The organism is Streptomyces roseoviridis (assembly GCF_039535235.1).
Classification (GTDB): Bacteria; Actinomycetota; Actinomycetes; order Streptomycetales; family Streptomycetaceae; genus Streptomyces; species Streptomyces roseoviridis.
The window spans coordinates 4,156,514-4,212,648 of sequence record NZ_BAAAWU010000001.1 but is presented as its reverse complement, the minus strand read 5'-3'; the positions used below and the strand labels follow the sequence as shown (position 1 = coordinate 4,212,648).

Here is a 56,135-nt window from a genome sequence, read left to right as displayed (position 1 = left end):
GTTGCGTCGAATTAAGCCACATGCTCCGCTGCTTGTGCGGGCCCCCGTCAATTCCTTTGAGTTTTAGCCTTGCGGCCGTACTCCCCAGGCGGGGAACTTAATGCGTTAGCTGCGGCACCGACGACGTGGAATGTCACCAACACCTAGTTCCCAACGTTTACGGCGTGGACTACCAGGGTATCTAATCCTGTTCGCTCCCCACGCTTTCGCTCCTCAGCGTCAGTAATGGCCCAGAGATCCGCCTTCGCCACCGGTGTTCCTCCTGATATCTGCGCATTTCACCGCTACACCAGGAATTCCGATCTCCCCTACCACACTCTAGCCTGCCCGTATCGGATGCAGACCCGGGTTAAGCCCCGGGCTTTCACACCCGACGTGACAAGCCGCCTACGAGCTCTTTACGCCCAATAATTCCGGACAACGCTTGCGCCCTACGTATTACCGCGGCTGCTGGCACGTAGTTAGCCGGCGCTTCTTCTGCAGGTACCGTCACTTTCGCTTCTTCCCTGCTGAAAGAGGTTTACAACCCGAAGGCCGTCATCCCTCACGCGGCGTCGCTGCATCAGGCTTTCGCCCATTGTGCAATATTCCCCACTGCTGCCTCCCGTAGGAGTCTGGGCCGTGTCTCAGTCCCAGTGTGGCCGGTCGCCCTCTCAGGCCGGCTACCCGTCGTCGCCTTGGTGAGCCGTTACCTCACCAACAAGCTGATAGGCCGCGGGCTCATCCTTCACCGCCGGAGCTTTCCAGTCTCGGAGATGCCTCCGCGACTCGTATCCGGTATTAGACCCCGTTTCCAGGGCTTGTCCCAGAGTGAAGGGCAGATTGCCCACGTGTTACTCACCCGTTCGCCACTAATCCACCCCGAAGGGCTTCATCGTTCGACTTGCATGTGTTAAGCACGCCGCCAGCGTTCGTCCTGAGCCAGGATCAAACTCTCCGTGAATGTTTACCGGTAATCCGGTCGAACACCACGAGAGCGGAACGGTCCGGAGGAATAGTCCGTACCGTTCACAGCGTCCTCGCTGTGTGCCACCCCGTGGGGTGGACTTTTTCAAAGGAACCTCGACCATCCGAAGATGGACGGGGTATCAACTAATCTGGCGTTGATTTTTGGCACGCTGTTGAGTTCTCAAGGTGCGGACGCTTCCTTTGTACTCACCCTCACGGGCTTTTCTCCGGGCGCTTCCTTCGTTTCCGACTCTATCAGATCTTTCCGATCCGATTTCCTCGGTGCTTTCCGGTCCCTTTCGCTTTCGCTCCGGGCCCTTCCGGCGGTTCCGACTCTATCAGATCCTTTCGGGCCTGATTCCCGGTCAGCGGGAGTTGTCTTCGCGGCTGTTGGGCCGTTCCGACGAGTGAGACTTTAGCGGATTCCCCGCCCCCGACGCTAATCGGGGACTCACGTCCAAACCTTCGAACGCGGATTCCTCATTTCGCAAAAGCGCACGGAAAGACAAGACGGCACGGCGAATCGACGCCGTCAGGCGTTGTGGTTCTTGCGGAATGGCTGTCCGGGGCCGACCGGAGTCGGTGCTCACGTCGGACAACCCGGAGAACACTACGTACCTCGTAATCCCGTGTCAACCCCGGGTCCGCGGCGTAGGGTGGGGGCATGACTACGCGTGCGCACGCCACCCAGTGGTGGGCCGCCTGACGGCGGCCCGTGCTCACGCGCGCAGATACGGCCGCCGCCTCGGCGGCCGTTCGCGTATCCCCCTCCGGGAGTCCGGCCGACGGGCCGGCGGTGCTCGTACAGAGACAGCCAGGAGAGAGGGAGAACGAACGCGATGAAGCGGATCTTCAGCGGGATCAAGCCGACCGGCACCTGACGCTGGGCAACTACCTCGGGGCCGTGCGGCGGTGGGTCGAGGTGGACCAGCACCAGGCGGACGCGCTCTTCAGCGTGGTGGACCTGCACGCGCTGACCGTGGAGCACGATCCGGCGCGGGTGCGGCGGCTCAGCCGGCAGGCGGCGACGCTGCTGCTGGCGGCGGGGCTCGACCCGGAGCGGTGCACGGTGTTCGTGCAGAGTCATGTGGACGAGCACGCGCGGCTCTCGTACCTCATGGAGTGCGTGGCCACGGACGGCGAGATGCGCCGGATGATCCAGTACAAGGAGAAGAGCCTCCGGGCGCGTGAGTCCGGGGAGAGCGTGCGGCTGTCGCTGCTGACGTATCCGGCGCTGATGGCGGCGGACATCCTCGCGTACGGGACCGATGAGGTGCCGGTGGGCGAGGACCAGACGCAGCACGTGGAGCTGGCGCGGGATCTCGCGGTGCGGTTCAACCATCGGTACGGGCATGTCTTCACGGTGCCGAAGGCGACGCATCCGGTGGTGGCGGCGCGGGTCATGGATCTGCAGGACCCCCGGTCGAAGATGGGGAAGTCGCACGAGAACGGGGCGGGGATCGTCTATCTGCTCGATGACGCGGACACCGTGCGGCGGAAGATCATGCGGGCCGTGACGGACAGCGGGCGCGAGGTGGTCTACGACCGGGAGGCCGCTCCCGGGGTGGCGAACCTGCTGGATGTGCTGGCGGCCGCGACGGGTGGGAACCCGATCGGGCTTGCCGGTGTATACGAGTCGTACGGATCGTTGAAGAAGGACACGGCGGAGGCGGTGGTCGAGCTGCTGCGGCCGGTGCGGGAGCGGCATGCCGAGCTCGCGGCGGACCCGGCGCAGGTGGACGAGGTGCTGCGGGCGGGGGCCGAGCGGGCTCGTGGGATGGCGCGGCCGCTGGTCGACCGGGCCTACCGGGCGATCGGGCTGCTGCCGGCCGTGTGACGGAAGGCGTTGCGGTAGTCGCGCGGGCTGGTGGCGAGGTGCGAGGCGAAGTGCTGGCGCATGGTGACCTCGCTGCCGAAGTCCGCGCGGCGGGCGCCTTCGGGGAGGGGGTGATCAGTGAGTTCGAGGAGTTTCCGGGCGGCGGCCACGCGCTGGGTGATGAGCCAGTGGAGGCGGGTGGTTCCGGTGGTGGCCTGGACGGGCCGTTCGGGTGGCAGTGGACGGCGGAGGAGCTGACCCGGGCGACGGCGGTGTCGCTGCACGGCGGGCGGTTCGCCCGGGTCGTGACCACACAGGAGGTGCTGAGGGGCGCGGGCGCGCGTGAGGCGCGCCGTGGTGGTCAGCCCTGGCCGGAGGCGAGCTCGCGGCTGCGGTCGCGGGCGGCTTCCAGGGCGGCGATCAGGGCGGCTCGTACGCCGTGGTTCTCCAGCTCTCGGATGGCGGAGATGGTGGTGCCGGCGGGGCTGGTGACGGCCTCGCGGAGCTTGACGGGGTGTTCGCCGCTGTCGCGGAGCATGACGGCGGCGCCGATGGCGGCCTGGACGATCAGGTCGTGGGCCTGGGCGCGGGGCAGGCCGAGGAGGATGCCGGCGTCGGTCATGGCCTCGACGAGGTAGTAGAAGTAGGCCGGGCCGGAGCCGGACAGGGCGGTGGCGGCGTCCTGCTGGGACTCGGGGACGCGCAGGGTCTTGCCGACGCCGCCGAAGATCTCCTCGGTGTGGTCGAGGTGTTCGTGGGTGGCGTGGCTGCCGGCGGAGATCACGGACATGCCCTCGTCGACGAGGACGGGGGTGTTGGGCATGACCCGGACGACGGGGGTGCCGGTGGCGAGGCGTTCCTCGATGAAGGCGGTGGGGATGCCGGCGGCGGCGCTGATGACCAGGCGGTCGGCGGCGACGTGCGGGGCGAGTTCGTCGAGGAGGCGGCCCATGTCCTGGGGCTTCACGGCGAGGATGAGGGTGTCGGCGCGCTTGGCGGCGTCGGCGTTGCTGACGGCCTCGACTCCGTAGCGGGCGTGGAGTTCTTCGGCGCGCTCGGTGCGGCGGGCGGTGACCAGGAGGTCCGCCGGGCGCCAGCCGGCGCGGATCATGCCGCTGAGGAGCGCTTCACCGATCTTGCCGGTGCCGAGGACTGCGACGGTCTGGGTCATGGGTCTGTTCACCTCGCCGGAAGGGGCTCCACGTGCAGGGACATCCTCGCACCGGGAGGCCGTCCGGTGCGGTGGGTGTCCGAGGGGCGGGCAGGTCACGGGGTGCGGCGGCGGAGGGTGGCGGCGCCGAGGGCGAGGACGAGGACGGCGCAGCCGGCGACGACGAGGGCGTCGCGGACGAAGTCGGTGGTGATGTCGGTGTGGTGCAGGACCTGGTTCATGCCGTCGACCGCGTACGACATGGGCAGGACGTCGGAGACCGCTTCGAGGGCGGGGGCCATGCGGTCGCGCGGGGTGAACAGGCCGCAGAGCAGCAGCTGGGGGAAGATCACGGCCGGCATGAACTGGACGGCCTGGAACTCGGAGGCGGCGAAGGCCGAGACGAAGAGGCCGAGGGCGGTGCCCAGGAGCGCGTCGAGCAGGGCGACCAGGAGGAGCAGCCAGGGTGAGCCGGTGACGTCGAGGCCGAGGAGCCACAGGGCGAGGCCGGTGGCGAGGGCGGACTGGACGACGGCGAGCAGGCCGAAGGCGAGGGCGTAGCCGGCGATCAGGTCGGCCTTGCCCAGCGGCATGGCGAGGAGGCGTTCGAGGGTGCCGGAGGTGCGTTCGCGCAGGGTGGCGATGGAGGTCACCAGGAACATGGTGATGAGCGGGAAGATGCCGAGGAGCGAGGCGCCGATGCCGTCGAAGGTCTGCGGGCTTCCGTCGAAGACGTAGCGGAGCAGCAGGAGCATCAGGCAGGGCACGAGGAGCATCAGGGCGATCGACCGCGGGTCGTGGCGGAGCTGGCGCAGGACGCGGGCGGTGGTGGCGAGGGTGCGGGCGCTGTTCACGGGCGGGGCTCCTCGGTGCGGTGCGGGTCGCGGGCGGCCGCGGCGTCCACGAGGTGGAGGAAGGCGTCCTCGACGGTGGTGGTGTCGTTGCGGTGGCGCAGGGCTTCGGGGGTGTCGTCGGCGAGGAGTTCGCCTTCGCGCAGGAGGAGCAGCCGGTGGCAGCGTTCGGCCTCGTCCATGACGTGGGAGGAGACGAGGAGGGTGGTGCCGCGGTCGGCGGCGATGTGGTGGAAGAGGTCCCAGAGGTCGCGGCGGAGCACCGGGTCGAGGCCGACGGTCGGTTCGTCGAGGACGAGGAGCTCGGGGGCGCCGAGGAGGGCGACGGCGAGGGAGACCCGGCTGCGCTGGCCTCCGGAGAGCCGCCCGGCGAGGGCGTCGGCGTGGGTGGTGAGGTCGACGTCGGTGAGGGCCCGGTCGACGGCGGTGCGGCGGTCGGTGCGGTGGGCGCGGCCGGGGAGGAGGACGGCGGCGAAGTAGTCGAGGTTCTGGCGGACGGTGAGGTCGTCGTAGACGGAGGGGGCCTGGGTGACGTAGCCGATGCGGGGGCGCAGGGCCGGGTGGCCGGCGGGGTGGCCGAGGACGTGGAGGGTGCCGGTGACCTTGGCCTGGGTGCCGACGACGGCGCGCATGAGGGTGGTCTTGCCGCAGCCGGAGGGGCCGAGGAGGCCGGTGATGCGGCCCCGGGGGACGGTGAAGTCGAGGTCGCGCAGGACGGGGCGGTCGCCGCGGACGACGCTGAGGCCGGACGCGACGATCGCGTCGCCGGCGACACCACCGCTTTTATTCATCATGTGATGAATAGTGGGCGCGAGGGTGGCACGACGTCAAGGACCCCGGACGATGTCCGGGGTCCTCGGGGGATCTCAGCGGCGGGGCAGCCGGGGGACGGTCAGCGCTTCGGCTTCTTGCGCCCGGACGGGTTGCCGGTCCGGTTCGAGCGGCGCTTCTCGTAGCGGGCCAGGGCCTCTTCGTACTCCGTGCGCAGCAGATTCTCGCCCGGCGCCTCGGTGAAGGAGCGGAGGAAGTAGGCGAGGAGCGAGCCGATGAAACCGATGGCCTTCAGGCTGCGCAGGGAGTCCTCGCGGGCCGGGTCGGCGGGGCGGCGGCCGAAGCCCTCCCACGTCTTGCGGAAGGCGATCGCGCTGCAGACCGCGAACATCACCACCACGAGCGTGTTGACGAAGCCGCCGACCTGGGCGATCGCCAGGCCCTCGTACGCGAAACGCAGCACGAAGCAGCCCGCGACCGCGGCGGCGAGCGAGCCGACGGCCACGCCGGTGCGGCGCAGACCGTAGTGGCCGCTGTGGTCCACCCAGGTCGTGCCGAAGAAGCGGAGCTCCTCGGGCCGGGGCCCGGCCGGAGTGCCGGTCTTGCTCTGCTGGTCGTCGCTCACGAGACCGATTATCCCCGGCCCTGAGGGCAAGGCGCCGTCAGCCGGAGCGCAAGGCGCCGTCAGCCGGCCGGCGAGGCTCCGTCAGCCGCAGCGGCGGGCCACATAGCCGTCGGTGCCCGTCTTCACATACGCGTCGGAGACGAACTGGCCGGGGCTGATGTTGTCCCAGATGTTGGTGGTGCCGTACGGGCCGGAGATCCGCTCGCCGGGCGTCTGGCAGTAGATCTGGACCCAGGCGCCCAGGGTCAGGGTCCGTACGATCGGGTACTTGGTGCCGGGACCGGAGCGGACGTTCACCCGGTAGCCCGGGGCGATCGGGTAGGCGGTCACGTCGTCCGCCGCCATGGCCCGTACGGCGCTGCTCTCGGCGTCCCCGGCGGGCGCGAGGCTCTCGGTGTTCTCGGTGTGCTCGACGCTCATGGCCATTCCCCCGTCTGGCGTGAAAGCGCTGCTTCGGAGCGCTGCGGTGAGATTCACTCTCCGCGACGCGCAGGCTAGCAAGCCCCACCGACATCGGCCGCACCATCGACTAGGCTCCGTGCGTCGCGCACGCGCGCGGCTCGACGGGGAACCACACGGGGGTTGGCGATGCCGCCGTTGCGCAGTACCGGCGCGGACCGGGACGCGGAAGGGCCCGACTACGCGGGCGAGTACCGGCTCCAGGCCTGCCTCGGAGCCGGCGGCATGGGCGTCGTCCACCTCGCCACCTCCGCCTCGGGACTCCGGCTCGCGGTCAAGGTGGTGCACGCGCAGTACGCCGAGGACCCCGAGTTCCGGGCCCGCTTCCGTCAGGAGGTGGCCGCCGCCCGGCGGGTCAGCGGCGCGTTCACCGCGCCCGTCGTGGACGCCGACCCCGACGCCGTACGCCCCTGGATGGCGACCCTCTACGTCCCCGGGCCCACGCTCGCCGACCAGGTGAAGCGCAGCGGCCCGCTGTCCCGTGCCGAGCTGCGGCGGCTCACCGCCGGGCTCGCCGAGGCGCTGCGCGACATCCACCGGGCCGGAGTGGTCCACCGGGACCTCAAGCCGAGCAACGTGCTGCTGACCGACTCCGGCCCCAAGGTGATCGACTTCGGGATCTCCCGGCCGGTCGACAGCGACCTGCGCACGGAGACGGGGAAGCTGATCGGCTCCCCGCCGTTCATGGCGCCCGAGCAGTTCCAGCGGCCGAGGGAGGTCGGGCCCGCCGCCGACGTCTTCGCGCTGGGTTCGGTCCTCGTGCACGCGGCGACCGGGCACGGCCCGTTCGACTCCGACAGCCCGTACATCGTGGCGTACCAGGTCGTGCACGACGAGCCGGATCTGACCGGCGTGCCGGAGGAGCTGGCGCCCCTGGTGGCGCGCTGCCTCGCGAAGGAACCGGCCGAGCGGCCGACGCCCGCCGAGATCATGGCGGCGCTGCTGCCGCCTTCGTACGAGGCGACGGCGTTCATACCCGCCCAGCGGCGGTCCCCCGGCCCCTTCCCGTCCCTCGCCGCGGACGGTGCGGCGGGCGCCGCTGCCGGCTCCTTTGCCGGCGCGTGGGACGCCGACACTCCGGTACGGGCGGTGGCACCGCCCCGCCGGCGCCGATGGCCGCGGCCCCGGCTGCGGCTCCGGCTGCCGGTCGCGCTCGGCGTGCTGCTCGCCCTCGCGGCGGGCGGCACCGTCGCCGTCCTGGCGACGCGGGGCGCCGAGCGGCCGGCCGCTCCGGGGCACCCGGCGAAGGCGGCCACCTCGTTCACCGGCTGGCAGACCGTCCTCGGCACGAGGGGCGGGGGCGGCGAGGGCGGCGACGCCTCGGCGCCCGCCTGCGCGCTCTCCGGGGGCGCGCTCTACTGCTCGGGGCCCGGCCCCCTCGTCAGCCGGCTCGACGCCGCGACGGGACGGGTCGTCTGGTCACGGCCGGCCGCCGGTGCCGGCCGTACCGCTCCCGCGCTGCTGCCCGGCGGCACCGTCGCCGTCACCTCCGACACCGGAGAAGTCCACACGTACGCGGCCGGAAACGGCACACCGGGATGGCGCACCCGCCCGGCGGCCGCCGAGACCAACCGGCCGGCCGGTTCCGTCGTCGTCCTGTCCGGCGGCACCGGCCGGCTGCGCGCCGTCGACGCCGCCACCGGCAAGCAGCTCTGGCGGCACGGGCTGCCCGGCCACAGCGCCCCGCAGCTCGGCCCGTACGACTCCGCGTCCGGCCTCCTCACCGTCTTCGAACCGACCGCCGACGCGACCCACACCCTGATCAGCGCGGTGCGGCCGGCCACCGGGAAGGTCCTGTGGTCACACCGCCTGAAGGGCAACCTCGTGCCCGTCGCCCACGGCCGTGACGGCGCCCTGGTCCTGTCCGCCACCTACCGCGACATGCAGACCGAGGCCCTCGTCCGCTACGCACCCGAGCGCCGGGAGGCGCGGCGCGTCCCCCTGCCGTACCGCGTCGACAGCGCGTCGACCGCCGTGGCCGGCTCGACCGCGTACCTGCTCGGCAGGCTCGGCACCCTGACCGCCGTCGACCTGGCGGCCGGGCGGGTCCTGTGGGACCTGGAGACCGGCAGCCGCAACGTGTCCGCCCTCGCTCCCGGCGACGGCGGCCGCCTCTACGTCTCCGCCTCCGACGGCCGCCTCCTCGCCGTCGACACCGCCCACGGCACCCTCGTCGGCCAGACCCGCCCCCGCCTCGGCGACGGCCGTCTCGGCTACGTCACCTCCGTCCCGGCTCCCGTCACGTCCGGCCACCGGGTGTACGGCACGGCTCCCGACGGCTCCGTCTTCGCGGTGGACGGGAGCGACCCGGCGGGGTGGTGAGGCCCGAGCGGCCGAAGCGGCCCGGTCAGCAGCGCCCGTCGGTAGCGGCACGGTGACGGGCGGCCCGGTGAGGAGCGGCCGTCGGCAGCGGCCCGGTGTGGCCGGGAACGCGGCGGCGGCGGTGCGGGGGCGCTCCCCCGTACCGCCGCCGCCGTCTTCGTGTCAGCCCGGCTTCCGTGTCAGCCCAGCTTGGAGACGTCGCGGACCGCGCCCTTGTCCGCGCTGGTGGCCATCGCCGCGTAGGCCCGCAGGGCGGCGGAGACCTTGCGTTCGCGGTTCTTCGGGGCGTAGACGCCGTTCAGGGCCTCGCGGCGGGCGGCGAGGGTGGCGTCGTCGACGAGGAGGTCGATCGAGCGGTTGGGGATGTCGATGCGGATGCGGTCGCCGTCCTCGACGAGGGCGATCGTGCCGCCCGAGGCGGCCTCCGGGGAGGCGTGGCCGATGGACAGGCCCGAGGTGCCGCCGGAGAACCGGCCGTCCGTCACCAGGGCGCAGGTCTTGCCGAGGCCGCGGCCCTTGAGGAAGGACGTCGGGTAGAGCATCTCCTGCATGCCGGGGCCGCCCTTGGGGCCCTCGTAGCGGATGACGACCACGTCGCCGTCCTTGACCTGCTTGTTGAGGATCTTCTCGACGGCCTCCTCCTGCGACTCGCAGACGACGGCCGGGCCCTCGAAGGTCCAGATCGACTCGTCGACGCCGGCCGTCTTCACCACGCAGCCGTCGACGGCGAGGTTGCCGCGCAGCACCGCGAGCCCGCCGTCCTTGGAGTAGGCGTGGGCCGCGTCGCGGATGCAGCCGCCGGCCGCGTCCAGGTCGAGGCTGTCCCAGCGCTCGGACTGGGAGAACGCCTCGGCGGAGCGGACGCAGCCGGGGGCGGCGTGGAAGAGCTCGACGGCCTCCTCGGAGGCCGACCCGCCGCGGACGTCCCAGGCGTCCAGCCACTCCTTGATGGAGCGGGAGTGCACGGCGTGGACGTCCTCGTTGAGGAGCCCGGCGCGGTACAGCTCGCCCAGGATCGCCGGGATGCCGCCGGCCCGGTGCACGTCCTCCATGTAGTACGTGCCGCGCGGGGCGACGTTCGGGGCGACCTTGGCCAGGCAGGGCACGCGGCGCGAGACCTCGTCCATGTCGCTCAGGCCGTAGTCGAGCTCGGCCTCCTGCGCGGCCGCGAGCAGGTGCAGGATCGTGTTGGTGGAGCCGCCCATGGCGATGTCGAGCGCCATGGCGTTCTCGAAGGCGGCCTTCGTGGCGATGTTCCGCGGCAGGACGGAGGCGTCGTCCTCGTCGTAGTAGCGCCGGGTGATGTCGACGACCGTGCGGGCGGCGTTCTCGTACAGCGCGCGCCGGGCGGTGTGGGTGGCGAGGACGGAGCCGTTGCCGGGCAGGGAGAGGCCGATGGCCTCGGTGAGGCAGTTCATCGAGTTGGCGGTGAACATGCCGGAACAGGACCCGCAGGTCGGACAGGCGTTCTCCTCGATGCGGAGGATGTCCTCGTCGGAGACCTTGTCGTTGACGGCCTCGGAGATCGCGTCGACCAGGTCGAGCGTGCGGACCGTGCCGTCGACGAGCGTCGCACGGCCGGACTCCATGGGGCCGCCGGAGACGAAGACGGTCGGGATGTTGAGGCGCAGGGCGGCCATCAGCATGCCGGGGGTGATCTTGTCGCAGTTGGAGATGCAGATCAGGGCGTCGGCGCAGTGCGCCTCGACCATGTACTCCACGCTGTCGGCGATCAGGTCGCGGGACGGCAGGCTGTAGAGCATGCCGCCGTGGCCCATGGCGATGCCGTCGTCGACGGCGATCGTGTTGAACTCGCGGGCGATGCCGCCGGCGGCGGTGATGGCCTCGGAGACGATCCGGCCCACGGGCTGGAGGTGGGTGTGGCCGGGGACGAACTCCGTGAAGGAGTTGGCCACGGCGATGATCGGCTTCCGCCCGATGTCGGCGCCCGGTACACCGGAGGCGCGCATCAGGGCGCGTGCGCCCGCCATATTGCGGCCGTGGGTGACAGTGCGGGACCTCAGCTCGGGCATCGTCGCTCGCTCCTCATGATGGATGTCTCTGAAGTCGAGCGTACGCTTCGACTCCAAGATCTGGACACGGTGTCCGTATGGCGGACGAAATGTTCAGTGTGCGGTCGGTCGTCCGGGTCGGCCGGGTTCGCCTCACGGCTGGGTCAGATAGCGCTGGAGGGTCGGGGAGACCTGCGCCACGATCTCCTCCGGGTCCGCCGAGGCCAGCGGCTCCACCTGGATCACGTACCGCAGGATCGCGATCCCGATCATGTGCGAGGCGGCCAGTTCGGCGCGGAACTTCGGCTCCGGTACGTCGAGGTCGGCGGCGATCCGCTCGAGGAGACGCCGCAGGACGAAGCCGCGCAGCACCTTCGCCGCCGCCTCGTGGGTCAGCGCCGAGCGGATGATCGCCAGCAGCGGGGCGCGGGTCGCCGGGTTCTCCCACACCGAGATGAAGAAACGGGCCAGGCGCTCGCCGATCGCCTCGCGCGGGCCGCCGACGATGGCCGGCACGACCGTCGCCGGCTCGAAGGAGACCTCGATGGCCGCCGCGAAGACCTCGTCCTTCGTGCCGAAGTAGTGGTGGACGAGTGCCGCGTCGACGTCCGCGGCCTTCGCGATGCCGCGTACGGAGGTCTTGTCGTAGCCGCGCTCGGCGAACATCGCCCGCGCCGCCTCCAGGATCCGCTCGCGCGCGCCCGGTCCGCTCTCCTGCGCCGCGGTGCGGGAGGGGCGGCCGCGCCGCCGGGGGGACGGCTCGGTCACGGGCGCGGGGCCTCGGTCGGCCCGGCGGATCCCCTGAAGCGGGCGGAGCCACCGGATCCGGCGGACCGGCCGGGACCGGTGGACCGCGCGGGTCCGGTTGCGCCGCCCGGCGCCGCGGCGGCCAGGTGCAGCCGGGCGAAGGCCAGGGCCTCGGCGAGGTCGGCCTCGCGTTCGGCGGAGGACATCGCCCGGCGGGTGTTGACCTCGATGACGACGTGGCCGTCGTAGCCGCTGTGCGCCAGCCGCTCCAGGAGCTCGGCGCACGGCTGGGTGCCCCGGCCCGGCACCAGGTGCTCGTCCTTGGCTGAGCCGCGCCCGTCGGCCAGGTGGACGTGGCCGAGGCGGCCGCCCATGCGGTCGACCATCGCGAGGGTGTCGGTCCGGGCGGTGGCGGTGTGCGAGAGGTCGATCGTGAAGTGCCGGTAGTCGTCCTTGGTGACGTCCCACTCGGGGGCGTACGCGAGCATCTCGCGGTCCTTGTACCGCCAGGGGTACATGTTCTCCACGGCGAACCGGACGTCCGTCTCGTCGGCCATCCGCCAGATGCCGGTCACGAAGTCCCGCGCGTACTGCCGCTGCCAGCGGAACGGCGGGTGCACGACGACCGTCGTGGCGCCCAGCTTCTCGGCCGCCGCCTGGGCGCGCCGGAGCTTGACCCACGGGTCGGTGGACCAGACGCGCTGGGTGATGAGCAGGCAGGGGGCGTGCACGGCGAGGATCGGCACCTGGTGGTAGTCCGAGAGCCGGCGCAGCGCCTCGATGTCCTGGCTGACCGGATCGGTCCACACCATGACCTCGACGCCGTCGTAGCCGAGGCGCGCGGCGACCTCGAAGGCCGTCGCCGTCGACTCCGGATACACCGAGGCCGTCGACAGGGCGACCTTCGCATCCGGGACGCGCACCGCTGGTTCTGCCACGCAGAACAGGGTACGGGGCGGGCCGGAGGGCCGGGGGGTGGTTCCGGTCACGCCCGGCCCGGCGCCCTGCCCGCGTGCCCGGCCCGCGCCGCCCGGCCCCGCCGCCCGGCCCGCGCCGCCCGGCCCCGCCGCCCTGCCCGCGTGCCCGGCCCGACGCCCTGCCAGAGCGCTCGACCCGGCGCCCTGTCCGCGCCGCCCGGCCCGAGCCCGCTACGGCAGGTGGTCCAGGCGGCGCAGGATCACGCCCTCGCGCAGCGCCCACGGGCAGATCTCCAGCTCGTCGATGCCGAAGAGGTCCATCGCGCCCTCGGCGACCAGGGCGCCGGCCAGGAGCTGGGAGGCGCGGCCCTCGGAGACGCCCGGGAGGGCGGCGCGCTCACCCGCGCTCATCGCGGCGAGGCGCGGGACCCACTCCTCCAGCGACTTGCGGGACAGGTTGCGCTGGACGTACAGGCCGAAGCCGGAGCCCGGGGCACCGGCGATGCGGGCCAGCTGCTTGAAGGTCTTGGAGGTGGCCACGACGTGGTCGGGCGGCCCGAAGCGGTTGAACTCGCCGACCGTGCGGGCGATCTGCGCCCGCACGTGGCGGCGCAGCGCCTTCACGTCGGTGGTGTCGGGCGGGTCGCCCGGCAGCCAGCCCTTGGTGAGCCGTCCCGCGCCGAGCGGCAGGGAGACGGCCGTGTCGGGCTCCTCGTCGATGCCGAAGGCGATCTCCAGCGAACCGCCGCCGATGTCGAGGAGGAAGAGCTTGCCCGCGGACCAGCCGAACCAGCGCCGGGCGGCCAGGAAGGTGAGCCGGGCCTCCTCCTCGCCGCTGAGGACCTGGAGCGCGATGCCGGTCTCCGCGTAGACGCGGGCGAGGACCGCGTCGGCGTTGCTTGCCTCGCGCACCGCCGAGGTCGCGAACGGCAGCACCTCCTCGCAGCCCTTGTCCTCGGCGGCCGTGAGCGCCTCGCGGACGGTGGCGATGAGCCGCTCCACCCCCGCGTCGGCGATGGCGCCGCGCTCGTCGAGGAGCTCGGCGAGCCGCAGCTCCGCCTTGTGGGAGTGGGCGGGCAGCGGGCGGGCGCCGGGGTGGGCGTCCACCACGAGGAGGTGCACCGTGTTCGAACCGACGTCGAGGACTCCGAGTCTCATGGACGGAACGCTACTGCGCGCGCCCGCATACGCTTGGCGTTGTGCCAAAGACGAAGAAGGCGAAGCCGGGCAAAGACAGCGCCGCCCCCACCCCCGACCACGACGCCGCCAAGGCGGTCAGGGCCGCGCACGCGGCGAAGTCCGTGAAGGTCGGCCGGAAGCGGGCCAAGGGCGAGGAGCCCGACGAGAAGGGCCTGGACTTCCCGCGCGCCTGGGTCGAGTTCGCCGACCCCGACGACGAGGAGCAGGTCTACCGCTGCGACCTGACCTGGCTGACCTCCCGCTGGACCTGCATCTTCGGCAACGGCTGCCAGGGCATCCAGGAGGGGCGGGCCGACGACGGCTGCTGCACGCTCGGCGCGCACTTCTCCGACGAGGACGACGAGAAGCGGGTCGCCGAGCACGTGGCGCGGCTCACGCCGGAGCTGTGGCAGTTCCACGACGTCGGCACGGGCACGGGCTGGGTGCAGCTCGACGAGGACGGCGACCGGCAGACCCGCCGCTGGGAGGGCTCCTGCATCTTCCAGAACCGTCCCGGCTTCGCGGGCGGCGCGGGCTGCTCGCTGCACATCCTGGCCGTCCGGGAGGGCCGGGAGCCGCTGGAGACCAAGCCGGACGTGTGCTGGCAGCTGCCGGTGCGGCGGACCTACGACTGGATCGACCGCCCGGACGACACCAAGGTCCTCCAGGTGTCGATCGGGGAGTACGACCGGCGCGGCTGGGGGCCGGGCGGGCACGACCTGCACTGGTACTGCACGACCGCGAGCTCCGCGCACGTGGGCAAGGACCCGGTCTACGTCTCGTACCGGCCGGAGCTCGTCGAGATGATGGGCGAGGCGGCGTACGAGGTGCTGGCCGGGCTGTGCGAGGCGCGGCTCGCCTCCCAGCTGCCGCTGGTGGCCCCGCACCCCGCCGACCCTTCCTAGGTCTTCCGGACCCTTCCTAGGTCTTCGGACCCTTCCTCGGTCTTTCAGGGCGAGGGCGCCGGGTCCGTGCCCGGTGTCGTCTCGCTCGCCGACTCCGTGGGCGTGGGCTCGGTGGTCGGATCCGTCGTCGGGGGCGGGGTCGTGGGCTCCGTCGTGCTCGGCGGCGGGGTGGTCGGCGGCTCGCTCGTCGGGGGCGGGGGCGTCGGCTCGGTCGTGCTCGGCGGCGGGGTGGGGTTCGTCGTCGAGGGCGGCGGCGTCACCCCGTAGCCGTCGATCCGCACGACCGCGCCCGAGGGGTCGACCCCGACCCGGGCACTCCAGGCACCGGCCGGTTCGCGGGAGCGGTCGACGGAGATCCGGACCGTGACCGACTCGCCCGGGCGCAGGGTGCCGGACGCCTGGCTCACGTACAGCCAGGGGGCGTCGGACCACAGCGACCAGGCGGCGGGCGCGCCGCCCTCGTTGGTGAGGGTCAGCAGGGTGGTCGCGCCGCTGCCGCGCGCGGCGACGGTGATCCGGGCGGGCGCGGGCTGCCCCGGCCGGGCCGGAGGGACCGGGGCGCCGGGGCTGATCACCTCGACGGAGACGTCCGGGGCGCGGCTGCCGCGGGGGTCGGGGGTGGTCTGGGCGTTGCCCGTGTTCTCGTAACGGTCGTACGAACGGCCGCCGGCCCCGCCCTGCGAGGCGGCCGGCCCGTCCTGCTCGCGCGCGCTGATCCTGGATCCGTCGTGGCCCTCGCCGACGACCGGCGTGCCGCGGTACGAGGTCCACAGGGCGAGGACCGGGGCGGCGACCACCGCGGCGACCACGGTGGTGGTGACGGCGCGGGCGCGCATCCGGTCGCGGCGGGCGGCGTGGTCCTTGGGGTCGAGGGGGAAGCCGGTCGGGCCGAAGCGGGGGGCGCCGGCGCGGGTGCGCGGGACGTGCAGCATGGCCATGTACGCGGCGGCGCGCGGCGCCTCGACGATCGGGAGCCGGCCGGGCGGGGTGCTCAGGGCGCCCGGCCAGGGCGCTTGGGCGCCCGCCCGCTCGGCGACCCGGCGGCAGCGCGGGCAGTCGTCGACATGCCGGACCAGTTCGGCGCGCAGGGCGGCGGACAGCAGCACCTGGTGGTCGCCGGTGAGGCGGGCCACCGTCGGGCAGTCGCCGGTCTCGACGACGGCGAGGGCGGCGCGGGTGCGTTCGACCTCGCAGCCGGCGGAGGAGAGCAGCTCGCGGGCGGCGACCGGGTCGAGCGAGAGCACGGCGGCGACCTCGCGGTGGCCGAGGCCGTGCCGGACGGCGAGCTCCAGCGCCTCGCGCTGCTCGGGTGTGGTGCCTGCGGCCTCGGGCCAGGCGAGCGCGGCGAGTTCGGCGCGGCGCCGCTCGGCGACCTCGGGGGCGACCCGGGGCGGCTGGGGCGCGGCGACGGCGGGGCGGCCCGTGTGGGCGCCCTGGCGCCGGCGGCGCTGCTCGCCGAAGCTGCGCAGGCAGGCCCAGCGGGCCAGGGCGTACAGCCAGGCGCGGCGGCCGGACGCGTCGGCGGGACAGCGGCCGTGGTGGCGCTCGGCGACGGCCAGGACGTCGCCGAGGACGGCGGTGGCCGTGTCGTGGTCGCAGAGCACCGAGAGGCAGTAGGTGAAGAGGCCGTCCAGATACTCCTCGTACCGGGCGGGGGGCCGCTGGCCCTGCGTGCGGGGGCCGCCGGTGGTTCGCGTGGGGTGTTCCAGCCTGCTGCTCGTCACCCGGAGACGGTAGACAGGAGGGCGGGGGCTCTTCTCACCGCTTGCACACTTTTAATCCGTACGGGTGAAGCTATCGCCCGAAAGGGGACACGAGGGCCGTCTCCGCTTGCCGGGCCGGGGCGGGGCGGGCAGGAGCGCCCTGGGGTGCCGGCCCACGAAAGCCGGCGGGTGCCGACGGGTGCCGGGCAGGTGCCGACGGGTGCCGGGCGGGTGCCGACGGGTGCCGGGCAGGTGCCCGGGCGGGTGTCCGGGGATGCCCGGTGGACGGCCGGGGGACGGCCGGGGGACGCCGACGGGAGGCGCCGACGGGAGGCGCTGTCAGTGGCGGGGGCTACGGTGGCGCCCATGGCTGCTCGTACCAAAACCGCCAAGGACCGGCCGTCCTACCGCTGCACCGAGTGCGGCTGGCAGACCGCCAAGTGGCTCGGCCGCTGCCCCGAATGCCAGGCCTGGGGCACGGTGGAGGAGTACGGCGCGCCCGCCGTCCGCACCACCGCCGCGGGGCGGGTGTCCACCGCCGCGCTGCCCATCGGCCAGGTCGACGGGCGGCAGGCGACCGCCCGCAGCACCGGCGTGGACGAGCTGGACCGGGTCCTGGGCGGCGGGCTCGTGCCCGGCGCGGTCGTGCTGCTCGCGGGCGAGCCGGGCGTCGGCAAGTCCACGCTGCTGCTCGACGTGGCCGCCAAGGCCGCGAGCGACGAGCACCGCACGCTGTACGTGACGGGCGAGGAGTCCGCCAGTCAGGTCCGGCTGCGCGCCGACCGGATCAACGCGCTGAACGACCACCTCTATCTGGCGGCCGAGACGGACCTGTCGGCGGTCCTCGGGCACCTGGACGCGGTGAAGCCCTCGCTGCTGGTCCTGGACTCGGTGCAGACGGTGGCCTCGCCCGAGATCGACGGCGCCCCCGGCGGCATGGCCCAGGTGCGCGAGGTCGCCGGCGCGCTGATCCGGGCCTCCAAGGAGCGCGGCATGTCCACGCTGCTCGTGGGCCACGTCACCAAGGACGGGGCCATCGCGGGTCCCCGGCTCCTGGAGCACCTGGTCGACGTGGTGCTGCACTTCGAGGGCGACCGGCACGCGCGCCTGCGCCTGGTCCGGGGCGTGAAGAACCGGTACGGGGCGACGGACGAGGTCGGCTGCTTCGAACTGCACGACGAGGGCATCATCGGGCTCGCCGACCCGTCCGGCCTGTTCCTGACGCGCCGGGACACGGCCGTGCCCGGCACCTGTCTGACGGTGACGCTGGAGGGCCGGCGCCCCCTGGTGGCCGAGGTGCAGGCGCTGACGGTCGACTCCCAGATCCCCTCGCCGCGCCGCACCACCTCGGGCCTGGAGACCTCGCGGGTGTCGATGATGCTGGCGGTCCTGGAGCAGCGGGGCCGGATCACCGCGCTGGGCAAGCGGGACATCTACAGCGCGACCGTCGGCGGGGTGAAGCTCTCCGAGCCCGCCGCCGACCTGGCCATCGCCCTCGCGCTGGCCTCCGCGGCGAGCGACACCCCCCTGCCGAAGAACCTGGTGGCGATCGGCGAGGTCGGCCTGGCGGGCGAGGTCCGGCGGGTGACGGGCGTCCAGCGCCGTCTCTCGGAGGCGCACCGGCTCGGCTTCACGCACGCGCTGGTCCCGGCCGATCCCGGGAAGGTCCCGCCGGGCATGAAGGTCACCGAGGTCGCGGACATGGGCGACGCCCTGCGGGTGCTGCCGCGCGGCCGCCGGCCCCGGGCACCGCAGGAGGCGGAGGGATAGCGGCGAGGGAGCGGCCGAGGGGGACGGGGCGGCGGGTCCGGGCTTCCCGGGCGGGCCCCGGCGGGGGCTTTCGGGGCGGGTCCCGACGGGGCCCTCGCGCGCGCGTCGGAGGGCGGCAGGGCGGTGTCGCTAGACTTTGCCCTGGTCTCGCCCATCCGTACGAGCCGGAGGAGTGCAGTGGCAGCCAAGGACAACGAGGCACTGATGCGTGCGTCGCTCAGCGCCGTCGCCCCCGGCACCGCCCTGCGCGACGGGCTCGAACGGATCCTCCGCGGCAACACCGGCGGTCTGATCGTGCTCGGGATGGACAAGACCGTCGAGTCGATGTGCACCGGCGGTTTCGTCATCGACGTCGAGTTCACCGCCACGCGGCTGCGCGAGCTGTGCAAGCTCGACGGGGCGCTCGTCCTCGACAAGGACATCAGCAAGATCCTGCGGGCCGGCGTGCAGCTGGTGCCCGACGCGTCCATCCCCACCGAGGAGACCGGCACCCGGCACCGTACGGCCGACCGGGTCTCCAAGCAGTGCGGCTTCCCGGTCGTCTCGGTGTCGCAGTCGATGCGGCTGATCGCCCTGTACGTCAACGGCGAGCGCCGCGTCCTGGAGGAGTCGGCGGCGATCCTGTCCCGCGCCAACCAGGCCCTGGCGACCCTGGAGCGCTACAAGCTGCGCCTGGACGAGGTGGCCGGCACGCTCTCCGCCCTGGAGATCGAGGACCTGGTGACCGTCCGGGACGTCACCGCCGTGGCCCAGCGCCTGGAGATGGTGCGCCGGATCGCGACCGAGATCGCCGAGTACGTGGTGGAGCTCGGCACCGACGGCCGGCTGCTGTCGCTCCAGCTGGACGAGTTGATCGCGGGCGTGGAGCCGGAGCGCGAGCTCGTCATCCGTGACTACGTGCCCGAGCCCACGGCCAAGCGGTCCCGCACGGTCTCCGAGGCGCTCACCGAACTGGACGCGCTGACCCACGCCGAGCTGCTCGAACTGCCGATAGTGGCGCGGGCGCTCGGCTACACCGGCTCCCCCGAGACCCTGGACTCGGCGGTCTCGCCGCGCGGCTACCGGCTGCTCGCCAAGGTGCCGAGGCTGCCGGGCGCGATCATCGAGCGGCTCGTGGAGCACTTCGGCGGTCTGCAGAAGCTGCTCGCGGCGAGCGTGGACGACCTCCAGACCGTGGACGGCGTCGGCGAGGCCCGGGCGCGCAGCGTCCGCGAGGGTCTGTCGCGGCTGGCGGAGTCGTCGATCCTGGAGCGGTACGTCTAGGGCCTGTCCCTTCGAAGTGCGGTGTGCAGGGCGCGGCATGCCGGATCGATCACCTGTGTCGGCGTCGGCGGCACGGTGCGAGACTTCGGGCCATGACCGCATCCGAGCTCAGTGACCTGGACTATCTCCGGGAGATCGAGCGCCTCGCCCACCGCGTCAGTGTGGAGGCATCCAACGAAGGATGGCTCTCGTTCCAGGCAGACCCGGATGAGGCGACACCGCTCCAGCGCAGCGTGAACGTGCTTGCTCGGGCTCTGCGCCATTACCACTTCGAGGGCGACGGTTGTCTGGACGAGGACCGGCCTGTGGTCCGCCTCGTCGGAGCCTCGGTGTTGAAGCCCGGGGTCATGCCGGCCGGGACGGAGGAGGCGTACGAGGAGGTGTGCGCACGGATCGGCGTCGACCCCAGGCCGGAGGGCTGGGCACTGTGGAACACCTGGAGCGACGGGGACCTGGAGGTGACCATGGTGGTGTCCGCGGTCGGGACGACCGAGGGGCTGTTCGAGAACTGGGCCCGCGGGAGGGTGCTCGACCCGGTGTCGCCGCTGCCCTCCCAGATCGCCCTCGTCCGCCGGGGATGGATCGGACCGATGACGTTCTCACCTCGTGGCGTCGGACGGACCGGCCTCGGCGGTCGGCCGCTGCCGGGAGCGCGGTGAGGATCCGTTCCCAGGTGCCGTCCACGGGCCACCTGAGCAGCCGTTGGTGAGCGGTCCGGAATGAGCCCGAATCGTCCGGCAGGTCCCGCCGGGGCGAGCCGGTGCGGTACGTCCACGCGTTGACCTCCAGGGTCCGACGACGGTCGGCCCATCGCCGACCACCGGGCGGCCCCGCCGCCCACCGCCGGGCGGTCCATCGCCGACCACCGGGCGGCCCGCCGCTCGCCCCGGCGGCCCCGCCGCTCACCACCGGTCGACGAGGGGCGTGTCCGGTCCCTGCCGTCGCCATGCCTCGCCGAGGCGGCGGAGGCGGTCCGGGGCGGCGATGCCCCGCACCATCGCGATCCTGCCGTCGGCGACGTCGAACGTCACCGCGCCCTTGACCTGGCCGGCCACCACGAAGAGCAGCGCCGGGGCGCCGTTGACGAGCGCGTGGTGGAGGGCGGGCGTGCCGCCGGCCAGTCGCCGCTTCGCGGGAGTCGGCTTGAGGCCGGCCCGTACGACGGTGGCGATGCGCTCCGGGGTGTCGTACCGCAGCAGCTCCCGGGCCGTGCCCCCGACGCCGTCCGAGACCGCGACCGCGTCGTCGGTGAGCAGCGCCACCAGGCGTTCGGTGCGGCCCGAGGCGGCGGCCGCGAGGAACTCCTCGACGATCCCGCGGACCGCCGCCGGAGCGACCTCGCCGCCGCGGCGGCCGGCGGTGACGCGGCGCCGGGCCCGGTGCAGGTGCTGCTGGCTCGCCGCCTCGGTGATGTCGAGGATCTCGGCGATCTCGGCGTGGCCGTAGGAGAACGCCTCGCGCAGCACGTAGACGGCCCGCTCGTGGGGCGAGAGGCGTTCCATCAGCGTCAGCACGGCCAGGGAGACCGATTCGCGCTGCTCGAAGGTGTCGGCCGGGCCGAGCATGGGGTCGCCGTCGAGGAGCGGTTCGGGCAGCCAGGCGCCGGCGGCGCGTTCGCGACGCGCCCGGGCCGAGCGGAGCCGGTCCAGGCACAGATGGGTGACGACCTTGGTCAGCCACGCCTCCGGCACCCTGATGTGCTGCCGGTCGGCGGCCTGCCACTGCAGGAAGGCGTCCTGGACGGCGTCCTCGGCGTCGTTGGCGGAGCCGAGGAGGCGGTACGCCAGCGAGGCCAGCCGGTTGCGGCTGGCCTCGAACCGGCCGGCGTCGAAGCGATCGGTGGCGATGCTGTCCACGCGGGTCACCCTAGGTCCCGGTCCTAGGCGCCCGCGCGGGCCGGGGATGCGGCGGCCGGCGTCTGCGGTGCGGCGGCCAGGCGGTGCCTGCGCCGGGGCAGTCCGAAGGTGGGGTGCGAGGTGGTCCACAGCGACATCGCGAGGATGGTCGCCTTGAACCGGGCGGCCTTCCGGCCGGCGACGTGCTTCGGCTTCGCCCGCCACTCCTCGTCGACCATCTGCAGGATCGCGTCCCGGCGCCCGAGGCTGATGTGGTTGCCCACGTACTCCAGCCTGGTGTGCGGGACCTCGCGGCCGGTCAGGCGTGCCACGATCGCGGCCGTGGCCTGCATGCCGGTGAAGCCGGCCGAGGCGCAGGACATCGGCAGCGGGCGGCCGTTGTCACCGACGGCGTGGGCGCTGTCGCCGGCGGCGTAGACGTCGGGGTGCGAGACCGAGCGCATGGCGCGGTCGACGACGATCCGGCCGTCCTCGGTGACCTCGAGGCCGCCGGCGGCGGCGAGGGGGCTGACGGCGAACCCGGCCGTCCACACGGTCGCGTCGGAGGTCAGGAGCGTGCCGTCGGCGCACCGCACGCGGGTGGCCTCGACGGCCGTGACCTCGGTGTGTTCCAGGACGGTGACGCCCAGCCGGTCGCAGGCGCGGCGCAGGTGGGCGCGGGCTCCGGTGGAGAGCGCGGAGCCCAGCTCGCCGCGGGCGACCAGCGTCACGGCGAGGGCGGGCCGGGACTCGGCGATCTCGGTGGCGGTCTCGATGCCGGTCAGCCCGTCGCCGACGACCAGCACCCGGCCGCCTTCCTCCCGGCCGCTGAGGTCGTCCAGGCGGTCGCGCAGGCGCAGGGCGGAGGGCCGGGCGGCGATGTCGAAGGCGTGCTCGGCCGCTCCCGGGACGCCGTGGCGGGCGCCGTGGCTGCCGAGCGCGTACACCAGGGTGTCGTAGCCGAGTTCGCCGCCGCCGTCGGCGTCCGCCACGGCGACGGCACGGCGCTCGGGGTCGACGGCGGTGACCCGCGCCTGGCGGAGCCGTATCCCCGTGCCCGCGAAGACGTCGGCGAGCGGCGGCGCCTGGACCTTCTGGCCGGTCGCGAGCTGGTGCAGGCGCATCCGCTGGACGAAGTCCGGCTCCGCGTTGACGACGGTGATCTCGGCGTCCGCCGGGGACAGGCGGCGGGCCAGGGTCCCGGCCACGTAGGCCCCGGCATAGCCGGCGCCGAGGACGACGATGCGGTGCTTCATGAGCTTCTCCTGTCGGTTGGCTTGCTCCCGGTGAATGAGCGGGGCGGCGCCACGATTGCTGACAGGAAAGGCGTGTGACCTGCGTCACAGTACGGCAGGGCGGCTGGGTCAGTCCTTCTCGAGGCGGAACGACACCGGCGGGACCTTCACGCCGGAGACCGTCGCCTCCACCAGGTAGGTGGCCGGGCCGACCTCGCCCGCCGGGGCGGTCGCGCACCGGGGGGCGCTGCGGCGGCGGTCCCACTCCACGGTGTGGGTGATCTCCGTACGTGCCGGGACCTTCAGGAGTAGCGGGGCCGCGACGCGCGGGCAGTGCTCGGAGGACCAGAGCTCGCCCTTGGTGTCACGGATCGTCAACACCGCCGCCTTCGGGCCGAGATCGGCCTTGCAGTCGGTGGCGGAGGTGTTCTTCACGACCAGGTGGAAGCGGGGCTTCTCGCCCGGCTCGTAGGCCACCTTGACGCTGCGCAGGGCCAACTGGAGGGCTCCGGGCGGACAGTTGGGCAGCGGAGAATCGGCCGGAACCTGCTGTCCCGCGCCGGTGCCGGTGCTCCCGTCGCCTCCCGCGCCGTCCGGGTCGCCGTTCTTCCCGACGCCTGCGGTACCGGCGTCCGTGCCGGAGCCGGCGTCCGTACCGCCGTCGCCCTCGCCCGTGCCGTCGCCGCCGGCGGTGTCGCCGCCGCCCGACTCGTCGCGTCCGCCGGGCTGTTGGCTGATCGCCGGGCCGGAGCCGGAGGGCCCGGGGGTGATCGAGGGTGCGGGAGAGGCGCCGTTGGAGTCGTCGCCGGTCTTGCCGCCCTCACCGCCACCGGAGGTGAGGGCCCAGACGGCGAGCATCGCGAGGAGTGCGATCAGGCACAGCGCGACGGCCCTCCGACGCCAGTAGATGGAGGAGGGAAGCGGCCCGACCGGATTGCGCAGAGATCCCACGCCACGAACCTTACGAGAGATCAGGGCCAACTCCCGCCCCCCATGCCGCTCCAGACACCAAGTTTTGCCGATGATCACATCCGGGCCGGTTCGGGAACTCCCACGGCGCCCTGACGGGCCGTCGGGGCACCACCCCCTACTTTCGTCGGGGACGAGGGTCTCCGATGGGCCCGGGCAGCCGGGCGTGCGGGCCCGATACCGTCCTGACCATGGAAAACCTCCCTGACCTCTCCGACGGCCTGTATCTCGACATCACGCGCTTCGCGCATTCCACCCCGTACTGGTTCCAGAGACTGGCCGAGGTCTGGACCGAACTCGGACTGCTGCTCTTCGGGGTGCTGTTCGTGGCCGGCTGGTGGCGGAAGCGGCGGGGGACGGCGGACGCGATGACGCTCGCGCTGCTCGCCCCGCTCGCGACCGCCTTCGGTTACGTGGTGAGCGAGGGGCTGAAGACACTGGTCGACGAGGAGCGCCCGTGCCGGGCGGTGGCGGGGGCGCCCGCCTCGCTGGTCACCTGCCCGCCGTACGGCGACTGGTCCTTCCCCAGCAACCACTCGGCCATCGCCGGTGCGGCCGCCGTCGCGCTCGCCCTGTCGTGGCGCGGGATGATCTGGCTGGCCGCTCCGATGGCCCTGCTGATGGCCTTCTCCCGGGTGTTCGTCGGCGTCCACTACCCGCATGACGTCACGGCCGGCCTGCTGCTCGGCGCCGTGGTCGCGTTCGTGGCCGTGAAGGCGGCCGGGCGGCCGGTCCGCTCCCTGGTCGAGACGGCGAGGTCGAGCCGCAGCGGCGCGGTGGTGTGGTGCGTGGGGCGCGGCCCGCGCGTGCGTGCCTCCGCGCGCCCTTAGGGCGTACGCCACGGCGCGCACTGATCGCCCGGGGAACGTGCCAGGATCGGGGGTGCCATGACTTCCACTCCCGCCACTTCCGCCGCCGCTTCCTCCGAGACCCCTTCCGCCGCCGTCCGCACGGCGCCCGAGGCGCCTAAGGTCCCCGCCGCTCCCGCCGATCCCGCCCTGCCCTCCGCTCCCGACGAGCTGCACGGGCCCGTCCTCGCCTGGTTCGACCGGCACGCCCGTGATCTGCCGTGGCGCCGCCCGGAGGCCGGGGCGTGGGGCGTGATGGTCAGCGAGTTCATGCTCCAGCAGACCCCGGTCGTGCGGGTGCTGCCGGTGTACGAGCAGTGGCTGGCGCGCTGGCCGCGCCCGGCCGACCTGGCCGCCGAGGCGCCGGGCGAGGCCGTCCGCGCCTGGGGCCGGCTCGGCTATCCGCGCCGGGCGCTGCGGCTGCACGCGGCGGCCGTGGCCATAACGGAGCGGCACGGCGGTGACGTGCCGAGCGATCACGGTCAGCTGCTCGCGCTGCCGGGGATCGGGGAGTACACGGCCGCCGCGGTGGCCTCCTTCGCGTACGGGCAGCGTCACCCGGTCCTCGACACCAATGTGCGCCGGGTGTTCGCGCGGGCGGCGACCGGCGTGCAGTACCCGCCGAACGCCACCACCGCCGCCGAGCGCCGGCTGGCCCGGGCCCTGCTGCCGGACGACGAGGCGACGGCGGCCCGCTGGGCGGCGGCCTCCATGGAGCTCGGCGCGCTGGTGTGCACCGCGAAGAACGAGGACTGCGGGCGCTGTCCGCTGTCCGACCGGTGTGCCTGGCGCCTCGCCGGGAAGCCGGCCCACGACGGCCCGCCGCGGCGCGGCCAGACGTACGCGGGCACGGACCGGCAGGTGCGGGGCAAGCTGCTCGCCGTCCTTCGGGAAGCCGTGGACCCGGTGGAGCAGGCGGCCCTGGACGCGGTCTGGGACGAGCCGGTTCAGCGGGCCCGGGCGCTCGACGGCCTGGTCGCCGACGGCCTGGTGGAGCCGCTGGAGGGCGGTCGCTACCGCCTCCCGCTGACCTGAGCGGAGGCGGGCGGCCCGGACCGCCTTCGATCCGAAGGATCCGGAACCTATGAATCCGCTGTTACACAACCGATGGGTAGCCGTGCGCCCGCCGACGGCTGCCCCGCACAGCCTCGTGACAACCGCTCCGTAGCGTCGTCGACGTACAGACCAGAGGTGATCAGGGCTGGTCACGGGGATAGCGGAGGCGGTTTCGGGATGGCGCACGGCGAGGTGCTCGACTTCGAGGAGTACGTACGCACTCGGCAGGACGCGCTGCTGCGCAGCGCCCGCCGTCTGGTGCCCGACCCGGTGGACGCCCAGGACCTGCTCCAGACCGCCCTGGCCCGTACGTACGGCCGCTGGGACGGCATCGCCGACAAGTCGCTGGCCGACGCGTACCTCCGCCGGGTCATGATCAACACCCGGACCGAGTGGTGGCGGGCCCGCAAGCTGGACGAGGTGCCCACCGAGCAGCTGCCCGACGCCAGCGTCGAGGACGCCACCGAGCAGCACGCCGACCGGGCCCTGCTGATGGACATCCTCAAGGTGCTCGCGCCCAAGCAGCGCAGCGTGGTCGTGCTGCGCCACTGGGAGCAGATGAGCACCGAGGAGACCGCCGCCGCGCTCGGCATGTCGACCGGTACGGTGAAGAGCACGCTCCACCGCGCCCTGGCCCGACTGCGCCAGGAACTGGAGAGCCGGGCCGCCGACGGCGACGCCCGGGCTCTGGACGCGGGCGTCCTGGAGCGCAAGGCGCAGGCCGTACGAGCGGTGAGGACCGTACGCACGGCGGCGGCGGTACGAGGCGACGAGCGGAAGCAGGAGCGGTGCGCGGCCTAGGACAGGCTCTGACTGCCAGGGAGCGGGCGGCGAGCGTCACGGCGATGGCCGGGCTCGCCGCCGTCGGCGTGCTCGTGGCCGGCTGCTCGACCGGAGGGACCGGCTCCCGTGACGAGGGGGCGGCGCGGCCGGACGAGGTCGCCTCGACCGCCCCGACCACGCCGAGGCCGTCCGGCTCCCCCGGCCAGGTCGGCGGGCCCACCACCAAGCGGGTGGACCCGATCGCCCTGCTGAAGAACGACCCGAAGATCGGCGAGCGGCTGAAGGCCGACCTGAAGCCCTGCGCGGCGGACGCCTATCCGGTGGACACCTCCTACGGCAACCTCACCGGCGCCACCTCGCCCGACGTCGTCGTCAACGTGATGACCTGCGGGGACGCCGTGGGCATCGGCACGTACGTGTACCGCGAGGAGAACGACAGGTACACGAACGTCTTCATGGCCGAGGACGCGGCGGTGTACGGCACGATCGACCGGGGCGACCTGGTCGTCACCAAGCAGGTGTACGCGAAGGGCGACCCCGTCGCGTACCCCTCGGGCGAGGACGTGATCACCTACCGCTGGATGGGCAACCGGTTCAGCCAGCACGACTGGGTGCACAACGACTACAGCAAGGCCGTCGGCGACGGCGGCATCGACGGTGCCGCCCCCGCGCCGAGCGAACCCGGTTCGGACTGACGGACCGCGAGGAAACGAAGGAAGGGCGGACGGCGCACCATGGCCGAGACCCATGTCCTCTTCGTCGAGGACGACGACGTCATCCGTGAGGCCACCCAGCTCGCGCTGGAGCGGGACGGCTTCACGGTGACGGCCATGCCCGACGGGCTCTCCGGCCTGGATGCCTTCCGCGCGCACCGGCCCGACATCGCGCTCCTGGACGTCATGCTGCCCGGGATGGACGGCGTCAGCCTGTGCCGGCGGATCCGCGACGAGTCGACCGTGCCGGTGATCATGCTCTCGGCGCGTGCCGACTCCATCGACGTCGTCCTCGGCCTGGAGGCCGGGGCGGACGACTACGTGACCAAGCCCTTCGACGGCTCCGTCCTCATGGCCCGGATCCGCGCCGTGCTGCGCCGCTTCGGCCACGCGGGCGGAGCGGGCGCGGGCGACGGCGGCCGGGAGGAGACCGCCTCGGGCGGGGTGCTGGCCTTCGGCGACCTGGAGGTCGACACCGACGGCATGGAGGTGCGCAGGGCCGGCACGCCGGTCGCGCTCACCCCCACGGAGATGCGGCTGCTCCTGGAGTTCTCCTCGGCGCCCGGCACCGTGCTGTCCCGCGACAAGCTCCTGGAGCGGGTCTGGGACTACGGCTGGGGCGGCGACACCCGGGTGGTCGACGTCCATGTGCAGCGGCTGCGCACCAAGATCGGCCAGGACCGGATCGAGACGGTCCGGGGCTTCGGCTACAAGCTCAAGGGATGAGCGCGCTACAAGCTCAAGGGGTGAGCGCGCCGACGGGACGGGCCGCGGACGCCGTGGTGCCGAGGACGAAGCAGGTCAGCAGGTGATGAACGGACTCGCCCTCCGTACGGGCGTCCGCTGGAAGATCGCCGTCGCCATCGCGGCGGTCGGCGCCCTCATCGCGGTCACGCTCAGCCTGGTCGTCCACAACGCGGCCCGCGTCTCCATGCTCGACAACGCGCGTGAGGTGCAGATGTGGCGGCTGATCTCCGCCCAGCGCGTGTACGAGACCTCCAAGCCCAAGGAGCCGCGCTTCGGCACCAAGATCAACGACCCGGCGCTGCCGCCGCAGCTCGACCAGCTGATGCGCGACGGCCGGCGCGGCACCTACATCCAGGAACACGACGACGGCGGCCCGCCGGACGTGTGGGCCGCCGTGCCGCTCGCCAACGGCGACGTGCTGTCGCTGCACGTCCCCTTCGCCGACCGCAGCGCCACGATCATGAAGGACCTCGACCGGGCCCTGATCATAGGCTCGGTGTCGGTGGTCTTCGGCGGCTGCGCGCTCGGCGTGCTCATCGGCGGTCAGCTCTCGCGCCGGCTGCGCAAGGCCGCCGCGGCGGCCGGCCGGGTCGCCCAGGGCAACACCGGGGTCCGGGTCAGGGACGCGGTCGGCGGGGTCGTGCGCGACGAGACCGACGAGCTCGCCCGGGCCATCGACGCCCTCACCGACGCCCTGAACGAACGCATCGAGGCCGAGCGGCGGGTGACCGCGGACATCGCGCACGAGCTGCGCACCCCGGTCACCGGGCTGCTCACGGCCGCGGAACTGCTGCCGCCGGGGCGCCCGACCGAGCTCGTACGGGACCGGGCGCAGGCCATGCGGACCCTGGTCGAGGACGTCCTGGAGGTGGCCCGGCTCGACAGCGCGTCGGAGCGGGCCGAGCTCCAGGAGATCGCGCTCGGCGAGTTCGTCGAACGCCGGGTGCGGGCCCTCGACCCGGACGCGGTGGTCCGGGTCGTCCACGAGTCCTGGGTGAACACCGACCCGCGCCGCCTGGAGCGCATCCTGGGCAACCTGCTCGCGAACGCCGCCAAGCACGGCAAGGGCCCCGGCCCGGTGGAGGTCACCGTCGAGGGCCGGGTGGTCCGGGTCAGGGACCACGGCCCCGGCTTCCCCGAGGCGCTGCTGCGGGAGGGCCCGAGCCGCTTCCGTACGGGCAGCAGCGACCGCGCGGGCCAGGGCCACGGCCTGGGCCTGACCATCGCGTCCGGCCAGGCCCGGGTCCTCGGCGCCCGGCTGACCTTCCGCAACGCCGCCCCGGAGGGCACCCCGGGCGGGGCGGGCGGCGCGGTCGCGGTGCTGTGGCTCCCGGAGCACGCGCCGACGACCACGGGCAGCTTCCCGGTGCTGCGGCTGGCGGACTGACGGCTTCCGGGCCGGCGCCCGCTCGGGGCCGGTCGGCCGCGAGCGGGCGGGGCGGCCGGGGGCCGGGGCCGGGGCGCCCGGCGGCGGGCTACCGGGGGCCGGGGCGGCCTACGGGGGCCGGGGCGCCCGGCGGCGGGCTACCGGGGGCCGGGGGCCGGGGCGGCCTACGGGGGCCGGGGCGGCTCGCGCTACTTCGCGGGGAGGCCGGTCCCGCGCAGCGGCTCCTCCTTGACGAGGAAGGCGAGGACGAAGCCGAGGACGGCGACGGCCGAGCCGACCAGGAAGGCCGAGTGGGTGCCGGCGGCGACGGCGTGCTGGTACGCCTCGCGGAGCGCCTCCGGCAGCCTGGCCAGGCTCGCCGCGTCGAGCTGGGCCGACCGGGCGGTCGCGGCGCCGCCGCCGCGGGCCGCCATCTCGTCCTGCACCCGGTGGTTGAACAGGGCGCCCATGATCGCGACGCCGAAGGAGGAGCCGAGGGTGCGGAAGAGGGTGGTCGTCGAGGAGGCGACGCCCATGTCCCGCATCTCGACGCTGTTCTGCGCGACGAGCATCGTGATCTGCATCAGGAAGCCCATGCCGGCGCCGAGGACCGCCATGAACAGGCCGGCGGTGAGCCGCGAGGTGCCGGTGTCCATCTGCGCGAGCAGGAACAGGCCGACGACCATGAGCGCCGAGCCGACGATCGGGAAGATCTTGTACGTCCCGCTGGTGGTGGTGATGCGGCCGGAGATCATCGAGACGACCATCATCGACAGCAGCATCGGCAGGAGCAGCAGCCCCGAGTTGGTCGCGGAGGCGCCCTGGACGGACTGCTGGAACAGCGGCAGGAAGAGCACCGCGCCGAACATGACGAAGCCGGTGAGGAAGCCGATCACGGACATCAGGGTGAAGTTGCGGCTGCGGAAGATGTGCAGCGGCACGATCGGGTCGCTCGCGCGGTTCTCGACGAAGAGGAAGGCCACGAGGGCGAGGACGCCACCGGCCGCGAGGCCGACGATGGTGGCCGAACCCCAGGCGTACTCGGTGCCGCCCCAGGTGGTGACGAGGACGATCGCGGTGATGCCGGCGGTCAGCAGGGCCGCGCCGAGGAAGTCGATCCGGGTGCCGGCGGTGCGCCGCTTCTTCGGCAGGTGGAGGACGGTCGTGACCATCGCGAGGGCGACGGCGCCGAGCGGCAGGTTGATGTAGAAGGACCAGCGCCAGCCCCAGTGGTCGGTGATGGTGCCGCCGACCAGCGGTCCGCCGATCATGGCGAGCGCCATGACACCGGCCATCATGCCCTGGTACCTGCCGCGGTCCCGGGGCGGTATCAGGTCGCCGATGATCGCCATCACGCCCACCATGAGGCCGCCGGCGCCCAGGCCCTGGACCGCGCGGAAGCCGATGAGCTGCCCCATGTCCTGGGCCATGCCGCTGAGCGCCGAGCCGATGAGGAAGAGCACGATCGAGCCGAGGAAGACGCCCTTGCGGCCGTACATGTCGCCGAGCTTGCCCCACAGGGGCGTCGAGGCGGCGGTGGCCAGGGTGTAGGCGGTGACGACCCAGGAGAGGTGTTCCAGGCCGCCGAGCTCACCGACGATCGTCGGCATGGCGGTGCCGATGATCATGTTGTCCAGCATCGCGAGCAGCATCGCGATCATCAGGGCGAGGAGGACGACCCGGACGCTGCGCGGCGTCCGCGGTGCGCTCCGGTCCCTCCCCCGTGGTCGCGGGTGTCCTCTGGTCGGTGGTCGCCATCTCGATCCTTACTTGCCGCCCGGCTAGTTACTAGACTGGGGGACGGTAGACCCGTCACTAGCCGGGCGTCAAGTAAGTTTCCGTGAGAGCGAGCAGACCATGGCCCGAGGCAACACCCGTCAGCGCATCCAGGACGTGGCCCTCGAACTCTTCGCCGAGCAGGGATACGAGAAGACCTCGCTGCGGGAGATCGCCGAACGCCTCGACGTCACCAAGGCCGCGCTCTACTACCACTTCAAGACCAAGGAAGACATCCTGATCAGCATCTTCCAGGACCTCACCCGGCCCATGGACCAGCTGATCGAGTGGGCGGGCAGCCGGCCGCGCACCCTGGAGACGAAGCAGGAGATCCTCCGCCGCTACCAGCGGGCGCTGCTCGCCGCCGCCCCGCTCTTCCGCTTCATGCAGGACAACCAGGCGGCGGTCAGCAAGCTGAGCGTCGGCCTGACCTTCAAGGAGCGCATGATCGCGCTGACCGGCCTGGTCCAGGAGCCGGACTTCACGATGACGGACAGGGTCCGCTCCATCAGCGCGATCTTCACGCTGCACGCGGGGACGTTCTTCATGCAGAACGTCGAGGGCGACCCCGAGGAGAAGCGCGAAGCCGTCCTCGAGGTCGCCCTCGATCTGATCGAGCAGGCCCATCGGGCCTGACCCGTCACGTCACCGTCAGATGGTGACGCCGTGGGACCGCAGGAAGGCGGCCGGGTTCACGGCGGAACCGTAGTTCGGGGTGGTGCGGATCTCGAAGTGCAGGTGCGGGCCGGAGGAGTTCCCGGTGTTGCCCGAGAGGGCGATCCGCTGACCGGCGGAGACCTTCTGGCCGATGTGGACCTTGATCTTCGACAGGTGGGCGTACTGCGAGTACGTGCCGTTGGCGTGCTTCACGACGATCGCGTTGCCGTACGCGGGGCCGTCGCCGCCGCCGTACGGGCCGGCCTTCACGACGGTGCCGGCACCGGCCGCCTTGACCGGGGTGCCGACCGGAACGGCGAAGTCCTGGCCGGAGTGCTTGTGGGACCACATGGCGCCGCCCTGGTTGAAGCTGGCGGTCAGGGTGTAGCCGGCGACCGGCTTGACCCAGGAGGCGGCCTTCTTCGCGGCGGCCTTCTTGACGACGGCCTTCTTGGCGACGGCCTGCTTCTGGGCGGTGGCCTTGGCCGCGGCGGCCTTGACCTGGGCGGCCAGCTGGGCGGCGGCCTTGGCCTGGACGTCGGCCTGCTTGGCGACGGCGGCGGACGCGGCCACGGCGGTCTGCGTGTTGGCGACGGCGGCCTTGCCCTCGGCGGCGAACGCGGAGCCGGCTCCGGCCACCAGCGACGCTCCCAGACCAGCGGCGGCGAGGGCGACGGCGGTGGTGCGGATGCTGGGCTTCATGACGCGGTTCGACATACGGGGGAGATCCTCCGGACAGACGGGGACCCGGCGCGAGAGCGGTGAGCGCCGGGCTTGCTCATCCTTGGTAACCCGGACCCCCATCCCGGCCAAAACACCCCATCTACGACATCACGTCGTAGCGATCTCCGGGGAAGTTCAGCTCTTGACGGCCCCGCGCGGCCCGTACGAAATCGGACAAAGCGACCCGCGTAGACCCGTTTAACCGCACGTCGCCGATGCCCGGACGGCCCAAAAGGCCGCCGCCCGCCCGCCTCGGGACCGGCCGGGACCAAAGTCCCGGCGGTTCAGCCCTGAACGTCCCGAATCCAGACCAAAAGTCGCCACTATTCCGCGTAGTACCCTTCGAAACCCCTGTGCGCCTTGTCACCACGGCCCGCCCCCGAATGCGACCTGGGTCACGCAACCAGGGCTTTCCAGAAGCCGTCCCGCACTACGCTGACCGTTTTCGGGGACGTACGTGGACGACGCGGGGGACGCACATGGATCCGGCACTCATCGGCACCCGGCTCGCCTCGGCGGCGATCGGCCCGCTGCTGAGGAAACTGCTGGCCGGCGACGGTCCCGGAGCCGGTCTGCCGGGCGGCGCACGCAAGGTGAGGCTCTCCGGCCTGCTCTCCTTCCGCGGCGAGAAGCGCACCCTGACCGAGAAGGACGTCCGCGGGCTCGCCGCCACCCTCGTGGAGCGGGCCGCCGCCGGCCCCGGCGAGCGCCCCTTCCCCGCCGACGAGACCGAGGCGGTCGCCGACGCCCTGGCCTCCCGCCTCCTCGCCCTCGGCGACCTCGACATGGACGATGTCCAGGCCGTCCGCCTCGGCCACCTGGCCCTGGCCCGGCACCTGCGCGCCGCCGCCCCGCCCCCGGACGGCCTGGCCACCGCCTCCGCCCTCTTCCTGGACGCCGTCACCGAAGCCGCCTGCCGCCACATCCTGGAGTTCTTCACCCAGCGCTCCACCTTCGTGGCCCGGACCCTCGTGGAACAGAGCCGCGAACAGGCCGACCTGGGGACGAAGCTGGACCGCCTGACCGACCGGATCGCGCACCCGGACGTACGGGACGCCGACTTCGAGCGGCGCTACCTGGCCCACCTGGCGAAGAAGCACGGCCGGCTCACCATCTACGGCATCGACCTGCACCACTCGCCGGACGAGTGGCCGCTGGACATGGCGTACCTGTCGCTGGAGGCGACCGGGCCGGCGGAAACCGGCGAGACCTGGGACGAGCTGAGCACCACGGAGCAGCCCTTTCCGCTCCGGCACCCCGGCCCCGCCGCCCTCCCCGCCGACCGGGCCCTGGCGGAACACTCCCGCATCCTGCTGCGCGGCCTCGCCGGCTCCGGCAAGACCACGCTCGTCCAGTGGCTGACCGTGGCGGCCTCGACCGGCCAACAGGCCGACGGCATGGCCTACCTCCACGGCCGCATCCCCTTCGTCCTGCCCCTGCGCACCGTCACCCGGCACGGCGAGCGGCTGCCCGCGGCCGGACACTTCCTCTCCGCCGCCGGCTGCCCCCTCACCGCCCCCGAGGGCTGGGTCGACCGGGTCCTCACGGCCGGACGGGGCCTGGTCCTGGTCGACGGCATCGACGAGATCCCCGAGGCCGAACGCGGCCGGGCCCGCACCTGGCTCCGCGACCTCCTCGCCGCCTACGGAGAGGGCAACCGCTGGCTGGTGACCTCGCGCCCCAGCGCCGTCGGCGACGACTGGCTGGCCCGGGACGGCTTCACCGAGCTGACCCTCTCCCCCATGACCCGCGCCGAGGTGGCCACCTTCGTACGCCGCTGGCACCAGGCCGCCGGGCCGGACGCCGCCCCGTACGAGCAGCCGCTCCTCGACGCCCTGCGCACCACCGAACACGTCGCCCAGCTCGCCACCAACCCCCTGATGTGCGGCCTGATCTGCGCCCTCCACCGCGACCGCCGCGGCTATCTGCCGCGCGGCCGCAAGGCGCTCTACGAGGCCGCCCTGTCCATGCTGCTCACGCGTCGCGACCGGGAGCGCGACATGGGCACCCCGTACGGCATCGCCCTCGACGAGGCCCCGCAGATCCAGCTCGTCCAGCGCCTCGCGTACTGGCTCACGCTCAACGGCCGGCTCCAGATGGACCGTGCGCACGCCGAGACGATCGTCACCGAGGCCGTGCCTGCCGTCATGGACGCCTCGGCGTACGCGCCCGGCAAGGTCTTCACCCACCTGCTGCACCGCAGCGGTCTGCTGCGCGAGCCCACCGCCGACACGGTCCACTTCGTCCACCGCACCTTCCAGGACTACCTCGCCGCCAAGGCCCTCGTGGACCACTGGGACATCGGCGTCCTGGTCTCCCACGCCGCCGACGACCAGTGGGAGGACGTCATCCGCATGGCGGTCGGCCACGCCCGCCCGCGCGAGTGCGCCGAGATCCTGCGCGAGCTGCTGGCCGCCGCGGACCGGGCCGAGAACCGGCGTACCCGCCTGCGCCTGGTGCTGCTCGCGGCGAGTGCCCTGGAACACGCCACGGAGGTCGATCCACGGACCCGTGAGGACGTGCTCGCCCGGACCGGAGAACTGATCCCGCCCCGCACACCGGACGAGGCGCGCGAGCTGGCCGGGGTCGGCCGCCTCCTGCTGGACCTCCTGCCCGCCCCCGAGGGGCTCACCGACGAGGAGGCGGAGATGGTGGTGGTGGCGGCGAGCCATGTCACCGTCGACGCGGCCGTTCCCTACCTGGCCCGCTTCGCCCGCCACCCGGCTCTGGACGTCCGGGCCCAGCTCGTGTGGGCCTGGCAGCGTTTCCCGGCCGGTCCGTACGCCGAGGCCGTCATCGCCCGTCTCGACCTCACCGAACTCCGCCTGCTCGTACTCGACGACGAGCAGGCCATCGAGCTCCTGGGCCTCGATGTCGTCCCGGAGCGGCTGGAGATCGACGAAGACGTGTCGGACTCCGGAGCGGCCGCCCTCCTCGCCCGGGGCGGCCTGCGCGGCCTGGTGCTGTCCCGGGGTGCCGGCAGTCGGCTGCCGGCGGAACTCGCGGCTCTGGGCGAGCTCGACACCCTCTCCGTCATGCTGCACCGCGACACCCCGTGGAGCCTCGGCGAGCTCCCGGCGGCGGCCCCGCTCACCCGGCTGTTCTTCGCCCACCCGCCGACGGAGGGGGTGGCAGGGCTCGGCCGCTACGAAGAACTGGTCCACCTCTCGGTGGGCAACGCCGAGCTCACGGCCGACGACTGGCGGGCGCTTGCCGCTCTCCCGCACCTCGTCTCGCTGGTCGCCGGAATCGACAGCCTGAGGACGTGTCCTGGCGACGTCGGCCTGCCCGGGGTCACCGTTCTCAATCTCGTCCTGAACCGGCAGCGGTCGCGCTCCCTCGCGCGCGTGGCCGAGGTGTTCCCCGCCGTGCAGCGGCTCACCCTCTCGCTCATCGCCGTCGAGGGGGAGGTGCTCGACGTCACTCCCCTCGCGGCCCTGCCGGACCTGTCGGTGCTCCGGGTCCGCGACGCCCCGCTGACCGGCACCGAGCACCTCTCCCCGGCCGTACAGATCCACGCCTGACCGCACGCACACGAAGGGGCGGCCCCGGAACCGTCAGGTTCCGGGGCCGCCCCTTCAGCGCTCAGCTCGGCTCAGCGCGGCGTCAGGTCACGCGTCCTTCGACAGGTTCGGACCGGGGCCGCCCGCCGCCTCCACCGGAGGGACGTCCGGCAGGGCCGACTTCTCCTCGCCGCGGAAGGTGAACTTGCGCTCCTCGCCGTCGCCCTCCGTGTCCACGACCACGATGTGGCCGGGCCGCAGGTCGCCGAAGAGGATCTTCTCCGACAGGGTGTCCTCGATCTCGCGCTGGATCGTCCGGCGGAGCGGACGGGCGCCGAGAACGGGGTCGTAGCCCTTCTTCGCGAGGAGCTCCTTCGCGGTCTGGGAGAGCTCGATGCCCATGTCCCGGTCCTTGAGGCGCTCGTCGACACGGCCGATCATCAGGTCGACGATCTGGAGGATGTCGTCCTGGGTCAGCTGCGGGAAGACGATGATGTCGTCCACACGGTTGAGGAACTCCGGGCGGAAGTGCTGCTTCAGCTCGTCGCTGACCTTCGCCTTCATCCGCTCGTAGTTGGACTTCGTGTCGCCCTGGGCCGCGAAGCCCAGGTTGAAGCCCTTCGAGATGTCCCTGGTCCCGAGGTTGGTCGTCATGATGATGACCGTGTTCTTGAAGTCCACGACCCGGCCCTGGGAGTCGGTCAGACGACCGTCCTCCAGGATCTGGAGAAGGGAATTGAAGATATCGGGGTGGGCCTTCTCGACCTCGTCGAAGAGGACCACGGAGAACGGCTTGCGGCGCACCTTCTCGGTGAGCTGGCCGCCCTCTTCGTAGCCCACGTATCCGGGCGGAGAACCGAAGAGACGGGAGACCGTGTGCTTCTCGCTGAACTCCGACATGTCGAGGGAGATCATCGCGTCCTCGTCGCCGAAGAGGAATTCGGCGAGCGCCTTGGACAGCTCGGTCTTACCGACACCGGAGGGGCCGGCGAAGATGAACGAGCCGCCGGGACGCTTCGGGTCCTTCAGACCCGCTCGCGTACGCCGGATGGCGCGCGAGAGGCCGATGACGGCGTCCTTCTGGCCGATGACGCGCTTGTGGAGCTCGTCCTCCATGCGGAGCAGGCGCGAGGACTCCTCCTCGGTCAGCTTGAAGACCGGGATGCCGGTGGCGGTCGCGAGGACCTCGGCGATCAGCTCGCCGTCGACCTCGGCGACGACGTCCATGTCGCCGGCCTTCCACTCCTTCTCCCGCTTGGTCTTCGCGGCGAGGAGCTGCTTCTCCTTGTCGCGCAGGGAGGCGGCCTTCTCGAAGTCCTGCGAGTCGATCGCGGACTCCTTGTCCCGGCGGACGGAGGCGATCTTCTCGTCGAACTCGCGGAGGTCCGGCGGCGCGGTCATCCGGCGGATGCGCATCCGGGAGCCGGCCTCGTCGATCAGGTCGATCGCCTTGTCCGGCAGGAAGCGGTCCGAGATGTAGCGGTCGGCCAGGGTCGCGGCCTGGACGAGGGCCTCGTCCGTGATGGAGACCCGGTGGTGGGCCTCGTAGCGGTCGCGCAGACCCTTGAGGATCTCGATCGTGTGCGGCAGCGACGGCTCGGCGACCTGGATGGGCTGGAAGCGGCGCTCGAGGGCCGCGTCCTTCTCCAGGTACTTCCGGTACTCGTCGAGCGTGGTGGCACCGATGGTCTGGAGCTCGCCGCGGGCCAGCATCGGCTTGAGGATGCTGGCGGCGTCGATCGCGCCCTCGGCGGCACCCGCACCCACCAGGGTGTGGAGCTCGTCGATGAACAGGATGATGTCGCCGCGGGTGCGGATCTCCTTGAGGACCTTCTTCAGGCGCTCCTCGAAGTCACCGCGGTAGCGGGAGCCGGCGACCAGGGCACCGAGGTCCAGGGTGTAGAGGTGCTTGTCCTTGAGGGTCTCGGGCACCTCGCCCTTGACGATGGCCTGGGCCAGGCCCTCGACGACCGCCGTCTTGCCGACGCCGGGCTCGCCGATGAGGACCGGGTTGTTCTTCGTCCGGCGGGACAGCACCTGCATGACCCGCTCGATCTCCTTCTCGCGCCCGATGACCGGGTCGAGCTTGGACTCGCGGGCCGCCTGGGTGAGGTTGCGGCCGAACTGGTCGAGGACCAGGGACGTCGAGGGCGTGCCCTCGGCAGGGCCGCCCGCGGTGGCGGCTTCCTTGCCCTGGTAGCCGGAGAGCAGCTGGATGACCTGCTGCCGGACCCGGTTGAGATCGGCGCCCAGCTTCACGAGGACCTGGGCGGCGACGCCCTCGCCCTCGCGGATCAGGCCGAGCAGGATGTGCTCGGTGCCGATGTAGTTGTGGCCGAGCTGGAGGGCCTCCCGGAGCGACAGCTCCAGGACCTTCTTGGCACGAGGGGTGAAGGGGATGTGCCCGGACGGGGCCTGCTGGCCCTGGCCGATGATCTCCTCCACCTGCTGGCGGACCGCCTCGAGCGAAATCCCGAGGCTCTCCAGGGCCTTAGCGGCGACACCCTCACCCTCGTGGATAAGGCCCAGGAGGATGTGCTCGGTGCCGATGTAGTTGTGGTTGAGCATCCGGGCTTCTTCCTGAGCCAGGACGACAACCCGCCGCGCGCGGTCGGTGAACCTCTCGAACATCGTTAATCGCTCCTCAGAGCGGTCAGTCAGTTAGGGGTCGATCCCCTCCCTGTCCTTCCGCAGCTTAGTCCCGCAAGCGGGGACCGCTCATTCCAACTGCCGACATCCGTCCGGATCACCCCCTCACTTCTCGGGGAGACCTGCTGCCGAACAGCCGACAAATGCTCCAACTCGATGGTGCGAGACGATGTTCCCGCAGGCCAAGCTGTTAGCCCCGGCTCCAGTACGCCGATGGCGAACGTGAGACGCTTCAGCCCGCGAGACGCCCCTCCTCACATGGAATGTCTTACCCGTAAGCAGGGACACTCCATGCGGCGCACCCCGGTTCCCTCCGCTACGGGCGAACAACCTTGCGCGGCCGAATGCACCCGTACGCCCCCATCGTGGACACTCCGCGCTCCGGACGGAGAACACGGGGTCACCCTCTTCCGTAACCCGCCGGGGCCCGGAGGCGTTCTGCCGGTATGGCCCTCACCGTCCCGCCGCCCCGTTCGCCGATCGACGGCGGTCTGGCGCGGTGGTACGAGCACGAGCTCGGCTGGGCGACCGCGCCCGGGCCGCCGGTGCAGCTGGTGACGGGACTGCGGTTCGACGTCCTGGAGCTGCCCGCGCCCGCCGGTCACGGAGTGCTGCGCCGGTTGGGCGCCGCCGTCGGTCCGGTGGCCCTCATGGGGCGGCGGATGCGGCTGCTCGTCGCCGCGGGGAGCGCGGAAGAGCTTCCCGGACTCCTCGACTGGCTGGAGTGGGGCGGGATCTCACTGGATCTGGCGATGCTCGGCACCGGCGGCCGGATGACCGCGCCCCTGCCTCCGGGCCGGAAACCCGCCGGTCGGAGCGGTTCCGGCGTGCCGGAGGCCGCGGTGTGGCTGAGGGCCCCGGAGCCGGGGCGCGAGGTCGAGTCCTCGCTGCCGGCCCTGCGGCCCTCGCTGCGGGGACGCGCCGCCGAGGCGGACTCCCCCTGTCTGGTGCGGCTCGTGGCCGCCGCGGCCGCCGAGTGCCACCGGGTGCGGCTGCTGAGTGCTGCCCGTGGCCGCCGGCCGGAGCCGGTGGCGGGGGCGGACGCTCAGCAGCGGGGCGCTCAGCGGTTGGCGTCCTCGTAGGCCGCCTTGATCTCGGCGGGCACCCGGCCGCGGTCGTTCACGTTGTAGCCGTTCTCCTTGGCCCACGCGCGGATCTTCGCGGTGTCCGGGCTGCCGCCGGAGGCGGTCGCACGGCCCTTGCCGCGGGCACCGGCGCTGCGCCCACCGGTACGACGTCCATTCTTGGTGTACGGCTCGAGCAGGTCACGGAGCTTGTCCGCGTTGGCGGTGGTGAGGTCGATCTCGTAGGACTTGCCGTCCAGCGCGAACGTCACGGTCTCGTCCGCCTCCCCGCCGTCGAGGTCATCGACAAGAAGGACCTGAACCTTCTGTGCCACCGGATTTCCTTTCATCGAAAATGCAGTACGCGGAAAGGAAACCGCTTTTCCCGGAAAAACACAAACCCCTGGCAGAGGTTCAGAACCCCGGCAACGCGGGAAACGTGCGCGATTCGGACATAGGCACTCCGAAGACGCCCGGATCCGCGCTCCGGGTCACAGGTGCAGAAGCATGCGGCTGTTGCCCAAGGTGTTCGGCTTCACTCGTTCGAGACCGAGGAACTCGGCGACGCCCTCGTCATAGGAACGCAGGAGCTCACTGTAGACATCTCCGTCGACCGGAGTCTCGCCGATCTCGACGAAGCCGTGCTTCGCGAAGAAGTCGACTTCGAAGGTCAGGCAGAAAACCCTGCGTACACCGAGCCATCGCGCGGTGTGCAGCAACTTGTCGAGGACCTGATGTCCCACTCCGGCGCCCTTGAAGCCGGGATCGACCGCGAGAGTGCGCACTTCGGCGAGGTCTTCCCACATCACGTGCAGGGCTCCGCAGCCGACGACCGTGGCGTCGTCGTCGCGTTCGGCGACCCAGAACTCCTGGATGTCCTCGTAAAGCGTCACGGGCGCCTTGTCGAGGAGGATGCCGCGGCGCACGTAGGGATCGACGAGACGGCGCAGGGCGGCGACATCGGAGGTACGGGCCCGGCGTACGGTGACGGCATTGGCGGAAGCGGATGGCATGGGGGGACGTTATCGCCCGGGCCCGCCGGGCTCCCGGCCCCCCTCGGCCGTTTCGGCGGGCGGCGCGGCGGCCTCGGGGATGTCCCGCTGGGCGATACGGATGGCGTCGTTGAGCGCCTCGCGCTGTTCGGGCGACATCATCCCGAAGAAGGCGACGAGGGCCGCCGCGGGGTTGTCGCTCTGCGCCCAGGCCTCGTTCATCAGTGCGGCCGAGTAGGCGGCCCGGGTGGAGACCGCCGTATATCGATAGGCGCGGCCTTCGACTTCCCTGCGCACCCAGCCCTTCTGATGGAGATTGTCCAATACCGTCATGACGGTGGTGTAGGCGATGGACCGTTCCTGCTGGAGATCCTCCAGGACTTCCCGGACGGTGACCGGCCGGTTCCATTGCCAGACGCGCGTCATGACGGCGTCTTCCAGCTCTCCCAATTGACGGGGCACACGGCCACCTTAGTGCGAGATCGACACTTATAGGCACATTGCTGGACGAAACGTCTCCGAAGACAGCAAAAAGGACGTACGGCCTGGCGGCGGTCGTACGTCCTGGGGGCCCCGGGGGGCTCTGTTACGGGGCGGGGGTGCCGCTCTGGCGGGCGGCCTCGGCGCGGGCGAAGGCGGCGTCCACGGCCTCGTCCTCCTTGGCCTTGTTCGGTCCGCCCTGGCTCTTGACGATCACGACGATGAGGGCGGTGAAGAACACGGCCATCACGACGGGGGGCAGGAGCGCGGATACGTATTCCATGGCATCCAGAGTAGCTATCCGGCGGCGCGTTCCTCGGGCGGGGGCGGCGGAACGGGGCGCCGGCGTGGCGGGAAGACCTCGGAGGGCTTGGGCACCGGGCGCTCGCCGGGCGCGGGCGGCCGGGGCCCGGGGCGTCCCGGTGAGCCCGGTGCGGGCTGCCTCGGCCCCTCCTCGGCGGCGCGGCCGCCGGGCAGGGCGAGCAGCCGGGTGCGGGCGACGGGCGCGAGCCGGGCCGGGGTGCGGGTCCGGGCGGCGGCCGGGGCGGGGAGCGGGGAGCGGGGCCCGGCCTGGGCGACGCGGGCGAGGCGGGCGCGGACGGATCGTTCCGCCAGGACCTGGCAGCGGGCGAGCAGCGCGGCGGCCGCCGGGTTGCCGCGCAGCGCGCGCAGGGCGGAGAGGTCGTCGGCGGCCGGGTCGTAGCCGGCGGCCAGGGCGTCCCGGAGGAGCTCCAGATAGCCGGGCAGCGAGCCGGGCAGGGCCCGGCGGTAGCGCGCCAGGTCGGCGAGGAGGAAGGCGCGCTGCCGGCCGGCCTCGCGCACCGCCTCGTCCACGGATTCGGCCAGGCGCAGGCAGTCCTGGACGTCGTCGTCCTGAAGGGGGGCAGGGTTGAGTGCGGTGGCGAGGGCGCGTCGGAGCACACGCAGCTCGTCCGCGCTGAACGCCATGCCGCCGCGGGATCCGTAGGGCGTGGGCATGGACCGACGATACGCGCTAATCGGACAAATCCGTCGTTTTTCGATCTTTCCGGCGGGTCGGCCCGCCGGAAGGATCCGGAGGGCCGCCCACGCGCCGGCACGGCCCCCCGGCCCTACATGCGCGAGACGTTCCGCTCGTAGACCAGTCGCAGGCCGATCAGCGTCAGCCACGGCTCGTGCGCGTCGATCTCCTTGGAGTCCGCGAGCACCATCGGCGCCAGACCGCCGGTCGCGATCACCGTCACGGCCGAGGGGTCCCCGTCCGGGCCGGCCAGCTCGCGCTTCATCCGCGCGACCACGCCGTCCACCTGACCCACGTAACCGAAGACGATGCCGGACTGCATCGCCTCGACCGTGTTCTTGCCGATCACGCTGCGCGGGCGGGCCAGCTCGATCTTGCGGAGCATGGCGCCCTTCACGCCGAGCGCCTCGACCGAGATCTCGATGCCCGGGGCGATGGCGCCGCCCGCGTACTCGCCGCGCGCGGTGACCGCGTCGTACGTCGTCGCCGTGCCGAAGTCGACGACGATCGCCGGACCGCCGTACAGCTCGACCGCCGCCACCGCGTTGATGACGCGGTCGGCGCCGACCTCCTTGGGGTTGTCCGTGAGGACCGGGACGCCCGTCTTGACGCCCGGCTCCACCAGGACCGCGGGGACGTCCCCGTAGTAGCGGCGCGTCACCTCGCGCAGCTCGTGCAGCACCGAGGGGACGGTGGCGCAGATCGCGATGCCGCCGATGCCGTCGCTCAGCTCGACGCCGAGCAGCGGGTGCATGCCCATCAGGCCCTGGAGCAGGACCGCCCACTCGTCGGCGGTGCGCCGCGGGTCGGTGGAGATGCGCCAGTGCTCGACGATCTCCTCGCCGTCGAAGAGACCGAGGACGGTCTGGGTGTTGCCGACGTCGATCGTGAGCAGCATCAGCGGGCCGCCTCGCGCAGGTCCAGGCCGATGTCGAGGATCGGGGAGGAGTGGGTGAGGCCGCCCACCGCCAGGTAGTCCACGCCGGTCGCCGCGTACGCCGCCGCGTTCTCCAGGGTGAGGCGCCCGGAGGACTCCAGGACCGCCCGGCCGCCGACCAGGGCGACCGCCTCCTCGGTCTCGGCCGGGGTGAAGTTGTCGAGCAGGATCAGGTCGGCGCCCGCGTCCAGGACCTCGCGGACCTGGTGCATGGTGTCGACCTCGACCTCGATCGGCACGTCCGGGAACTGCTCGCGCACGGCCTTGAACGCCTCGGCCACGCCGCCGGCCGCCACCACGTGGTTGTCCTTCACCAGGGCCGCGTCCGACAGCGACATGCGGTGGTTGACGCCGCCGCCGCAGCGCACCGCGTACTTCTCCAGGGCGCGCAGGCCCGGCGTGGTCTTGCGGGTGTCGCGGACCTTCGCCTTCGTGCCCTCCAGGGCGTCCGCCCACGCGCGCGTGGCGGTGGCGATGCCGGACAGGCGGCACAGGATGTTCAGCGCGCTGCGCTCGCCGGTGAGCAGGTCACGGGTGCGGGCGGTGACGCTGAGCAGCGTGTCGCCCGCCTCGACCCGCTCGCCGTCCTCGACGTGCCGCTCGACCTCGAACTCGTCGGTGCAGACGATCGACAGGACCGCCTCGGCGACCCTGAGGCCGGCCACCACACCGGCCTCGCGGGCGGTGAAGTCGGCGGTCGCGACGGCGTCCTCGGGGACGGTCGCCACGGTCGTCACGTCCACGCCGCCGTCGAGGTCCTCGGCGATGGCCAGGTGGGCGATGTCCTCGACCTGGACCGGGTCGAGTCCGGCGTCGGCGAGCAGCTGGGCGAGCGCCGGGTCGAGACCGCACTCGTACGCCTCGTCCTCCCCGCAGCCGCAGCCTTCGCCGCAGCCGCCACCGGGCTCGGCGGGGGCGTTGATCTGGATCAGGGGCACGTCCACGGGCTCCGGACGTGCTTCTTCGGGCGTGCTCACGGCTGCGGCTCCCTGGGTGCGTCGGGGGTTACGGGCGGAAAGTCTGCGCCGGTGGTGCGGTGCACCACCAGCCGTCGGTCGGGCGTCAGCCGGACGACCAGGTGGCGGCGCCAGGCCGCGTCGTCCCGGTCGGGCCGGTCCTCGCGCCAGTGGCAGCCGCGGGTCTCCTCGCGCGCCTGCGCCGAGGCCACCAGGACCCGGGCGACGACCAGCAGGTTGGCGGTCTCCCAGGCTTCGACTCCGGGCTCGGCGGCCTTGCGGCCGTCCCGTCCGGCGTCGAGCTCGGCGTTCAGCTGGAGCCCCTCCAGGGCGTCGGCGGCGTCGCCGAGGCTCGCGGCGGAGCGCAGCACGCCGGCGCCCGCGGTCATGATCCGCTGGATCTCCCGGCGCTCCTCGGGCGGCAGCAGGGTCTGCACGGAGCCGGGGGCGGTGGCGGGCAGCGGCAGGCCCTCGCGGTGCGGGCCGTGCGCGGTGATGTCGTCGGCGATCCGCTCGGCGAAGACCAGGCCCTCCAGGAGGGAGTTCGACGCCAGCCGGTTCGCTCCGTGGACGCCCGTGCAGGCGACCTCGCCGCAGGCGTAGAGGCCCGGCACGGTCGTCCGGCCGAGCAGGTCGGTGCGGACGCCGCCGGAGGCGTAGTGGGCGGCCGGGGCGACCGGGATCGGCTCCGTGACCGGGTCGATGCCGTGGGCTCGGCAGGCGGCCAGGATGGTCGGGAAGCGCCGCTCCCACATCTCGGCGCCGAAGTGGCGGGCGTCGAGGTACATGTGCTCGGCGCCCTGCTCCCGCATCCGCCGCATGATCGCCTTGGCGACGATGTCGCGGGGCGCCAGCTCGGCGAGCTCGTGCTGCCCGAGCATGAAGCGGACCCCGTCGGCGTCGACGAGATGGGCGCCCTCGCCGCGCACGGCCTCGGAGACCAGCGGCTGCTGGCCCTCGGAACCGGCGCCCAGGAACAGCACCGTCGGGTGGAACTGGACGAACTCCAGGTCGGAGACCTCCGCGCCGGCGCGCAGCGCGAGCGCCACGCCGTCGCCGGTGGACACCGCCGGGTTGGTGGTGGCGGAGAAGACCTGGCCCATGCCGCCGGTGGCGAGGACCACGGCGGGGGCGTGGACGGCGCCGACGCCGTCGTGCTGGCCCTCGCCCATGACGTGCAGGGTGACGCCGGCCGTACGGCCCTCGGCGTCCTTGAGGAGGTCGAGGACGAGGGCGTGCTCGACGAACCGCACGCCCTGGTCGCGTATCGCCTCCACCAGGGCGCGGGAGATCTCGGCGCCGGTCGCGTCGCCGCCCGCGTGGGCGATCCGGCGGCGGTGGTGGCCGCCCTCGCGGGTCAGCGCGATCTCGCCGCCGTCGGTGCGGTCGAAGGCGGCGCCGGTGGCGATGAGCCGACGGACGGCGCCGGGGCCCTCGGTGACCAGGGCGCGCACGGCCTGCTCGTCGCACAGTCCGGCACCCGCCACGAGCGTGTCGTCGAGGTGCTGCTCGGGCGTGTCGCCCTCGCCGAGCGCGGCGGCGATGCCGCCCTGGGCCCAGCGGGTGGAGCCGTCGTCGAGCCGGGCCTTGGTGACGACGACCGTGCGCAGCCCGGCGGAGGTGCAGCGCAGGGCCGCGGTCAGGCCCGCGACGCCGGAGCCGACCACGACGACGTCGGCGTCGATGGACCAGCCCGGGTCGGGCGCGTGCAGCCGTATTCCGGTCACTTCGTGGCTCCGAAGGTCAGGGGGAGGTTGTCGATGAGCCGCGTGGTCCCCACCCGCGCGGCGACGGCGAGGATCGCCTCCCCGTCGTGATCGTCGGCGACCTCCGTGAAGTCGGCCGGATCGACCAGGGCCAGATAGTCCAGGGTGAGCGGCGGTTCGGCCTTGGCCGCGTCGTCCAGTACGGCCTGGGCCGCCGCCCGTACGGCCTCGGCGCCCCCGCCCTCGGCCACCTGGGCGACCGCGTGGGCGTCGGCGGCGGCGCGGGCCTCGCCGAGCCGGGACAGCGCCTCCGCCCGGGTCTCGGCCCGGCTCTGGGCGCCGGGCAGGGCGGTGGCGCGGGCGCGCAGCGCCTCCTGGGCCGCGAGCCGGTCACGGGCGGCGAACAGCGCGCGGGAGAGCGCCAGGGCCGTGCGGCGCTCCGCGGGCGACAGGTAGCGGTTGCGGCTGGACAGGGCGAGACCGTCGTCCTCGCGCACGGTCGGCACGCCGACGATCCCGACCGGGAAGTTCAGGTCGCGGACCATGCGGCGGATCAGTGCCAGCTGCTGGGCGTCCTTCTGGCCGAAGAACGCCAGGTCCGGCGCCGTGAGGTGGAGGAGCTTGGCGACGACGGTGAGCATGCCGTCGAAGTGGCCGGGCCGGGAGGCTCCCTCCAGGCGCTCTCCCATGGGGCCGGCGCTGATCCGGACCTGCGGCTCCCCGCCCGGGTAGACCTCGTCGACGGAGGGCGCGAAGACGGCGTCGGCACCGGCGGCCTCGGCGACCCGCAGGTCGGCGTCGAGGGTGCGGGGGTAGCGGTCGAGGTCCTCGCCCGCGCCGAACTGGAGCGGGTTGACGAAGACGGTGACGACGACGGTGCCGTCCGGGCCTACCCGGTCGCGGGCGGCGCGCACCAGGGTGGCGTGGCCCTCGTGCAGGGCGCCCATGGTCATGACGACGGCGCGGCGGCCGGCGTCCGCCCGCGCGTGGAGGTCGGCGGCCGTACGGACGAGCGTGAAGGTCATCGGTGGTCGTCCCCCTCGGCGAGCACACCCAGCAGGTCCTGGGCCAGCTCGGGCTTGAGCAGGCCGTGCGCGAGCGCGCGGTCGGCGGTGGCGCGGGCCATCGCCAGGTAGCCGGCGACGGTGGCGGGCGCGTGCTTGTGCAGCTCGGCGACGTGGGCGGCGACGGTGCCGGCGTCACCGCGGGCGACGGGCCCGGTCAGGGCGGCGTCGCCGGAGCGCAGCGCGTTGTCCAGGGCGGCGCCGAGCAGCGGGCCGAGCATCCGGTCCGGGGCGCCGACCCCGGCCGAGCGGAGCAGCTCCATGGCCTGGGCCACCAGGGTGACCAGGTGGTTGGCGCCGAGGGCGAGGGCCGCGTGGTAGAGCGGCCGGTTCTCCTCGGCGATCCACTCCGGCTCGCCGCCCATCTCGATGACGAGGGCCTCCGCCGCCAGCCGCAGCTCGTCGGGGGCGGTGACGCCGAAGGAGCACCCGGCGAGCCGCTGGACGTCCACGGAGGTGCCGGTGAAGGTCATCGCCGGGTGCAGGGCCAGCGGCAGCGCGCCGGCCCGGCGCGCCGGGTCGAGGACCCGCACCCCGTAGCGCCCGGAGGTGTGCACGAGGAGCTGCCCGGGCCGGACCGCGCCGGTGTCGGCGAGGCCCTCGACGAGGCCGGGCAGGGCGTCGTCGGGAACGGTGAGCAGGACCAGGTCGGCGAGGGCGAGCACCCGCGCGGGCTCGACGACGGGGACGTCCGGCAGCAGGGCGGCGGCACGGCGCCGGGAGGCGTCGGAGACGGCGGAGACGGCCACGGGACGGTGTCCGGCGAGCTGCAGGGAGGCGGCGAGCGCGGGGCCCACCCGGCCCGCGCCGACGACGCCCACGGTGAGCCGCGCGGGGCGGTCCTCCGCCCGGTCGGGCTGCTGCCGGGGCTGTGCTGGTGGTGCGTTCACGATGCGGGTCGGCCTTCCGTTCCAGTCCTCGGCGGGTACCGGACGATTTCTGGTCATGCTACGCCAGCGTTTCGCGCTCACCCGCGACTGTCCACAGAGCAGAGGAGGCGGTGTGATGATCGGCCCGACCCTGTGGACAACTCCCTGGGGAACCTCGCCCCGATGGACGATGATCGGGCCATGGAATCCGATCAGCAGAGCGTCGAGTACCGGGCCCGGGTGTGGAGCGGCGCCCGTCGCAGACTGTGGCACACCTCGACGGACGGCACCGTGGGGGAACGGCTGCGCGAGCTGGCCGACTGGGCCGCCGGGACGCCGTACGGGGACGGGCGGGTCGACACGTACGGCGACGCGGTGGTGGAGGAGCTGGAGCGGCGGGTCGCCGAGGAGCTGGGCTTCCCGGCCGCGGTCTTCTTCCCGACCGGGACCATGGCCCAGCAGGTCGCGCTCCGCTGCTGGGCCGGCCGGACGGGGAACGCGGTGGTCGCGCTGCACCCCCTGGCCCACCCCGAGCTCCACGAGAACGGGGCCTTCGAGACGGTCGCCGGCCTGCGCACGGTCCACCTGACGGACGAGCCGCGCCTGCCGACGGCCGAGGAGGTGCGGGACCACCCCGAGCCCTTCGGCGCCCTCATGGTGGAGCTGCCGCTGCGGGACGCGGGCTTCGTGCTGCCGGACTGGGACGAGCTCGTCGCGGTGGTCGAGGCGGCCCGGGAGCGGGAGGCGGTGGTCCACTTCGACGGGGCGCGCCTGTGGGACTGCCCGGCCCATTTCGGCCGCGGACTGCCGGAGATCGCGGGCCTCGCGGACAGCGTCTACGTCTCGTTCTACAAGTCGCTCGGCGGCCTGTCGGGCGCGGCGCTCGCCGGCCCGGACGAGCTGGTCGAGGAGGCCCGCCTGTGGCGCCACCGCTACGGCGGCCAGCTCTTCCAGCAATACCCGGCCGCCCTGTCCGCCCTGCGCGGCCTGGAGACGGAGCTGCCGCGCCTGCCCTCGTACGCGGCCCACGCGCGCGTGGTCGCCGCCGCGCTCCGTGACGCCTTCACGGAAGCCGCCGTGCCCTGGTTCCGCGTCCACCCGGAGGTCCCGCACACCCACCAGTTCCGCGTCTGGCTCCCGTACGACCCCGACGCCCTCACCGCCGCCGCGCTCTCCCTGACCGAGGACACCGGCACCACCCTCTTCCGGCGCTGGTTCGCCGCGCCGGCGGGCGGCCCGCCGGGCATGGCGGTCACGGAGGTGACGGTCACGGCGCCGGGCCTGGAGTGGACGGCCGAGGACGTGCAGGAGGCGGTACGGGACTTCCTGACCCGGGTGCGCTGAGCCGGGGGGCGACGCCGGAGCGGCCCCGCGCGGCGCCGTGCACCGACCCCCGGGCGAAGCCGGAACAGCCTCGCGACGCTGTGGGCCGACCGCCGGGCGAGGCGGCAGCGGCCCCGCGCCGCTCCCAGTGACGGCCCCCGCGCCACCCGCCGCTCCCGGCGACGGTGACGGCCCCCGCGCCACCCGCCGCTCCCGGCGACGGTGACGGTGACGGCCTCCGCGCCACCCGCCGCTCCCTACCCCGGCCCGGCTCCCAACCGGCCCCGCATCCGTGCGAGCACCGCCCGCAGCACCTCCCGGAGCACCGCCGGATCGTGGGTGCCGGGGGCGGGGGGCGCCGGTTCGCCGAGCCCGGCTGCCCGGTAGCTGTCCAGGAGGTGTCCTTGAAGTGCGTCCATGCCCCCACCGTGCGCCCGCCGCGCGCCGCCCGCCCCGCCGATTGACGGCCCTCGTCAAACGGCACGACACCCGCCCCACCGGGCCCCGCACCATAGGGGGGTGAGCGTGACCATCGACATCACAGGACTGCCGCACGAGCGGATCACCTTCTGCCCCTCGCCGCTGGCGGAGCTCGGCAACGCCCTGCACGCGCTGGCCGAACCGGCCCATCACGCGCGCCTGCACGCGTGGACGACGGCGACGGCGGCGGGCCTGAAGCCGGAGCTGGCCGAGCGGCTCCACGAGGCGGACTTCATGTGGCGGTCGACGCGCTCCGACTTCCTGCTGCCGGCCCAGCCCCGCGAGACGCTGGCGGAGGAGCTGGACGACCTCGACCGCATGGACGACGAGAAGTTCGTCGGCGCCGCCTTGGAGATCTCGTGCAGCAGCCGCTACGCCCAGGGCATCCCGTCCCCGCTCGTCGACGAGCACTCGCGCCGCCGGGCCCTCGACCTGGCCGCGGCGCGGGGCCCGCGGCAGGCCGCGTTCGTGGAGCGCATGCTGTGCGAGCCGACGGCCACCCGCGCCTGGATCCGCCGGCTCCTCCAGGACTGCGACGAGGCGTTCTTCGCGGACACCTGGCAGCGGGTCCGCGTGCAGCTCGCCGCCGACGCCCGCCACAAGACCGAGCTGCTGCGCCGCAAGGGCCTGGCCGAGGCCCTGACGGCCGCCTCCCCCGCCCTTTCCCTGGAGGAGGACGGGCGCGGTTCGCGCATCGTCGTGGACAAGCTGGTGCACGGCCGCACCGAGGCCCACGGCACCGCCGTCACGCTGGTGCCGACGGCGTTCGGCTGGCCGCACCTGTTCGCCCTGTGCGCGCCCGGCTGGCAGCCGGTGATCCAGTATCCGGCGGCCGCCCGCGAGGTCGGGGGCGCCGAGTCCGTCGAGCTGGTCAAGCGCCGTCTTGAGGCCATCGCCCACCCGATGCGGATGCGCCTGTGCCGGAGCCTGGCGCGCGGCCCATACTCGACGAGCGAGCTGGCCGACGCGTACGGCATCACCGCCCCGGAGGTCTCGCGCCACCTCTCCGTCCTGAAGAAGGCCGGGCTGCTGACCACCCAGCGCCGGGGCCGCTATGTGCTGCACCAGCTGGACTTCCCCGTCGTGGCCCGCCTCGGCAGCGACTTCCTGGAGTCGGTCCTGCGCTAGGCCGTGTCCGGAAAGTCCCGCCTGGCCGGCTACGCCCGGTGCCGAGCCTCGTGCGCACACCCCAGGCCGCCCGCCCGCTCAGTCGAAGCGGAGGTGCGAAAGACCCACCCGGATCCGGCGCAGCCGGTGCCGCAGCGGCCCGTCCGTGTTCGGCGCGATCCGCAGCCCCGCCCGTCGCGCGACCAGGTCGGCGACCTGCGGGACGGTCAGGTGGTCGGTAGGGATGTGGTGGGCGAATTCCGGAGCGGCCAGCCGCTCCAGGCAGCCGTCCAGTTTCCGTACGGCGAAGCTCTCCCGCTTCAGGCCGCGCCCCAGACCCCGTTCGCTCAGGCGCCGCAGCACGGTCTCGCGCTCGGCGAGCAGCGCGAAGTGCCGCACCCGCTCCTCGCCGTGCGTCTGCCGCAGCCGCCCGACCGTCTCGGCGAAGTACGCGGGCTCGACGACGGTCATCGGCGCGATCACCGGCCCGTCGTGCCGCCGCAGCGCCAGGTCGAGCACCTCGTACACGCCCTGCCGCCACGCCGCCAGGTCCTGGAAGTCGCCGCGCAGCCCCGGCGGCAGGCTCCGGTGCAGGCCGAAGCCGATGTGCTCGGGGTCGCAGACGACGCTGCCGGGCAGGCGGCGGCGCAGTTCCCAGGCCGTCTGCGTCTTGCCGCCGCCGAACGGCCCGTTGAGCCAGAGCAGCACCTCAGCGTCCGCCGGCCCGTACGAGGCCGGTCTCGTAGGCGAGGACGACGACCTGGACCCGGTCGCGCAGGCCCAGCTTGGTGAGGATGCGCCCGACGTGGGTCTTGACGGTGGCCTCGGACAGCACGAGGCGGGCGGCGATCTCGCCGTTGGACAGGCCCTGGGCGACCAGCATCATCACTTCCCGTTCCCGCTCGGTCAGCCGCTCCAGTTCCTTCTGCCGCGGCTCGGGACCGGCCGACGGCAGCATGGGCGAGAAGCGGTCCAGGAGCCGGCGGGTCGTGGAGGGCGCGACGACCGCGTCCCCGCTGTGCACGGAGCGGATCGCGCCGAGCAGTTCGCCCGGCGGCACGTCCTTGAGCATGAAGCCGCTGGCGCCCGCCTTGAGCCCGGAGAAGGCGTACTCGTCGAGGTCGAACGTGGTCAGGATCAGCACCTTCGGCGCGTCCGGCTCCGCACAGATCCGCCGGGTCGTCTCCACCCCGTCCAGCTTGGGCATGCGCACGTCCATCAGGACCACGTCCACGGCCGTGCTCCTGAGCACCTCCAGGGCCTCCACGCCGTCACCCGCCTCCGCCACGACCTCCATGTCCGGCTGGGCGGCCAGCACCATGCGGAAGCCGGTGCGCAGCAGCACCTGGTCGTCGACGAGCATCACGCGGATGGACATGGGGATCCTTAAGGGGTCGTGGGGTCGTCAGTGAGCGGGCTTGAGGGGGAGCAGGGCGCTGATGCGGAAGCCGCCGCCGGGGCGCGGACCCGCGTCCAGGGTGCCGCCGACCATGCCGACGCGCTCGCGCATGCCGATCAGGCCGTGGCCGCGCCCGTCGGCGCCGCCGTCCTCGTACATCTCCTGGGGCGCGCCGCGACCGTCGTCCTCGACGAGCAGTCCGAGGCCGTCGTCGAAGTAGACCAGCCGGACGCTGGCACCGGCGTCGGGACCGCCGTGCTTGCGGGTGTTGGTGAGGGCTTCCTGGACGATCCGGTAGGCGGTCAGTTCGACGCCGCTGGGCAGCGGGCGCGGGGTGCCCTCGACCTTGAAGTCGACGGCGAGGCCGGCGCCGCGGACCTGTTCGACGAGGTCCTCGATCTGCTGGACGTCGGGCTGGGGGACGTACTCGCCGGCCTCCTGGTGCTCGCCGGTGCGCAGGATCCCGAGCAGCCGGCGCATCTCGGCGAGGGCCTGGCGGCCGGTGCTGGAGATGGTCTCCAGGGCCTGCTTGGCGGTCTCGGGCGAGGAGTCCATGACGTAGGCGGCGCCGTCGGCCTGGACGACCATCACGGAGACGTTGTGGGCGACGACGTCGTGGAGCTCGCGGGCGATGCGGGCGCGTTCGGCGGCGACGGCGACCTTGGCCTGCGCTTCGCGTTCCTTCTCCAGGCGGGAGGCGCGTTCCTCCAGCTGGGCGAAGTAGGCGCGGCGGGTGCGCACGGAGTCGCCGAGGACCCAGGCGAGCGCGAAGGGCACGGTCATGATGACCGTGAAGAAGATCTTGGCGGCGACCGAGTCGGTGCCGTCCTGGACGGGCCAGCGCAGCTGGGAGAGCGTGCTGGCGCTCAGTCCGCCGGCGAGGGCGATGCGGGAGGCCCAGCGGGGGCCGTCGTGGGCGGCGACGGTGTAGATGATCACCAGCATGGCGAAGTCCGCCAGGAACGGGATGATCCCGAGGGCGAGCTGGGCGAGGCCGAGGCCGACCGCGAGCAGCAGCATCTTCTCCGGCATGCGCCGCCGCAGGGCCACGACCAGCGAGAACAGCGCGCCGACGACCGCGTACGGGACGGGCTCGACGACCGCCGGGACGGACGAGGCCACCCACAACAGGGAGAACCCGAAGAGGACGACGGCCCAGAAGGTGTCGACGCCCGTCGGGTGTCTGCGGAGGAAGTCGTAGAGGCGCTGCACGTGACCCAGCGTAGGGAAAGGGGATAGGTGCAGGGGTCAACCGTGGGAGCGATCCTTCCCGTGAGGCCCGTACTCCCCAAGGTGGAGACTGGGGCACGTGACGGATGAGACGTGTCAATGGCGGGGCTGGCGGGACGCGATGGAGCGGGCGCTGTACGGCCCGGGGGGCTTCTTCCTGCGGCCCGAGGGGCCGGCCGGCCACTTCCGTACGTCGGTGCACGCCTCGCCGCTGTTCGCGGGGGCGGTGGCGCGGCTGCTGGTGCGCACGGCGGAGGAGCTGGGGACGGACGAGGTCGCGTTCGTGGACGTGGGGGCGGGCCGGGGCGAGCTGCTGACGGGCGTGCTGGCGGCGGTGCCGGCGGATCTGCGGGTCCGCCCCTACGGGGTGGAACGCGCGGCCCGACCGAAGGGCCTGGACCCGCGGATCACCTGGACCGGGCGGCTGCCGGACGGGGAGCGGGGGCTGCTGTTCGCGAACGAGTGGCTGGACAACGTGCCGGTGGACGTGGCGCAGGTCGACGACGCGGGCGCGGTGCGGTACGTGGAGGTCGACGGCGCGGGCCGCGAGCGGCTCGGCGCCGTCGTGGCGGGGCCGGACGCCGAGTGGCTGGAGCGGTGGTGGCCGCTCGGGGAGCCCGGGGAACGCGCGGAGATCGGCCGGCCCCGCGACGTGGCCTGGGCGACGGCGGCGGCCTGCCTCGCCGCCGGCACGGCGGTGGCCGTCGACTACGGCCACACCCTCCCGGCCCGCCCGCCCTTCGGCACCCTCACCGCCTTCCGCGCAGGCCGCGAGGTCACCCCCGTCCCGGACGGCACCTGCGATCTGACGGCCCACGTGGCCCTGGACGCCTGCGCGGCGGCGTCGCCCGGCGCTCGGCTCGGCACCCAGCGCGAGGCCCTGCGCGGCCTGGGCGTCCTGGGCGGGCGCCCGCCCCTGTCCCTCGCCACCCAGGACCCGGCCGGCTACGTCCGTGCCCTCGCGGCCGCGGGCGAGGCGGCGGAACTGACCGCTCCGGGCGGTCTCGGCGATTTCCTGTGGCTCGTCCGGCGGACGGGCTGAGGAGGCGGGCCGGGAAGCCCCCGGCCGAAGGCCGCCCGTGGCGGCGCGCGAGGGATACTGTCCGGCATGACGGAGACGACGGTCGGCATCGGCGGCGCGGCGGAGAGCACCGACATGGTGCTCAACATCGGGCCGCAGCATCCCTCCACGCACGGTGTGCTCCGGTTGCGGCTCGTGCTCGACGGGGAGGTCGTGCGGGAGGCCGAGCCGGTGGTCGGCTACATGCACCGCGGGGCCGAGAAGCTGTTCGAGGCGCGGGACTACCGGCAGATCATCATGCTGGCCAACCGGCACGACTGGCTGTCCGCGTTCTCCAACGAGCTCGGCGTGGTCATGGCCGTCGAGCGAATGCTGGGCATGGAGGTCCCCGAGCGGGCGGTGTGGACGCGGACGCTGCTGGCCGAGCTGAACCGGGTGCTCAACCACCTGATGTTCCTCGGCTCGTACCCGCTGGAGCTCGGCGGCATCACCCCCGTCTTCCACGCCTTCCGCGAGCGGGAGGAGCTCCAGGCCGTCATGGAGGAGGTCTCCGGCGGGCGGATGCACTACATGTTCAACCGGGTCGGCGGGCTGAAGGAGGACCTGCCCGCGGGGTGGCTGGGCCGGGCCCGGCAGGCGGTCGCGGACGTGCGGTCGCGGATGGACGTGTACGACCGGCTCGTGCTCGGCAACGAGATCTTCCGGGGGCGGACCCGCGGGGTCGGGGTGCTGACGCGGGAGACCGCGCACGCGTACGGGGTGTCGGGGCCCATCGCCCGCGCCTCGGGCGTCGACTTCGACCTGCGGCGCGACGAGCCGTACCTCGCGTACGGGGAGCTGCTCGACACCCTGCGGGTGGTGACCCGGACCGAGGGCGACTGCCTGGCCCGCTTCGAGTGCCTCCTGGAGCAGACGCACAACGCGCTGGAGCTCGCCGACGCCTGTCTGGACCGGATCGAACAGCTGCCGCAGGGCCCCATCAACCAGCGGCTGCCGAAGGTCCTCAAGGCGCCGGAGGGGCACACCTACGCGTGGACCGAGAACCCGCTGGGCGTCAACGGCTACTACCTGGTGTCCAAGGGCGAGAAGACCCCGTACCGGCTGAAGCTGCGCTCGGCCTCGTACAACAACATCCAGGCGCTGACCGAGCTGCTGCCCGGGACGCTCGTCGCCGACATGGTGGCGATCCTCGGCTCGCTCTTCTTCGTCGTCGGCGACATCGACAAGTAGACCGACACGTAGGACGGCGCGCCGGGCCGCAGCCCCGGCGCCAAGGGCGGTGCGCCGGGCGATCGGGACCGGCGGGACGGCCGGCGCGGCGGTGACCCTCACCCAGGAGCCGGTGCGCCTGACGGGGGTCCGGACGGTCGGGACGGCGGCAGGCAGGCAGGTGGGACCGGTGGCAGGCCGGCGGGACGGCACGCGGCGGGCGCCGGCGGATCCTGTCCGCCGGCGCCCGCCGCCTACGCCCGCTGCCTTACGAGTTGACCGCGCCGCGCAGCTCCGCCACGTCGAGCTGCTCGGTCTCGTCGTGCGCCGTGAGGTCGATGACCTGGCCGATCGCCCGCTGTTCGGGGGCGGCCGGCTGCTCCGCGGCGGCGAGGACCTCCTCGCCGACGACATCGGCGAGGTCCTCGTTCTGCACGGCCTCGATCGCGGCGGCGGCCTTCTTGGCGCCCAGCGCGGCCTGCGGGCCCTGCGCCGCCTGCGTGTTCCCGCTGCCCTGCGCGCCGCGCGTGCTCTGCGTGCCGAAGTAGTCGAAGCCGCCCACGGGGCGCGGGGCGGGGCGGCGGGCGGCGTACGGGACGATCGCGGCCGCGGCGGGCACGGTGCGCAGCGCGGAGGCCCCGGAGGTCTTCGCGTGCTGCTCCTCGTGCGCGCGGCGACCTGCGGCGCCGGGGACCCTCGCCTCGGTGCCGGTGTCGGTGCCGGTGCCGGTGTCCGCAGCAGTCCGCGTCGCCGGCTCGGGGTCCGCGTCCTCCTCCGTGCCCGGGGCCTCGGCGGCGGGCCCGCTCCTCGCCGCCAGGTTGCGCAGGGCCTCCGCGGCCCGGCGGTACGCCTCGGGCGTCGGGGTGGACCCGGCGGCGGGCAGGGCCTTCGTCCCGGAGGTCGCGGTGGTCTCCAGGGCGAGCACGCGGCGGCCCTCCAGCGCGCTGGCCCGCTCGGTCTCCGCGGTGGCGTAGCGGCGCAGGAGGTCGGCGTGCTCGCT

Annotated in this window: 48 protein-coding genes, 1 rRNA gene and 5 pseudogenes (2 of these 54 running past the window's edge); 20 read left to right on the top strand and 34 right to left on the bottom strand. The window is 73.1% G+C overall.

Going from position 1 to position 56,135, the window contains the following annotated elements:
* A 16S ribosomal RNA gene (locus ABD954_RS19130) occupies positions 1-943 on the bottom strand; it reaches 582 nt to the left of the window's first position.
* Positions 944-1,787: 844 nt separating this feature from the next.
* Here ABD954_RS19130 and trpS point away from each other — a divergent pair.
* Positions 1,788-2,785 (top strand): annotated as a pseudogene (gene trpS, locus ABD954_RS19125) (tryptophan--tRNA ligase).
* Here the strand turns inward: trpS and ABD954_RS19120 are convergent.
* Positions 2,752-2,991: pseudogene (locus ABD954_RS19120) on the bottom strand (helix-turn-helix domain-containing protein); the annotation flags it as partial. The pseudogenes trpS and ABD954_RS19120 sit on opposite strands and share 34 nt — an antisense overlap.
* Here ABD954_RS19120 and ABD954_RS19115 point away from each other — a divergent pair.
* A pseudogene (locus ABD954_RS19115) lies at positions 2,980-3,102 on the top strand (cysteine hydrolase family protein); the annotation flags it as partial. The pseudogenes ABD954_RS19120 and ABD954_RS19115 sit on opposite strands and share 12 nt — an antisense overlap.
* Positions 3,103-3,125: 23 nt before the next feature.
* On the opposite strand, the gene proC reads toward ABD954_RS19115, so the two are convergent.
* From proC to ABD954_RS19090, 5 genes are all read right to left on the bottom strand, one after another.
* Positions 3,126-3,935: a pyrroline-5-carboxylate reductase gene (gene proC, locus ABD954_RS19110; protein ID WP_345487257.1), complete on the bottom strand. Its 810-nt coding sequence runs from the start codon at positions 3,933-3,935 to the stop codon at positions 3,126-3,128.
* 95 nt (positions 3,936-4,030) lie between these two features.
* Positions 4,031-4,768 (bottom strand): ABC transporter permease, encoded by a 738-nt coding sequence (locus tag ABD954_RS19105; protein WP_345487256.1) that lies wholly within the window; start codon positions 4,766-4,768, stop codon positions 4,031-4,033.
* Positions 4,765-5,559 carry an ABC transporter ATP-binding protein gene (locus ABD954_RS19100; RefSeq protein WP_345487255.1) on the bottom strand — a complete coding sequence of 265 codons (795 nt, stop codon included), beginning with the start codon at positions 5,557-5,559 and terminating at the stop codon, positions 4,765-4,767. Before ABD954_RS19100 ends, ABD954_RS19105 begins: the two co-directional genes overlap by 4 nt.
* 98 nt (positions 5,560-5,657) lie before the next feature.
* Positions 5,658-6,170: a hypothetical protein gene (locus tag ABD954_RS19095; RefSeq protein WP_382745737.1), complete on the bottom strand. Its 513-nt coding sequence runs from the start codon at positions 6,168-6,170 to the stop codon at positions 5,658-5,660.
* Between the two features lie 72 nt (positions 6,171-6,242).
* Positions 6,243-6,581 (bottom strand): SH3 domain-containing protein, encoded by a 339-nt coding sequence (locus tag ABD954_RS19090; RefSeq protein ID WP_345487253.1) that lies wholly within the window; start codon positions 6,579-6,581, stop codon positions 6,243-6,245.
* 168 nt (positions 6,582-6,749) lie between these two features.
* On the opposite strand from ABD954_RS19090, the gene ABD954_RS19085 reads away from it, so the two are divergent.
* Complete coding sequence (locus tag ABD954_RS19085) at positions 6,750-8,942, top strand: protein kinase domain-containing protein (protein ID WP_345487252.1); 2,193 nt, start codon at positions 6,750-6,752, stop codon at positions 8,940-8,942.
* Positions 8,943-9,121: 179 nt separating this feature from the next.
* On the opposite strand, the gene ilvD is transcribed toward ABD954_RS19085, so the two are convergent.
* From ilvD to ABD954_RS19065, 4 genes are all read right to left on the bottom strand, one after another.
* Positions 9,122-10,975 (bottom strand): dihydroxy-acid dehydratase, encoded by a 1,854-nt coding sequence (gene ilvD / locus ABD954_RS19080; protein WP_345487251.1) that lies wholly within the window; start codon positions 10,973-10,975, stop codon positions 9,122-9,124.
* A gap of 132 nt (positions 10,976-11,107) precedes the next feature.
* Positions 11,108-11,722 (bottom strand): TetR/AcrR family transcriptional regulator, encoded by a 615-nt coding sequence (locus ABD954_RS19075; RefSeq protein WP_345487250.1) that lies wholly within the window; start codon positions 11,720-11,722, stop codon positions 11,108-11,110.
* Positions 11,719-12,639, bottom strand: a complete 921-nt coding sequence (locus ABD954_RS19070; protein ID WP_345487249.1) for a sugar phosphate isomerase/epimerase family protein — start codon at positions 12,637-12,639, stop codon at positions 11,719-11,721. Before ABD954_RS19070 ends, ABD954_RS19075 begins: the two co-directional genes overlap by 4 nt.
* 210 nt (positions 12,640-12,849) lie before the next feature.
* Positions 12,850-13,776 carry a Ppx/GppA family phosphatase gene (locus ABD954_RS19065; RefSeq protein WP_345487248.1) on the bottom strand — a complete coding sequence of 309 codons (927 nt, stop codon included), beginning with the start codon at positions 13,774-13,776 and terminating at the stop codon, positions 12,850-12,852.
* A gap of 143 nt (positions 13,777-13,919) precedes the next feature.
* On the opposite strand from ABD954_RS19065, the gene ABD954_RS19060 reads away from it, so the two are divergent.
* The gene (locus ABD954_RS19060) at positions 13,920-14,702 is read left to right on the top strand and encodes a DUF3109 family protein (RefSeq protein ID WP_345492301.1); all 783 of its coding nucleotides are present in this window, start codon (positions 13,920-13,922) and stop codon (positions 14,700-14,702) included.
* Between the two features lie 44 nt (positions 14,703-14,746).
* On the opposite strand, the gene ABD954_RS19055 is transcribed toward ABD954_RS19060, so the two are convergent.
* Positions 14,747-16,426 carry a BACON domain-containing protein gene (locus tag ABD954_RS19055; RefSeq protein WP_345487247.1) on the bottom strand — a complete coding sequence of 560 codons (1,680 nt, stop codon included), beginning with the start codon at positions 16,424-16,426 and terminating at the stop codon, positions 14,747-14,749.
* 345 nt (positions 16,427-16,771) lie between these two features.
* Between ABD954_RS19055 and radA the strand changes: the two genes are divergently transcribed.
* The 3 genes from radA (at position 16,772) to ABD954_RS19040 (ending at position 20,097) form a co-directional block, all read left to right on the top strand.
* Positions 16,772-18,175, top strand: a complete 1,404-nt coding sequence (radA, locus tag ABD954_RS19050; protein WP_345487246.1) for a DNA repair protein RadA — start codon at positions 16,772-16,774, stop codon at positions 18,173-18,175.
* Between the two features lie 204 nt (positions 18,176-18,379).
* Positions 18,380-19,438 carry a DNA integrity scanning diadenylate cyclase DisA gene (disA, locus tag ABD954_RS19045; protein ID WP_345492299.1) on the top strand — a complete coding sequence of 353 codons (1,059 nt, stop codon included), beginning with the start codon at positions 18,380-18,382 and terminating at the stop codon, positions 19,436-19,438.
* A 92-nt stretch (positions 19,439-19,530) separates the two neighbouring features.
* Positions 19,531-20,097, top strand: a complete 567-nt coding sequence (locus tag ABD954_RS19040; protein WP_345487245.1) for a hypothetical protein — start codon at positions 19,531-19,533, stop codon at positions 20,095-20,097.
* A 13-nt stretch (positions 20,098-20,110) separates the two neighbouring features.
* Here the strand turns inward: ABD954_RS19040 and ABD954_RS33640 are convergent.
* From ABD954_RS33640 to ABD954_RS19020, 4 genes and pseudogenes are all read right to left on the bottom strand, one after another.
* Positions 20,111-20,386: pseudogene (locus ABD954_RS33640) on the bottom strand (transposase); the annotation flags it as partial.
* Positions 20,341-21,294, bottom strand: coding sequence for a sigma-70 family RNA polymerase sigma factor (locus ABD954_RS19030; RefSeq protein WP_345487244.1), 954 nt, complete (start codon positions 21,292-21,294; stop codon positions 20,341-20,343). The gene ABD954_RS19030 and the pseudogene ABD954_RS33640, both read right to left, overlap by 46 nt.
* A gap of 23 nt (positions 21,295-21,317) precedes the next feature.
* Positions 21,318-22,529 carry an NAD(P)/FAD-dependent oxidoreductase gene (locus tag ABD954_RS19025; RefSeq protein WP_345487243.1) on the bottom strand — a complete coding sequence of 404 codons (1,212 nt, stop codon included), beginning with the start codon at positions 22,527-22,529 and terminating at the stop codon, positions 21,318-21,320.
* 108 nt (positions 22,530-22,637) lie between these two features.
* Entirely contained in the window at positions 22,638-23,459 is an 822-nt protein-coding gene (locus ABD954_RS19020) for a hypothetical protein (protein ID WP_345487242.1), read from the bottom strand.
* A gap of 209 nt (positions 23,460-23,668) precedes the next feature.
* Between ABD954_RS19020 and ABD954_RS19015 the strand changes: the two genes are divergently transcribed.
* The 6 genes from ABD954_RS19015 (at position 23,669) to cseC (ending at position 29,011) form a co-directional block, all read left to right on the top strand.
* The gene (locus ABD954_RS19015; protein WP_345487241.1) at positions 23,669-24,307 is read left to right on the top strand and encodes a phosphatase PAP2 family protein; all 639 of its coding nucleotides are present in this window, start codon (positions 23,669-23,671) and stop codon (positions 24,305-24,307) included.
* Between the two features lie 57 nt (positions 24,308-24,364).
* Complete coding sequence (locus ABD954_RS19010; RefSeq protein WP_345487240.1) at positions 24,365-25,360, top strand: HhH-GPD family protein; 996 nt, start codon at positions 24,365-24,367, stop codon at positions 25,358-25,360.
* Positions 25,361-25,558: 198 nt separating this feature from the next.
* Positions 25,559-26,182 (top strand): SigE family RNA polymerase sigma factor, encoded by a 624-nt coding sequence (locus ABD954_RS19005; protein ID WP_345487239.1) that lies wholly within the window; start codon positions 25,559-25,561, stop codon positions 26,180-26,182.
* 44 nt (positions 26,183-26,226) lie between these two features.
* Positions 26,227-26,859 (top strand): hypothetical protein, encoded by a 633-nt coding sequence (locus ABD954_RS19000; RefSeq protein WP_345487238.1) that lies wholly within the window; start codon positions 26,227-26,229, stop codon positions 26,857-26,859.
* Between the two features lie 39 nt (positions 26,860-26,898).
* Positions 26,899-27,603 (top strand): two-component system response regulator CseB, encoded by a 705-nt coding sequence (gene cseB, locus ABD954_RS18995; protein WP_345487237.1) that lies wholly within the window; start codon positions 26,899-26,901, stop codon positions 27,601-27,603.
* Positions 27,604-27,688: 85 nt separating this feature from the next.
* Positions 27,689-29,011, top strand: coding sequence for a two-component system sensor histidine kinase CseC (gene cseC / locus ABD954_RS18990; protein WP_345487236.1), 1,323 nt, complete (start codon positions 27,689-27,691; stop codon positions 29,009-29,011).
* Between the two features lie 188 nt (positions 29,012-29,199).
* On the opposite strand, the pseudogene ABD954_RS18985 reads toward cseC, so the two are convergent.
* Positions 29,200-30,684, bottom strand: a pseudogene (locus ABD954_RS18985) (MDR family MFS transporter); the annotation flags it as partial.
* 163 nt (positions 30,685-30,847) lie between these two features.
* Between ABD954_RS18985 and ABD954_RS18980 the strand changes: the two are divergent.
* The gene (locus ABD954_RS18980; RefSeq protein ID WP_345487234.1) at positions 30,848-31,402 is read left to right on the top strand and encodes a TetR/AcrR family transcriptional regulator; all 555 of its coding nucleotides are present in this window, start codon (positions 30,848-30,850) and stop codon (positions 31,400-31,402) included.
* A gap of 15 nt (positions 31,403-31,417) precedes the next feature.
* Here ABD954_RS18980 and ABD954_RS18975 read toward each other — a convergent pair whose 3' ends face one another.
* Entirely contained in the window at positions 31,418-32,140 is a 723-nt protein-coding gene (locus tag ABD954_RS18975) for a M23 family metallopeptidase (protein ID WP_345487232.1), read from the bottom strand.
* Positions 32,141-32,625: 485 nt separating this feature from the next.
* Here ABD954_RS18975 and ABD954_RS18970 point away from each other — a divergent pair, with 485 nt between their 5' ends.
* Positions 32,626-35,670, top strand: coding sequence for an NACHT domain-containing protein (locus ABD954_RS18970; RefSeq protein ID WP_345487230.1), 3,045 nt, complete (start codon positions 32,626-32,628; stop codon positions 35,668-35,670).
* An 87-nt stretch (positions 35,671-35,757) separates the two neighbouring features.
* On the opposite strand, the gene ABD954_RS18965 is transcribed toward ABD954_RS18970, so the two are convergent.
* On the bottom strand, positions 35,758-38,280 hold the full coding sequence (locus tag ABD954_RS18965; RefSeq protein ID WP_345487229.1) for an ATP-dependent Clp protease ATP-binding subunit: 2,523 nt from the start codon (positions 38,278-38,280) through the stop codon (positions 35,758-35,760).
* A 464-nt stretch (positions 38,281-38,744) separates the two neighbouring features.
* Here ABD954_RS18965 and ABD954_RS18960 point away from each other — a divergent pair, with 464 nt between their 5' ends.
* On the top strand, positions 38,745-39,380 hold the full coding sequence (locus tag ABD954_RS18960; RefSeq protein WP_345487228.1) for an SCO3374 family protein: 636 nt from the start codon (positions 38,745-38,747) through the stop codon (positions 39,378-39,380).
* Here ABD954_RS18960 and ABD954_RS18955 read toward each other — a convergent pair.
* The 10 genes from ABD954_RS18955 to ABD954_RS18910 all read right to left on the bottom strand — a co-directional run bounded on the left by ABD954_RS18955 (position 39,359) and on the right by ABD954_RS18910 (position 47,444).
* Entirely contained in the window at positions 39,359-39,697 is a 339-nt protein-coding gene (locus tag ABD954_RS18955; RefSeq protein WP_345487227.1) for a histone-like nucleoid-structuring protein Lsr2, read from the bottom strand. The genes ABD954_RS18960 and ABD954_RS18955 overlap by 22 nt on opposite strands.
* 156 nt (positions 39,698-39,853) lie before the next feature.
* Complete coding sequence (locus ABD954_RS18950; RefSeq protein WP_345487226.1) at positions 39,854-40,375, bottom strand: amino-acid N-acetyltransferase; 522 nt, start codon at positions 40,373-40,375, stop codon at positions 39,854-39,856.
* A 9-nt stretch (positions 40,376-40,384) separates the two neighbouring features.
* The gene (locus tag ABD954_RS18945) at positions 40,385-40,816 is read right to left on the bottom strand and encodes a BlaI/MecI/CopY family transcriptional regulator (protein ID WP_345487225.1); all 432 of its coding nucleotides are present in this window, start codon (positions 40,814-40,816) and stop codon (positions 40,385-40,387) included.
* A gap of 124 nt (positions 40,817-40,940) precedes the next feature.
* Positions 40,941-41,117: a hypothetical protein gene (locus ABD954_RS18940; protein ID WP_345487224.1), complete on the bottom strand. Its 177-nt coding sequence runs from the start codon at positions 41,115-41,117 to the stop codon at positions 40,941-40,943.
* Positions 41,118-41,131: 14 nt separating this feature from the next.
* Complete coding sequence (locus tag ABD954_RS18935) at positions 41,132-41,782, bottom strand: hypothetical protein (protein WP_345492297.1); 651 nt, start codon at positions 41,780-41,782, stop codon at positions 41,132-41,134.
* A gap of 143 nt (positions 41,783-41,925) precedes the next feature.
* Positions 41,926-42,732 (bottom strand): type III pantothenate kinase, encoded by an 807-nt coding sequence (locus tag ABD954_RS18930; RefSeq protein ID WP_345487222.1) that lies wholly within the window; start codon positions 42,730-42,732, stop codon positions 41,926-41,928.
* Positions 42,732-43,748 (bottom strand): carboxylating nicotinate-nucleotide diphosphorylase, encoded by a 1,017-nt coding sequence (gene nadC, locus ABD954_RS18925; RefSeq protein WP_345487220.1) that lies wholly within the window; start codon positions 43,746-43,748, stop codon positions 42,732-42,734. The genes ABD954_RS18930 and nadC overlap by 1 nt, the downstream gene beginning before the upstream one ends.
* A complete protein-coding gene (locus ABD954_RS18920) occupies positions 43,745-45,454 on the bottom strand; it encodes an L-aspartate oxidase (RefSeq protein ID WP_345487219.1) in 1,710 nt (569 codons plus the stop codon). The genes nadC and ABD954_RS18920 overlap by 4 nt, the downstream gene beginning before the upstream one ends.
* On the bottom strand, positions 45,451-46,458 hold the full coding sequence (gene panC, locus ABD954_RS18915; protein WP_345487218.1) for a pantoate--beta-alanine ligase: 1,008 nt from the start codon (positions 46,456-46,458) through the stop codon (positions 45,451-45,453). The genes ABD954_RS18920 and panC overlap by 4 nt, the downstream gene beginning before the upstream one ends.
* Positions 46,455-47,444, bottom strand: coding sequence for a Rossmann-like and DUF2520 domain-containing protein (locus ABD954_RS18910; RefSeq protein ID WP_345487217.1), 990 nt, complete (start codon positions 47,442-47,444; stop codon positions 46,455-46,457). The genes panC and ABD954_RS18910 overlap by 4 nt, the downstream gene beginning before the upstream one ends.
* A gap of 123 nt (positions 47,445-47,567) precedes the next feature.
* Between ABD954_RS18910 and ABD954_RS18905 the strand changes: the two genes are divergently transcribed.
* A complete protein-coding gene (locus ABD954_RS18905) occupies positions 47,568-48,710 on the top strand; it encodes a threonine aldolase family protein (protein WP_345487216.1) in 1,143 nt (380 codons plus the stop codon).
* A gap of 236 nt (positions 48,711-48,946) precedes the next feature.
* Here the strand turns inward: ABD954_RS18905 and ABD954_RS18900 are convergent, their stop codons facing one another.
* Complete coding sequence (locus tag ABD954_RS18900; RefSeq protein ID WP_345487215.1) at positions 48,947-49,108, bottom strand: hypothetical protein; 162 nt, start codon at positions 49,106-49,108, stop codon at positions 48,947-48,949.
* A 100-nt stretch (positions 49,109-49,208) separates the two neighbouring features.
* Between ABD954_RS18900 and ABD954_RS18895 the strand changes: the two genes are divergently transcribed.
* Complete coding sequence (locus ABD954_RS18895) at positions 49,209-50,297, top strand: DUF5937 family protein (protein WP_345487214.1); 1,089 nt, start codon at positions 49,209-49,211, stop codon at positions 50,295-50,297.
* Positions 50,298-50,375: 78 nt separating this feature from the next.
* Here ABD954_RS18895 and ABD954_RS18890 read toward each other — a convergent pair whose 3' ends face one another.
* The 3 genes from ABD954_RS18890 to ABD954_RS18880 are packed head-to-tail and all read right to left on the bottom strand — an operon-like array spanning position 50,376 to position 52,887.
* Complete coding sequence (locus ABD954_RS18890; protein WP_345487213.1) at positions 50,376-50,984, bottom strand: AAA family ATPase; 609 nt, start codon at positions 50,982-50,984, stop codon at positions 50,376-50,378.
* A gap of 1 nt (position 50,985) precedes the next feature.
* Entirely contained in the window at positions 50,986-51,654 is a 669-nt protein-coding gene (locus ABD954_RS18885; protein ID WP_345487212.1) for a response regulator, read from the bottom strand.
* A gap of 27 nt (positions 51,655-51,681) precedes the next feature.
* Complete coding sequence (locus tag ABD954_RS18880) at positions 51,682-52,887, bottom strand: sensor histidine kinase (protein WP_345487211.1); 1,206 nt, start codon at positions 52,885-52,887, stop codon at positions 51,682-51,684.
* A gap of 139 nt (positions 52,888-53,026) precedes the next feature.
* On the opposite strand from ABD954_RS18880, the gene ABD954_RS18875 reads away from it, so the two are divergent.
* Together ABD954_RS18875 and ABD954_RS18870 are read left to right on the top strand one after the other, a co-directional pair.
* The gene (locus ABD954_RS18875; RefSeq protein ID WP_345492295.1) at positions 53,027-53,947 is read left to right on the top strand and encodes an SAM-dependent methyltransferase; all 921 of its coding nucleotides are present in this window, start codon (positions 53,027-53,029) and stop codon (positions 53,945-53,947) included.
* A 66-nt stretch (positions 53,948-54,013) separates the two neighbouring features.
* Positions 54,014-55,156, top strand: a complete 1,143-nt coding sequence (locus ABD954_RS18870) for an NADH-quinone oxidoreductase subunit D (RefSeq protein WP_345487210.1) — start codon at positions 54,014-54,016, stop codon at positions 55,154-55,156.
* Positions 55,157-55,403: 247 nt separating this feature from the next.
* On the opposite strand, the gene ABD954_RS18865 is transcribed toward ABD954_RS18870, so the two are convergent.
* Positions 55,404-56,135, bottom strand: partial view of a coiled-coil domain-containing protein gene (locus ABD954_RS18865; RefSeq protein WP_345487209.1) — the 3' portion only. 360 nt of this gene lie beyond the right edge of the window; 732 of the gene's 1,092 nt are visible here — the last part of the coding sequence; the start codon falls outside the window, past its right edge; the stop codon is at positions 55,404-55,406.

Excerpts from the sequence above, each read along its gene's own strand:
- proC (WP_345487257.1), bottom strand. The coding sequence starts at position 3,935 with ATGACCCAGACCGTCGCAGTCCTCGGCACCGGCAAGATCGGTGAAGCG.
- ABD954_RS19100 (WP_345487255.1), bottom strand. The coding sequence starts at position 5,559 with ATGATGAATAAAAGCGGTGGTGTCGCCGGCGACGCGATCGTCGCGTCC.
- ABD954_RS19090 (WP_345487253.1), bottom strand. The coding sequence starts at position 6,581 with ATGAGCGTCGAGCACACCGAGAACACCGAGAGCCTCGCGCCCGCCGGG.
- ABD954_RS19085 (WP_345487252.1), top strand. The coding sequence starts at position 6,750 with ATGCCGCCGTTGCGCAGTACCGGCGCGGACCGGGACGCGGAAGGGCCC.
- ilvD (WP_345487251.1), bottom strand. The coding sequence starts at position 10,975 with ATGCCCGAGCTGAGGTCCCGCACTGTCACCCACGGCCGCAATATGGCG.
- ABD954_RS19065 (WP_345487248.1), bottom strand. The coding sequence starts at position 13,776 with ATGAGACTCGGAGTCCTCGACGTCGGTTCGAACACGGTGCACCTCCTC.
- radA (WP_345487246.1), top strand. The coding sequence starts at position 16,772 with ATGGCTGCTCGTACCAAAACCGCCAAGGACCGGCCGTCCTACCGCTGC.
- disA (WP_345492299.1), top strand. The coding sequence starts at position 18,380 with ATGCGTGCGTCGCTCAGCGCCGTCGCCCCCGGCACCGCCCTGCGCGAC.
- ABD954_RS19040 (WP_345487245.1), top strand. The coding sequence starts at position 19,531 with ATGACCGCATCCGAGCTCAGTGACCTGGACTATCTCCGGGAGATCGAG.
- ABD954_RS19025 (WP_345487243.1), bottom strand. The coding sequence starts at position 22,529 with ATGAAGCACCGCATCGTCGTCCTCGGCGCCGGCTATGCCGGGGCCTAC.
- ABD954_RS19015 (WP_345487241.1), top strand. The coding sequence starts at position 23,669 with ATGGAAAACCTCCCTGACCTCTCCGACGGCCTGTATCTCGACATCACG.
- ABD954_RS19010 (WP_345487240.1), top strand. The coding sequence starts at position 24,365 with ATGACTTCCACTCCCGCCACTTCCGCCGCCGCTTCCTCCGAGACCCCT.
- ABD954_RS19005 (WP_345487239.1), top strand. The coding sequence starts at position 25,559 with ATGGCGCACGGCGAGGTGCTCGACTTCGAGGAGTACGTACGCACTCGG.
- ABD954_RS19000 (WP_345487238.1), top strand. The coding sequence starts at position 26,227 with ATGGCCGGGCTCGCCGCCGTCGGCGTGCTCGTGGCCGGCTGCTCGACC.
- cseB (WP_345487237.1), top strand. The coding sequence starts at position 26,899 with ATGGCCGAGACCCATGTCCTCTTCGTCGAGGACGACGACGTCATCCGT.
- cseC (WP_345487236.1), top strand. The coding sequence starts at position 27,689 with ATGAACGGACTCGCCCTCCGTACGGGCGTCCGCTGGAAGATCGCCGTC.
- ABD954_RS18980 (WP_345487234.1), top strand. The coding sequence starts at position 30,848 with ATGGCCCGAGGCAACACCCGTCAGCGCATCCAGGACGTGGCCCTCGAA.
- ABD954_RS18975 (WP_345487232.1), bottom strand. The coding sequence starts at position 32,140 with ATGTCGAACCGCGTCATGAAGCCCAGCATCCGCACCACCGCCGTCGCC.
- ABD954_RS18970 (WP_345487230.1), top strand. The coding sequence starts at position 32,626 with ATGGATCCGGCACTCATCGGCACCCGGCTCGCCTCGGCGGCGATCGGC.
- ABD954_RS18965 (WP_345487229.1), bottom strand. The coding sequence starts at position 38,280 with ATGTTCGAGAGGTTCACCGACCGCGCGCGGCGGGTTGTCGTCCTGGCT.
- ABD954_RS18960 (WP_345487228.1), top strand. The coding sequence starts at position 38,745 with ATGGCCCTCACCGTCCCGCCGCCCCGTTCGCCGATCGACGGCGGTCTG.
- ABD954_RS18950 (WP_345487226.1), bottom strand. The coding sequence starts at position 40,375 with ATGCCATCCGCTTCCGCCAATGCCGTCACCGTACGCCGGGCCCGTACC.
- ABD954_RS18940 (WP_345487224.1), bottom strand. The coding sequence starts at position 41,117 with ATGGAATACGTATCCGCGCTCCTGCCCCCCGTCGTGATGGCCGTGTTC.
- ABD954_RS18935 (WP_345492297.1), bottom strand. The coding sequence starts at position 41,782 with ATGGCGTTCAGCGCGGACGAGCTGCGTGTGCTCCGACGCGCCCTCGCC.
- ABD954_RS18930 (WP_345487222.1), bottom strand. The coding sequence starts at position 42,732 with ATGCTGCTCACGATCGACGTCGGCAACACCCAGACCGTCCTCGGTCTC.
- panC (WP_345487218.1), bottom strand. The coding sequence starts at position 46,458 with ATGACCTTCACGCTCGTCCGTACGGCCGCCGACCTCCACGCGCGGGCG.
- ABD954_RS18910 (WP_345487217.1), bottom strand. The coding sequence starts at position 47,444 with ATGACCAGAAATCGTCCGGTACCCGCCGAGGACTGGAACGGAAGGCCG.
- ABD954_RS18905 (WP_345487216.1), top strand. The coding sequence starts at position 47,568 with ATGGAATCCGATCAGCAGAGCGTCGAGTACCGGGCCCGGGTGTGGAGC.
- ABD954_RS18900 (WP_345487215.1), bottom strand. The coding sequence starts at position 49,108 with ATGGACGCACTTCAAGGACACCTCCTGGACAGCTACCGGGCAGCCGGG.
- ABD954_RS18885 (WP_345487212.1), bottom strand. The coding sequence starts at position 51,654 with ATGTCCATCCGCGTGATGCTCGTCGACGACCAGGTGCTGCTGCGCACC.
- ABD954_RS18875 (WP_345492295.1), top strand. The coding sequence starts at position 53,027 with ATGGAGCGGGCGCTGTACGGCCCGGGGGGCTTCTTCCTGCGGCCCGAG.
- ABD954_RS18870 (WP_345487210.1), top strand. The coding sequence starts at position 54,014 with ATGACGGAGACGACGGTCGGCATCGGCGGCGCGGCGGAGAGCACCGAC.